This is a genomic window from Natronococcus sp. CG52, from assembly GCF_023913515.1.
GTDB classification, from domain to species: domain Archaea; phylum Halobacteriota; class Halobacteria; order Halobacteriales; family Natrialbaceae; genus Natronococcus; species Natronococcus zhouii.
The window spans coordinates 222,758-280,428 of sequence record NZ_CP099391.1; the positions used below are offsets into that span (position 1 = coordinate 222,758).

The window sequence follows — 57,671 nt, forward strand, 5'->3', positions numbered from 1 at the left end:
CGCTGGACCTCGACTACGCCGGCCTCGAGGGCGAGATGGACGGCCACCCGTGGATCACCTACAACAAGGGCCGGCTCGGGTGGGGGTACGACGACTACAAGCAGTACGCTCCCGAGCGGAAAGAGCCCGTGACGCTCTCGTGGGTCGCCGTGCGCGAGGAGAAGGCGACGTTCGTCGCCACCGAGGACGTCGATCACGACTCGCTCGTTCGAAGCGAACTCGGCGATTCCTACGGAGCGTTTCGGGACCGACTCGCCGATCGGGGCCTCGATCCGGACGCCTACTACCTCCTGCCGGTCCACGACTGGCAGTGGGAGAACAGCATCGTTCCGCTGTTCCCCGACGACATCGCCGCCGACGATATCGTGCCGCTGGGCGACGGCCCGGACGAGTACCTCCCCCAGCAGTCGGTTCGTACCTTCGTCAACGTCGACGACGCCGAGAAACGCCACGTGAAGGTTCCGATGCGCATCCTCAACACGCTCGTCTGGCGCGGGCTCCCCGGCGAACGGACGGAGCTCGCGCCGACGGTCACCGAGTACATCAAGGGGATCTACGAGGACGACGAGTTCCTCCAGGAGCAGGGGCTCGTCCTGCCGGGCGAGATCGCCGGTCTCAACTACGACCACGCGGATTTCGACGCCATCGACGGTTCGCCGTACCAGTACCACGAACTGCTGGGCGCCGTCTGGCGCGAGTCGATTTACACCTTCCTCGAGGACGACGAGCGCGCGATCACGCTCTCCGCGCTGATGCACGTCGACGGCGACGGCGAGCCCTACATCTCGCGTCTCGTCGAGCGGTCGGAGCTCTCCCTCGAGGAGTGGCTCGAGGAGTTCTTCGACACCGTGCTCCCGCCGCTCCTGCACTTCCTCTACCGCTACGGGACGGTGTTCTCTCCGCACGGCCAGAACACCATCCTCGTCGTCGAGGACGGAGTCCCAGCGCGTCTGGCGGTCAAGGACTTCGTGGACGACGTGAACGTGAGCGATCAGCCGCTTCCCGAACTGGAAGCGCTTCCCGAGGAGATGCACGACGTCCTCCGGAAGGAACCGCCGGAGGGACTCTGCCAGTTCGTCTTCTGCGGACTGTTCGTCTGCGTGCTGCGCTACGTCGCGGACGTCCTCGAGGAGCGCGAGAACTATCCCGAAGAGCGGTTCTGGACGCACGCGAGGGAGGCGATCCTCGACTACCAGGCGCAGTTCCCCGAACTCGAGGACCGGTTCGAACTGTTCGACCTGCTTCAGCCGGAGTTCACGAAGCTCAGCCTCAACCGCAACCGGATCTTCGACTACGGCTACGACGACGCGCCCGGCCGTCCGCACGCGTCCGAACACGGGACGGTCTCGAACGCGCTTCACGAGGTCGCGGACGAGCGCCCCGACTACGCGGAACGGCCCGACCCCGCCGACGATTGACGGGCGCTCGGCACCGTCATCGTGCTACTCCGTCGTCCGGGGCCGTTACGGGACCGTCCGCGTCAGAGGAGGCCGACCAGCGGCACGACGCCGAACCAGGCGATGTAGCTCAGCGAGGTCATCATCAGCACGTCGATCCGCTGGGCGCCCGCCTGGAGCTCGAGCCGCCGCTGAAGCAACCAGACGAGCGCGAGCGCGTGGACGACTCCGAGGTAGATCACCGGACTGTAGCCGGGAACGACGTTCAGGAGCTGCCAGATTGTTCCGGTCAGGGCGGCGAGCACGGCCGTCGCCGCGGCCACCGTCGCGGCGCCGCCGATACCGAACCGGACGGCCACCGTCTCCTTGTCCGCGAGGCGGTCGGCTGCGGCGTCCGGGACGCCCGCCAGGGTGATCGACGGGAGCACCGACAGCAAAAACGGCAGGCCGAGCAGCCACGGCAGCGGATCGTGCCACGCGCCGCCGAGGAAGACGAACCCGCACAGCAGGACGCCGACGCTGTGGGTGACGGCGACGTCCAGTTCGCCCAGCGTGCGGTAGACGAGCTTCAGGGGCGGAATCGTGTATCCGAGTGCGAGCACCGCGATCACTCCCATCGTTCCGGCCATCGCTGCCGTCGATCCGCGCCCGACCAGCAGTACGGCTCCGCCGAACGCGGCGGTACCCGCCAGTAACGCGGCGATACCGGCCCGGAGCTCCCCGAACGACAGTTCGCCGTCGACGAGGACTCGGGAGCCGCCGGTGAACGGCCCGGCGAACGTGTTCTCCCGATCCGTCTCGTAGTCGACGTACTCGTTGCTCAGCACCGTCGCGGCCTCGAGGAAGGCTAAAAATCCGAGCCCCAGCCAGTACGCGCCGCTGGCGAAAACCGAACTCGAGCCGACCGTCGCCAGCGCGCCGATCGTGTAGGCGATCCAGGCCATCGGATAGAACTGCGGTCGGAGGGCCTTCATCCAGGTCGTCGCCGTCCGCGTCGTCCGCGACAGTCGCGACTCCGGGCCGGTGGCCAGACTGCAACCCAGTTCCCTCGTCTCCTCGAGCCAGTCCTCGCGCTGCTCGAGGGTCGAATCCTCGATCGAGCCGAGGTTCGTCACGCGCGCGGTCCGAACGCCGGCGAAGCCGAGCGTCGCGCGCTTGACCGCGTTGTTCCCCGGCTGGCGGTAGATCCAGCGGTAGACCCAGGCGGGCATATCCATCGTGACTATCAGTTCGGCCGTTTTGTCGCCCAGCAGTCCCTCGTGGCCCGAACCCTCGTCATCGTCGTAAAAGGAGAACGCGAAGCCGGGGACGAACACCCGGTCGAAAAAGCCCTTGAGGCGGGCGGGCATCGTTCCCCACCAGTTCGGGTAAACGAAGACGAGGTGATCGGCCCACTCGATCTCGCGCTGCGCCTCGCGCAGGTCGTCCTCGAGGGGCTGGTCCTCGGGGGATTCGGTGTGGACGTCCGGATCGAACTCGAGGTCGGCGACGGCGAGCTCGCGGACGTCGACGCCGGCCTCGCGGGCGCCCTCCCGGTACGCCGTCGCCAGCGCGCCGCAGAAGCTATCCGTTCGGGGATGACCCAGGATGACGAGCACGTTCACGGATGATCCGACGATTGGTGGGTCGACGCCATATAGCTGGCCCGTCCTACTCGACGAGTTCGATCTCGTCGTCGCCGTTCGGTACCGCACAGATGAACGCGCCCCGTTCGTCGCCCTCGTTGCGGTACCAGTGGACGGTCTCGGCGGGGATCAGCAGCGAGTCGCCGGCTTCGACTTCGTGCTCCTCTTCGCCGACGCCGACGACGTACTCGCCCTCCAGGACGTACTGTTCGTGCTCGACTTCGTTCGTGTGCTCCGGCACCTCCGCGCCGGCCTCGAGAACGAAGCGTCGGATCGCGAAGTTCGGTGCGCCGTGCTCGTTGCCGATCAGGATGCCCTTCTCGAGACCGTCTGCGGCCCCGACCGACTCGTATTCGATCTCCTCGCGGCGGCGGATGCGTGGCTCCGTCATACCCGTCGGTGGGTCGCGGAGTCACTAAACGTTGTACCAGTCTCGCCGACCGACCCTCGGGTCAGCGCGGTCGCTACGAAATGTGAAAATACTGCAGTCAAGTGCCGATACCGTTACGAATCCGCCTTACAGGCGCTCGACGTTCGTCGCGCGCGGGCCCTTGGGGGCCTGCTCGATGTCGAACTCGAGCTCCTGTCCTTCCTCAAGGTCCGGGCCGCCGATGTCTTCCATGTGGAAGAACACGTCGTCGTCCGCGTCCTCAGTCTCGATGAATCCGTAGCCGCCAGTGTCGTTGAAGAAATCAACGGTTCCTTTCGCCATTGCTTCTAAACGAAGACGGCCGAAACGGATAAACCCTCCGACTCAGGGAAAGTGCGGAATTCTTCGGGTACCGCGGCTCTCGAGACAGTATTCCCGAAATAGAATGATACCCCTTCACACTCCCTCACTCCCCTCCAGCCGGTGGACCGTAATCGAGACGAAGTAGACGAGCATAAACAGGAAAAAGCCGACGACGAGTCCGACCAGTTCACGCGCACCGACGCCGCCCGGATTGATCGCCGCGAGCACGACGAGGGCGACGACGAACACCAGCGTGGTGAACGCGCCGACGGCGTAGTAAAAGCCGGTGTCGGAGTGGAGAAACGCTCGCATGTAGACGCTCTTCCTCCGGGAGCACGAAAAGCGTATCGACGATAAGACGTCGGTTTTCACTACTCGGCAGCGATACCTGTTACCGAACCGGTACGGATACGGTAGTATAACAATGATTTACGTTAGCTAATATCACGGATAGCGCTCTCAACGAAACGACGAAGACGACCCGCGAGCACGAACCCGGCCGATCCGATTTTCGAACGAGTTGCGGTGCGACGTGAGACGTCGCACACGACACCCTCCGCTCGGTCTCGAGTAATCGATCCGAAAGCGACTCCGGTACCAGGCGATGCGGGCGATGTTACAGTGATACGGGCGGCTACTGGGGTCTGCCGCTGCGGTCTCCCGGCTCGCTTCGAACCGATCGCGACGACTCAGTACAGCAGGCTGCGCGTCGTCGTCTCGTACTCGTCGGGGATCCGATCTGCGATTACCGTCGGGTCCGTCTCGCCGTTGTAGTTGACCAGGTACGCCCGGCCGTGCTCGCGGCCGTAGACGCCCTGGAAGTCGTAGACGAATCCGTAGACGTCGGTATCGTCGGGAACGGTGTCGGACTCGCGAAGGAACGCGGCCTGGTGGTCGACGTTGTACTCGACGAGCTGGTTGATCACCGTCTCCTCGTCGGCTGCGGGGTCGACGAGGTCGCTCTCCAGGGCCTCCTCGACGACGGGGACGAGCATCTCGACCCACTTGTCGACGCCCTGCGGCCCGGGGTTCTCTCCCCCGATCGCCACCCGGTAGGCCGCCGTGACGGCGCCGCAGCCGGTGTGGCCTACGACGGCTGCCACGTCGGTTCCCGCGTGGTGGATCGGGTACAGCACGCCGCCGTCGACGATCCGCTCGCCATCGTCGTCGTCCCAGACCTGATTTCCGATGTTACTCGGGGTGAACACCGCCCCCGGGTGATCGACGCCCCACATCCGTTCCTGTGGCACCCGCGAGTCCGAACAGCAGACCGAGACGACGTTCGGTCGCTGCCCCGTCTGTACCTCGGCGAAGTAGTCGGCGGGCAGTTCGTCGACGTGCCTGTCGTTTCCCTCGAGCAACTCGAGCAGAACGTCGTCAGTGCCGCTCATACGTGAGTAGCCACGCACCGCGATCAAAACGGTTGCCTTTCGTTCGGAATTTGCGACGGGTACGCCCGCTCCCCGAAGAGGTTCCGCGAGCCGAATATTGACCCGTCGTCGCCACCTCGTGAACGTATGGCGAAAACGCGACAGTGGCGATTGACGTCCCGCCCGACCGGCGAGCCGAGCCACGAGAACTTCGACCTCGTGACCGTCGACCGTCCCGATCCGGGGCCGGGCGAGGTACTCGTTCGAACGCTCTACCAGTCGGTCGATCCCTACATGCGCGGTCGGATGCGCGACGCCGAGTCCTACGCGGAGCCGTGGGACGTCGGCGAACCGATGCGGGCGGGCGTCGTCGGCGAAGTCGTCGAGTCGAACCACGACGATCTCGAGGACGGCGACGTCGTGACGGGGGACCTCCTGTGGGCGGAGCACGCGGTCGCGGACGGCGACGACCTGCGCCGCGTCGACCCCGATCGCGGTCCGGTCTCGACGGCGCTCGGCGTGCTCGGGATGCCCGGCGTGACGGCCTACTTCGGGATGCTCGACGTCGCCGAGCCCCGGCCCGGCGATACCGTCGTCGTTTCGGCCGCGGCCGGCGCGGTCGGCTCGGTCGCGGGACAGCTCGCCGGACTGAGCGGCGCTCGAGTCGTCGGAACGGCCGGCAGCGACGAGAAGACGGCCTGGCTCACCGACGAGCTCGGCTTCGACGCCGCGATCAACTACCAGACGGCGGACGACCTCTCCGGGGCGATGGCCGAAGCCTGTCCGGACGGCATCGACGTCTACTTCGACAACGTCGGCGGGCCGATTACCGACGCCGTCTGGCCGCTGCTGAACGTCCGCTCGCGCGTCGCCGTCTGCGGACAGATCGCGCTCTACAACGCGACGGAGGTTCCGACGGGGCCGCGAAAGCTCGGGAAACTTATCGAGTCTCGCGCCCGCGTGGAGGGCCTTCTCGTCCGGGACTACGAGGATCGATGGGGCGAGGCGCTCGATCGACTCTCGACGTTCATCGGGCGGGAGGATCTCCGGTACCGCGAACACGTCGTCGAGGGACTCGAGAACGCCCCGGACGCGTTCATGGGGCTGTTCGAGGGCGAGAACGTCGGAAAACAGCTCGTTCGGGTCGCCGAGTACGACGGCTGACGCCGGGGTTCAGTCGGTCAGTCCGTAGCCGATCTTGAACAGGTAGACGTCGATCGCGAGCACGACCGTCGTGAGCGCGGTGAGCACGCCGAGCGAAGCCAGCGGTGCAAACTCGGCGTACGCCGCCGGCGCGATCTCGAGCAGGTCCGAATGGCCGAGCAGCCCGTACCGGACGCTGTCGACCATGTAGACCATCGGGTTCAGCAGGGAGACGGTCTGCCAGGCCGGCGGGAGGATGGTCAGGGAGTAGAAGACCGCCCCGAAGAACACCAGCGGCCGGAGGATGAACTGATTCATGACGGTGAGATCGTCGAAGTCCCTGGCTACGAGTCCGCCGATGATTCCGAAACTCGAGAAGAGCGCGGCGATGACGACCATCGTCGCGACGAGAAAGATCCCGTTCTCGATCGAGATGGGGACGAAGAGGCGGCCCACGGCGGCGATGATGACGCCGACGATCAACCCCCTGACCGAACTGGCGGCCACGTAGGCGACGACCATCTCCGCGTACGACAGCGGCGAGGTGAGCGTCTCGTGGATGTACTCGTTCCACCGCCCGTGGAAGATCGAGAACGAGGCGTTCTCGAAGGCGTTCGAGATCGTCCCCAGCACGACGAGACCGGGCAGGATGAAGAGGATGTAGTCGAAGCCCGCGATCTGGTCGATCCGCCCGCCGAGGACGACTCCGAAGACGGCGAAGTAGAGGACGTTCGTGATCGCCGGCGGCATGAAGGTGTTCTTCGGCCGGCGGACGAACCGCAGGATCTCGCGGCGAAAGAGCGCGCTGAAGCCGACGGACCACATCAGGCGACACCCTCCTGTTCGCGGACGGCTCCACCGTCGGTCTCGTCCTCCGTCGGTTCGTCGGTCTCCGACGCACCGGAGCGCGTCACCGTCCGGTCCTCGCTCCTCGTCAGATCCACGAAGATCTCCTCGAGCGAGGTCCGCGAGATCTCGAGGTCGGCGATCTCGTAGCCGTCGGCCTCGAGGTCGTTGAGCAACTGCGGCGCGGTCGAGCCGCCGTCGTCGACGCGCACCTCGAGGTGGTCGCCCGACAGCGTCGTCTCGTGGGCGTACTCGCCGAGGGTGGGCGCGACGGCCGGCGAGGACTCGAGACGAACCGTAACGGTGTCGGTCCCGCGCGTTTTGAGGTCGTCGGGCGTCGCGACGGTCACTTTCTGGCCCTCGTTCATGATCGCGACGCGGTCACAGAGGCGCTCGGCCTCCTCGATGTAGTGCGTCGTCAGGAGCACGGTCGTCCCCTCCTCGTTGAGTTCGGTGACGAGTTCCCAGAGATCGTGGCGGAGTTGGACGTCGACGCCGGCCGTCGGCTCGTCCAGGATGAGCAGGTCCGGATCGGTGACGAGCGCCCGGGCGAGCAGCAGTCGCCGCTTCATCCCGCCGGAGAGCCAGTCGAAGCGCTCGTCGCGCTTGTCGTAGATTCCGACCCGTTTGAGGACCTCGTCGGCCCGTTCGGCGGCTTCCTCCTCGGGAATCCCGTGGTAGCCGGCCTTGTGCATTAGGACCTCGCGGATGGGGAAGAAACGGTCGACGTTGAACTCCTGGGGGGCGAGGCCGATCGCGTTCCGTGCTTCCTGGTACTCGTCTTCGACGTCGTGGCCGAAGACTCGCGCCTCGCCGCCGGTCTTGCGGGCGAGGCCGACTAACGTGTTGATGAACGTCGTCTTGCCCGCTCCGTTGGGACCGAGCAGGCCGAAGAACTCGCCCTCCTCGACGGTCAGCGAGAGCTCCTGCAGCGCACGCAGGTCACCGTATTCCTTCACGAGGTCCGTCGTCTCGATGGCCGGTGGCATCGACGGTCTCTCGGCTTCGGCCGCGGTTAAGAATGTTGGATCCGGCACTCGAACCGGCCCTCAATCGGCCGCTTGCGGCTTTCTCGAAGCTTCGAGAGAACCGCTCTGCTGGACGATGTCGAACGCGGTCATCACGTCCGAACGGGAGATCAGGCCGACGAGGTCGCCGTCCTCTTCGCGCGCCGTCTCGTTGAGCGCACGGTCGGCGGAACGCTGTGTCGCGCTATCGACGACGAGGAGCCGGCCGATATCGTTCTCTCGCATCTGTTCGATCGCGGTCATCGCATCGGAGTCGGGAGTGATCGTCTTCAGGTCGGTGGTCATCACGTCTTCGACCGTGTAGGCGTCTCGCTCGACGGGTTTGATCCCGCGGGCGTCCGTGAGCGTGACGAGTCCGACGAGTCGCCCGTTGTCGCCATCGACGCCGCCGGTCTCGACGACTGGATACCCCGTGTGGCGCTCGGTGAACATCCGCTGGATCAGGTCGGCGATCGAGGTGTCCGGATCGACCGTGTGGAGGTCGCTCGCAGGCGTCATGATGTCGGCGACGGTGACGTCCTGGAAGGCGGCTTTCATCGTCACCTGCTGGGCCTCGCTCGAGGCGGCGATGTAGACGAAGAAGGCGACGCCGATGAGGATGATGTTGAACGCGAACAGCCCGAACAGTCCCATCGCGATCGCGAACAGCTTTCCGATGCCCGCGGCCTGCTGGGTCGCCTGCGCGTACGGTCTGCCGCGAGCGAGCAGCGCCCGGAGGATGCGCCCGCCGTCCATCGGGAACGCGGGGATCATGTTGAAGACCGCGAGCGCGACGTTGAGCACGGCGAGATAGCCGAGGACGAACCGTGCGCCGCTGAACGTCTCGGGCGTGACGAGAAACAGCAGGTAGGAGGCGACGCCGACCAGCACGGAGACGATCGGCCCCGCGATGGCGATAGTGAGCTCTTGCCTCCAGTCCTCGGGCATCTCCGAGAGGGCGGCGATACCGCCGAACAGCCAGAGCGTGATCGAGTCGATGGGGAAGCCGTACCGCTGGGCCGTCAGCGAGTGGCCGAGTTCGTGGAGGACGACGCCGACGAAGAGCCCGACCGCCGCGACGAATCCGAGTATCCACGGGTTCAACCCGCCGGTCACGTCTCCGACGTCGATCCCTGCGCTGAGGGTAACGTTCAGAATATCTGCAACGTCTCCGATCTGAGCGCCGATGAGATACGCGAACAGTGGAAGCACCAGCAAGAACGTGAGGTCGAGCTTGATCGGAATCCCAAACAGGGAGCCGATCCGGAAACTCTTCATCATGTTAAATGCTATCGGTGGCAGAACCTTAAGTGCGCCCCCAGCGCGCGGAACGGCATCTTTCGACCGCTTCGAACCGATCTGTGGCTCTCGAGCGGACCGCGACGACGCGCCTTCCGTCGACCAGCACGTTCGAATCGGAGGAGGTGAGCGTCGCCGACTCTCGACTCTCTTCCCGAAATTAATACTCCTTATACAATTCTCAAATCCAGATTAAACCCTATTAACCATCAGGAACTCGTGACTGCCTGTCGAGGTGAACGGGTCGAATCAAAGAGTAGTCGGTGGTATTCGGTAGTTGTCTATTCGGTTCTCTCACTGGCCTCGGCTCTCTTCACAGCCAGAAAACGGTCGAAAACGCTAATACTGTGCTCTAATCTGTACACCTCCAGCTCGGCGCGGAATGCATGTTCATATAATCACAATAATATCCATTAGTCAATATTACCCAAATGCACCACAGATTTATATGTGGGTTTGGCGTGGCTCCTACTACGATGATGGAACAGCAACTCACCACCGAACCGCTCGAATCGATCCCCGCCGAACTCGAGTCCCCGCAGGGGAAACTCGTCTACCTCTACCTCGACGCTACCGGAGGTGCGACGGCGACCGACCTGAACGAGGCGCTGGCGATGAAGAAGATCGCGGTCCTCTCGATCCTCAACTCGCTCTCGGGACAGGGTCTCGTCGAGAAGGACGGCGACGTGTACGTTCCGCGCGACTGAATTATTAGTTGTCCTCGACGTGTCCGCCGTCAGTTCACCCTGACCAGCGACCGCCTCGAGTGGCCGTGACGATCGGAGAGGCCGACAGCTGCTGGACGCGGCGCTTCGAAGGCTTTATCCGCACGGTAGGCCTGCGTTTTCGTAAGTAACCACAACCATGTCAGACAAACCTGCCTCAATGTACCGGGAGATCAGTAAGCCGGCCTACACGCGCCGCGAGTACATTACTGGGATCCCCGGTTCGAAGATTGCGCAGCACAAGATGGGCGACGTCAGCGCCGATCCCGAGGATTACCCGGTTCAGATCAGCCTCGTCACCGAAGAGGAGGTCCAGATCCGTCACGGGAGCCTCGAGGCCTCGCGCCTCTCTGCGAACCGCTACATGCTGAAGAACGCCGGCGAGGGCAACTACAAGATGATCCTCCGGAAGTTCCCCCACCACGTCATCCGAGAGAATAAGCAGGCGACGGGTGCGGGTGCAGACCGCGTTTCCGACGGGATGCGACAGTCCTTCGGGAAGATCGTCGGCACCGCCGCGCGAATCGGCGCGGGCGAGCGCATCTTCACGATCTGGTGTGACCTCGACGACGCCGAGTTCGCGAAGGAAGCGTTCCGCCGCGCGTACAACAAGATCTCGCCGCCGTGTCGCATCGTCGTCGAGAAGGGCGAAGAGAAGCTGGTCGCCTAAGACGAACGACCTTTTACTCTGTCGTTCGAAAGACGCGTAGCGTCTTCCGTGATGACGAAACGCCGAAGGCGTTTCGAACCACGTTCGTTTCGCGTCTGGAGCGGCGGTGCCGCTCCACGACGCGTTGTCACTCGGTAAAAGTTCGACCAAAAGCACCGGAAGACGCTACGCGTCTTCCGAGCCCTCGTTCGCTTTCGCTCACGAGGACACTCCTCCTTCCGTTCCGAACGCATAGCGTTCTCCACGTCAGTCGTCGGCCCGCTCGCTCACTGCGTTCGCTCGCGGTCGATAAAAGGGAGACCGCCTGCCCTCCCCCGGGTCGCGGGTTCCTCGCAGCGCTCGGAACCCGCTCCCGGCCGTCGACGTGTAGTCGAGTTTCGCTGTCGAGGCATGCAGGTTTTTGCGTCTCTGTTCCCGATGCTCGAGCATGATCGATCTCGCGGTCGCGAACAAAAAGGAAACGTTCCGGCGGATGCGCGACCCGCTCGGGGAGCGCGGTATTCGGGTACACCACGTGCCCGTGCGCGAGCGAGTAGTCCCGCTGGGCGAGGACGCGCCGTGGTCGGCGGGCGACTACGACGTGGGTTTCGTCTATCCCGGCCGGCTGATGGAGGGCGGGGTCGCCGACGCGCTGCTCGAGATTCCGTGGCTCAACGACCACGAGACGGTGCTCACATCGCGGAACAAAGCGGAAGTGATCGCCCGCCTCGAGCGAGCCGACCTGCCGGTTCCGAAGTCGGTGTACGTCTCTAACGACGTCGGGGAGGGCGAGCTGGTCGACGTCTTCGACCGATTCGAACCGCCGGTCGTCGTGAAACCGAACTCGACGACCCGGGGGGTCGGCGTCGCGAAGGCCCACGACCTGGACTCGTTTCTGGGCATCTGTGACTACCTCTCGCTGGTCCACGACTACCGGGCGACCGGTGACCAGTCGTTTCTCGTCCAGGAGTACCTTCCGGAGGCGACCGATTATCGCGTAATGGTCCTCGAGGGCGAGTACGCGGGCGCGGTCGAGCGCCGGCTCCCGGACGACGCGGTCCGCGAGGGGCAGTGGAAACACAACGTCCACCGGGGGGCCGAGGCGACGGGCGTCGATCTGCCGCCGGAGTGGCGCGAACTGGCCGAATCGGTCGCCGCCGAACTCGAGATCCCGTTTCTCGGCGTCGACCTGCTCGAGGCGAACGATCGGCTGGTGGTCAACGAAACGAACGCCCGGCCCACGATCGACGAGGCGACGAAGTACGAGTTCGGGTTCTACGATCGGCTGGCCGATGCGATCCGCTCGAGAGCGGGCGGTAGCGAGAAAAACCGCTCGTGACCGCGACGGCCGCGTTACTCGAGGCTGATACCCGAGGACTGCTCTGCGGGTTCGAAGACGACCTCGAGGACGCCGTTGTTGTAGGTCGCCGATGCCGTATGTTCGTTCACACGATGTGGGAGCGAGACGCGCTCGTCGTACTGGCGGTGGTCGCTCTGTGCGGAGATCGTGAGCGTCTTGCCGTCACACTCGAGGTCGATGTTGTCCTTCTCGACGCCCGGGAGGTCGGCGACGACGCGAATCTGGTCGTCGGTTTCGTGAATATCAACGTGGGTGTCCATGCCGAAGCCGCTGTCGACGGCGCCCGAGGAGTCGAAATCGACGTCGGCACCGTTCATCATCTCGTTCATCATCCGTTCGATCTCGCGAAAGAGGTCGTCGAAGGGTTCGTCGCGGTCGTCTCGTCGCATAGCTGGTGGTTAGTACGGGACGGCCAAAAACTTTCCCCGACAGTTCAGTCTGCGGTCTGTCGATCCACGGCCCGTTCCTCGGCGGTACCCAGTCGCTGCAGACCGATTCCGAGCGTTTCGTTCGTGAGCGCGCGACTTTCCGGCCCGTCGAGGAGTCCCGTAACCGACCGGAGCGCGTCGACGTTCTCAGGGACGACGTCCGCTTCCTGGTGGATCGCTTGCATACAGTAGAGGTCTCGACCCTCGACGGTGATCGACTCCTCCCAGATGCAGTTCTCCCAGATGTCGCCGCGCGGCCGCCCGGCGTCGAGCGCGAGGTCCTTGAGGGTGCCGGCGCCGTCGATGCCGGCGTACTCGGGGATCAACAGGAGGCGGTCCTCCTCGCGGAGCCGGTTGCGGACCTCCTCGACGCTGCCGGGTCTCTCCTCGAGCGTGATGTTCACCGCGTGAACGTGCATCATCGTCGTCGGTACCTTGAGCCCGATGGTGTCGATGTCGAGTTCGGGGAAGACCGTCTGGACGTCGGGACCGTGGTGAGAGGGAATGGAGACGGGGTCCGGAACCGCGTCGTTGATCGGACCGCGTCCGGTCTGGTTCGGATCGCCGCCGCGGCGGATCAGCGTCGTTCGAACCTTCTCGATCCCGTAGTCCTCGTGGATCGGGGCGACGAACCGGGAGAGCCCCGTCGTGTTACAGGAGACGACGCGGACGTAGTCGGCGTCGGTCGCCTCGTCGTAGTTCGCACGGGCGTTGAAACTGACCTCGGCGATGGTGGCGTCCTCGCCACCCTGGAAGAGTGCGGGGGTGTCGTGGCGTTCGTACAGAGGGCGGTTCTCGGCACCGATACCGGAGGGCGTTGCGTCGACGACGATGTCGCTCTCGGCGACGAGTTCGTCGACGGTGCCGGCGAGTTCGAGGCCGGCCTCGTGGAACCCATCGGCGCGATCCTCGTCGACCGCGTAGAGCGGGTAGCCGGCCTCGGTCGCCCCGACGGCGACGTAGTTGGGGCTGACCTTGGCGACGCCGGCAACCTCCATGTCAGGTTGCGCTCGAATGGCGTCTGCGACGCGTTTTCCGATGGTGCCGTAGCCGTTGATTCCGACCCGGAGCATACGCGTTGACGTCCACCGCCAACCGGCATAACTGTTTTGCAAGAATCTGATAGATGTTAACTCGTAATTGAGTTGTTTGACGAAAATCGGCAGGTGGGGCCGTGCTAGTGCGTACACACGTAGGGATTCAAATACATAAGAAAACGTTCATAGTCGTGCGAACGGGCGTTGCCGTTCCGTCGATCGAGTACGCTGGAATTTCTCCCGATCGTCCATCAACATTTCGCAAGGGGCAAGTGATTTAATCGTGGCTCTCTAGTACTCACATATGAGTGAACATTCGTACACGGACGGAGATTTCGAAGGACCGCTACGTATCGGACTCAACGGGTTCGGGCGAATCGGTCGAAACGTCCTCCGAGCGTCGCTTTCCGACGATAACGTCGAGATCGTCGCGATCAACGACGTCATGGACAACGACGACATGCGGTACCTCCTCCAGTACGACTCGGTGCACGGTCGTCTCGACGACGTTTCGCTCGAGGGCGACACCCTCACCGTCGAGGGCCGGGAGATCCGACTCTGCTCGGAGCGCGACCCGACCGAGCTTCCGTGGGACGAACTGGACGTCGACGTCGCGTTCGAGGCGACCGGCATCTTCCGGACCCACGACGAAGCTGCCCAGCACCTCGAGGCCGGCGCCGACAAGGTGCTGATCTCGGCCCCGCCGAAGGGCGAGAAGGAGGTCCAGACGATCGTCTACGGCGTCAACCACGAGGACTACGACGGCGCGGACGTCGTCTCGAACGCCTCCTGTACGACGAACTCCGTCGCACCGGTCGTAAAGGTGCTCGACGACGAGTTCGGCATCGAGTCCGGCCTGCTCACGACGGTCCACGCCTACACCGGCACGCAGAACCTTGTCGACGGCCCGCTCGACAAGCGCCGCCGCGGACGTGCCGCCGCCGAGAACATCATCCCGACCTCGACCGGCGCCGCGATCGCCACCACCGAAGTGCTTCCCCAGCTCGAGGGGAAACTCGACGGGATGGCGATGCGCGTTCCCGTTCCGAACGGCTCGATCACCGACCTCACGGTCGACCTCGAAGCCGACGTCACCGAGGAGGAGATCGCCGACGCCATCCGGAACGCAGCTGACAACGAACTCGCCGGCGTACTCGGCTACACCGACGAGGAGATCGTCTCCCGGGACATCGTGGGGATGCCGTTCTCCTCGTACGTCGACCTCGAGTCGACGATGGCGCTCGAGGGCGGTCTCGTGAAGGTCCTGACCTGGTACGACAACGAGTACGGCTTCTCGAACCGGATGCTCGACCTCGCGGCGTACGTCGCCGCCGAGTCCGAGGATCTCGAAGCCGACGAGACGGTCGCTCACTGATCACTTTAAAATTTTAAGCGCGTCCGGCGCGCCGTTCCTGTATGTTCAAGACGATCGACGACCTCGAGTCCGGACAGCGACTGCTGGTACGCGTCGACATCAACGCACCCGTCGAAGACGGCGTCGTCCAGGACAATCGACGGTTCGCTCGTCACACGAAGACGCTGCGCGAACTGCTCGCGGACGACCACGCGGTCGCGCTGCTCGCCCACCAGGGCCGGCCCGGCCGGGACACCTTCGTCTCGCTCGAGGGCCACGCCGATATTCTCGCCGACCACCTCGAACAGGACGTCGAGTTCGTCGCGGACACGTACGGCGACGACGCCCTCGCGGCGATCGACGACCTCGAGGAAGGCGAGTTGCTCGTCCTCGAGAACGCCCGGATGTGCGACGACGAACTCCCCGAAGAGGACCCGGAGGTCAAAGCTGACACCGAGTTCGTCCGGACGCTCGCGCCGGCGTTCGACGCCTACGTCAACGACGCCTACTCGGCGGCCCACCGCTCGCACGCCTCGCTGGTCGGCTTCCCGCTCGTGATGGACGCCTACGCCGGCCGCGTGATGGAGACCGAGTACACCGCGAACTCGGCGATCCAGGAACGGGAGTTCGACGGTCCCGTTACGATGGCGCTGGGCGGCACCAAGGCGGAAGATCTGATCCCGGTCATCGAGCAGGTCGACGACACCGTCGACCGATTCTGTCTCGGCGGGATCGTCGGCGAACTCTTCTTGCGGGCCGACGGCCACGACGTCGGCTACGACGTCGACGGAACCGACTTCTTCGACCACCAGTGGGATGACCACCGGGGGACGATCGAGCGCATCCTCGAGGAGTACGGCGACCGACTTCACCTCGCGAGCGACCTCGCCTACGAGGACGACGACGGCGAGCGCGCCGAGGCCGAGGTCGACGGCCTCGAGAAGGACACCTCCTACCTCGACGTCGGCTCCGCCACGGCCGAGGAGTACGCCGACCTCGTCCGCGAGTCGGAGGCCGTCTTCGTGAAGGGTGCCCTCGGCGTCTTCGAGGACGAGCGCTTCGCCGACGGTACCGTCTCCGTGCTCGAGGCGATTTCCGAGACCGACTGCTTCTCGGTCGTCGGCGGCGGCGACACCTCGCGCGCGATCGAGATGTACGGGCTCGACGAGGACAGCTTCGGTCACGTCTCGATCGCCGGCGGCGCCTACGTCCGCGCGTTGACGGGTGAACCGCTGGTCGCGGTCGAGGTGCTCGAGGGCGCGAACTGAGATCGACCTCGCTCGATCGCTCGAGCGGGAGCTGGCGCCGTTTACAACTCGTTCTTCCCCGGTTGGAAATCTGACGCCAACTCTGTGCGATCGAGCCGAACGACCCGTTACCGGTCGCATACCAGGATACGAAGGCGTCCCGATTCTGCCACGAGCGAAGGCAAGACCTTTCGGCTCGCTGGACCCAGAGTCGAGTATGTCCGACCTCCGAACCGCGGCCGAGACCGCCGTTCGACAGTGTCTCGCCCTCGAGTCCGACGAATCCTGTGCCGTCGTCACGGACGATAAACGGGAACCGATCGGCGAAGCTATCTACGACGTTGCGAGCGAAATCACCGACGACGCCGTCGTCGTCCGCTATCCGCCGGGTGAGACCCACGGCGGCGAACCGCCGGCGCCGGTCGCGGCGGCGATGGCCGGCGCCGACGTCGTTCTCGCGCCGACGACGAAGAGCCTGAGTCACACTCGCGCACGCACGGACGCGAACGAGGCGGGCGCCCGCGTTGCCACCCTGCCGGGGATCACCGAGGACGTGTTCACGACGGGACTGGACGCCGACTACGAGTCCATCGCCGACCACTCCGCGACGCTCCGCGAGCAGGTCGACGGCGCCGACGAAGTTCGCGTCACGGCGCCCGCCGGCACCGACATCGCGTTCGGAATCGGCGACCGGGAATTCCTCTCGGACACGGGTATCGTTCACGAGCCAGGGATCATGTCGAACCTCCCCGCGGGCGAGGTGTTCGTCAGCCCGGAGACCGCCGAGGGAACCTTCGTCGTCGACGGGACGATGATGCCCCACGGACTGCTCGAGGAGGGAGAGACGCTGGCCTTCGAGGTCGAAGACGGTCTCGTCACCGAGATTTCGGACGACGAGATCCGCGAAACGGTCGAGAACGCCGCGGACGAGGTCGGCGACGCGGCCTACAACCTCGCGGAACTGGGGATCGGAACCAACGTCGCGGTCACCGAACTCGTCGGCTCGGTGCTGCTCGACGAGAAGGCCGGCGGTACGGTCCACATCGCGATCGGTGACGACGCGGGGATCGGTGGCGACGTCGAGGCGCCGATCCACCTCGATGGGATCATTCGAGAGCCGACCGTGTACGCGGACGGCGAGGCGATCGACCTCCCGGGACAGTAACTCCCTCTTCGCCGCCATCGACTGACCGAAGATGGACGACACGACGGACGACCCCGAGACGGACGAGTTCACTGCGGAGAACTCGAGTGTTCCGAACCCGAACGCGGTCCAATCGCCTTTTACGCCCGTGGCGTTTACGACGCGTTATGAACGACGTTCCAGATCGGATCCCGGCGCCGTGTCCGTCGTGCTCGCCGGACCTCGAGACGGTCCACGAAGTACTGACGGAAGGCGGCGGCGATCTCACCGTTCGCTGTAGCGAGTGTAGCCACGTCCACAAGGTCCAGCCCGAGCGCCAGCGCGAGGTCACCCTCGACGTCGTCGTCTCCCAGGGCGGCGAGTCCTTCACGGCCAACGTCACGGTCCCCGAGGACCAGACGGTCGAGACCGGCGACGAGTTCATCCTCGAGACCGACGAAGTGCTGTCGACGGTTCGCGTGACGAGCGTCGAACTCGACGGACAGAAACGCCCCGAGAAGGGGGTCGCCGACGAGATCGAGACGGTCTGGACCCGCGAGGTCGACAACGTCGCGGTCAACGTCACGATCCACCCGCAGGACGGCTCGAGGGAGGACAGTCGGAGCACGGCCGTCCACGTGCCGGGCGACTACGAGTTCGAGGTCGGCGAGACCGAGACGTTCGGCGACGACGAGTTCGAGATCGACGCCTTCGTCGTCCGAGAGGACGCCTCGGGGTACGACCGAGACCGGTACGAGATGGAGGGCGACAGGGCGGTCGCGAAGGACCTCAAACGGGTCTACGCCTACGACCAGCAGACCAGCGCCTGGTCGGCCTGGTGATCGTCTGTTACGGTACGCGGTCGTTGTGGGTCAGACGGACCCAAACGCGGATTTCGCCGAAAACGGTGCTCTTCTCCGGATCGTAAGTCCTCCGTCGCAACTGGTGACGACGCGGGGAAGTACACCACGAAAGCCCCTGACGCGCTCGACTCGCGCGTCTCGCTGTGCGCCTCGGCTCGCGTCGTCGTGCTTCGCCGAACGCGTCAGCCCCTTTCATTCCCGCCCGGATCGGCTGGCCGGTCGAGCCACCGCGGGTGGGAATGAAAGGGGCTGCCGCCGTCCGGGAAGACGGGCGACGCAAGCACGTGACCGGTAGGGAACGCGCGCAGCGAGCCCATTGACCGGACGACGGCAGGGGCTTTCGTGGTGTTCTCGGCGATTCCGCTTGCCAAACGATTACTCTCTTTCACCGAGTGCCCCACAGCCTATTGTCGGCGAGCGAGTACCCTCGAGCATGTTCGATCGATTCGGCTCCGACGGCTCCGACGACGCTGAGGACTACGAGACCGCACGCGAGCGGATGGTCCGGACCGTCGCCTCGCGGGTCGACGACGACCGCGTCCTCGGGGCGCTCGAGGCGGTCCCGCGCCACGCGTTCGTCCCGCCGGATCGCCGGGACAGCGCCTACGAGGATCGGCCGCTACCGATCGGCGACGGACAGACGATCAGCGCCCCGCACATGGTCGCGATCATGGCCGATCGCCTCGAACTCGAGCCGGGCGAGGACGTCCTCGAGATCGGGACCGGTTGTGGCTACCACGCGGCCGTCACCGCCGAGATCGTCGGCCCGGAGCACGTCTTCAGCGTCGAGTACGGCGAGGATCTCGCCGAAAAGGCGCGCGATCGTCTCGCGGAGACGGGCTACGGCGACGTCTCGGTTCGCGTCGGAGACGGTCGCGATGGGTGGGACGAACACGCGCCGTACGACGCCGCGTACTTCACGTGTGCGACCGCGGAACTCCCCGAAGCCGTCGTCGAGCAGGTCCGTCCAGGGGGCCGACTGCTCGCACCGGTCGGCAGCGGCTTCCAGACGCTCGTGCTGGCCGAGAAACGCCCGGATGGGGGCCTCGAGCGGAGCACGCACGGCGGCGTTCGATTCGTCCAGATGCGCGGCCAGTAAGCGGTGGTCAGGGGCGTTCACGGTGCAGGCGCGAGCGCGCGTTTGATTACGTCTGATGGATTAGTCCGTGTATGGACCCTGCGGTACTGCGAGAGGACATGGTCGACGGGCTCGAGTCCCCGGCCAAGGACGTTCTCGCGGACGAAGCTGTCGCCGTCGCCATGCGAGAGGCTCCTCGCCACGCGTTCCTCGAGGACGAGCGGACCGCCTACGCGGATCGCGAGCACGAGGTCCTCGGAACCCGCGTCCTCTCCCCGAGTACGGTTGCCAGACTCTTCCAGGCGCTCGCCGCCGAAGACGGCGACGACGTGCTGATCGTCGGCGCCGGCATCGGCTACACGGCGGCCGTCGCCGCGGAACTCGTCGGCGAGACGAACGTCCACGCCGTCGATATCTCCCGTCCGCTCGTCGTCGAGGCGCGGCGAAATCTCGCAGCGGCGGGCTATCAGGGCGTGCTCGTCGACCGGCGCGACGGCGCACAGGGATTCCCCGAGTACGCGCCGTTCGATCGAATTCTGCTCGAGGCGGCCGCGGTCGAGCCGCCACGCGCGTTGCTGACCCAGCTCGCCGACGGCGGCCGACTGGTGTTTCCGCGGGGAACGCACCGCCAGCGCCTCGAAGCGCTCGAGGACGGCGAAACCGTCGCCCGGTTCGATGCCGTCTCCTTCGATCCGCTCCTGGTCGAGGGCGAACAGTCCGGTGCCGTCGAACGGAACCGAACCGCTCGCGAGGACCGCGAGTACGCCAGACAGCGCGCGGAATCACGCACCGGCTGGGAACAGGAGTGGATCGAGTGGGAGGACCGAAGCGGTCGGTCGTCAGTACAGGAACAGTAGCATTCCTCTGCGGACGTTTCGCACTACGCTCACCGCGACCTACCTCTTTCTACCCGCCGATCTCGGTAAAAGTGGGGTGGGGGGTTGGGGGTGGCGACGGTCGATTGCAGATCGCCACTTACCGGTAGGCGCTACCGGGAGTTAAATATAATTTCTAACTGTTTGTATACATTGAACGGAGCATACTAATCAGTTAGAGTAGTCGTCGAACGCCAGCGTGACGAGTTTCCGTTCGGCCGCCCGCAGGTGATAGTGGTAGGTCGGCGGTGAGACGCCGAGGGTGTCCGCGAGATCCTCGCCCGTACTCTCGCGGGGCCACTCGAAGAAGCCGCTGTAGTAGGCGGCCTGCAGCGCCTGAAACTGCTTGTCGGTGAGTCGTTCCTCGAGGCGCGCGTCGAATCGCCTCGACGATCGCGCGCTCGTCGTCTCCCGACGGGCTTCGAGCTCCGTCTCGGGAAATCCCTCCCTGAGCGACTTGATCAGCGACCGGGCGTCGACCTGATGAGGCGCCTCGAGCGTAATCGTCGTCGTTCCCGCTCGGGCCGTCGCAGTCTGCACCCGTGCGTCGTACGTCCGCAGTACGTTCAGGAAGGGCGTCGACGTCACGGTCAGTTCGAACAGCGTCTCGTCCTCGCCCGCTGAGAGCACGGAGAGCCGCTCGACCGACGCCCACTCGGACTCGAGTGCGGTCAGTTCCGGTCCCGTCGGAACCGAGACGAACGCGATGGTCTCGTCGGCCGCCCGCTCGACCACGCCCACGACCGAGACCGGTTCGTCGAGTCGGTCCGAGAGTCGGTTGATCAACAGTCGGGAGTCGCGACACGCGAGTTCGAGTTCGAGCGTTCCGTCGGTGTGCATCGTGCGCGTTCGCTCGACCGACCGCATCGCGTGTCCGATGGTCTCACCGAGTTCGGCGAGGACCTCGCGCTCACCGTCGCCGATGGTGTCGACGCCGTCGGCGTGGATCAGTAACACTCCGTACCGCCGCTCGTCGTCGACGAGCGGCACCGAGAGCACCGTCTGGTAGCCGTAGGTGAGCGCTTCCGTTCGCCGGCAGCCCCAGCCGTCGATCTCGAGAACGTTCTCGACCACCCGGACCTGCTCGGAGTCGAGCGTCTCTCGGGCGAGTACGCTCTCCGGCGCGTCGGTACCGTCGTCGCGAATGCGATCGACGTACGCCGCATCGACGCCGGCCCAGTTCGTCGGTTCGGGCGGCTCGGTGTCGTTCGAGGCGATCCAGGCGAAGCGATACCGGTCGGTGTCTGCGAGCCGGTCACACACCGTCGTCTCGATCGCGTCTCGAGTCGTCGTCTGAGCGATGCCGTGGTTGATCTCGCGGACGATCTCGTTGAGGTGGTTGAGTCGCGTCAGCTCCTCGTTCTGTCGGCTGAGCGTCCGGTCGTGCTCGCGCAACAACTGCTCGCGTTCCGCCCGGTCCAGTGCGGCTTCGGTGTTCGCTCCCAGGATGTGCACCAGTTCGGTCATCGTCTCGTCGAAGCCGTCGACGGTCCCGGATCCGACGACCAGAGCGCCGTGGGTTCCGAGCGGAACGATCAGTTCGCTCCGACTCAGCGGCTGAGTTCCCTCGACGCCGTCCTCGCGCATCACGTCCTCGTAGTAGGTACTCTCGCCGGCGGAGAAGGCGTCCCAGACCAGTCCGCCGTTTCGTTCGATCGTTACGTCGGGGTCGCCGAACGCTGGCGACGACCGCGTCGAGGCGGCGTGCTCGAGGACGCCTTCCTCCGGCTCGAACGCGTAAGCTGCGGCGACCTGGACGTCGAGAATTTTGGCAGCGGTGTCGGTCGCGACGCGATAGATCTCGCTCTTCGTCTCCGCACGCATCAGATCCCGGGTCGTCTCGTGCAGCGTCGTCAGCGTCCGCTTGTACCGGCGTTCGCTCCGTCGAAGCTCCGTCTCGGCGCGATACTGGGAGACCGCGTTCGTGATCTGGTTCGCGAGCAGGGTGTACTGCTCCGTTTTGCTGTCCTTCTGCAGATACTGGGTCACGCCGGCGGCGATGGCCTCGCTCGCGAGTTCTTCTGACCCTCTCCCGGTAAAGAGGACGAACGGTAGCTTCGGCTCCTGTTCGCGAACGCGCTCGAGCAACTCGAGTCCGGTCATCTCGGGCATCTCGTAGTCGCTGACGATACAGTCGACGTCACGCGTTGCGCGGATCTCGAGCGCCTCCGTGGCGTCGGTCGCCGCAAATACGACGATCTCCTCTCGCTCGCGTTCGAGCATCGTGCCGGCGAGCTCCGCGTAGTCCGGTTCGTTGTCGACGACGAGGACGGTGATCGGCTCGGACATGGGTAAGCGATCGTCGACGCTCGCTCGAGCAGCGTCCCGCTGCGAGGAGTCGCCGACCTGTCTCACGTAGTGAGGTACCGCGAATGTACTAATATATTAGGATCTGATCTACGCTCGCACTAACTGGTTTGACCGATTGCGTTCGTACTGGGAGTCGATCCGGGACGGGTGGTTCGAGTAGACGGAATTAGCCTATTCCGGAATATGACCGTCGAACTCGTAGTCAGTTGCCCAATTAATCGAGGGATGGTCAACACTCGATTCAAACCGGAGTTCCATCTTCTGTTTCGTTGCCTCGTCGATGAGAATCCAGTACAGCCGGTCTGTCTCCGGGTACCGGACACAGAACGCATCAACAGCATCGTCGTACGTCTGTTCGTAGTATGATCCATTCTTCGTCGTCTGTGAGTGAGTATTGAATCGAATCGTCTGTGGTTTGTTCTGCCACGCCGTTTTGCACTGGACACGGTAGAGCCGAGTTCCGTCGTCCACTAGTAGATCGCACTTATCGTTATCTCCGAAGGGGATGGAGACGCTGTAGCCGTTTGCGATAAATCGTGAAATTATTCTGGCTTCTGTCTCGTCCCCCTGGGCTTTCGAATTGCTCGTCAGTCATTCATAACTGACAACGGTATATGATTTCTCCCCGAACACACTGAATGAGTCCCTGGAGCGCCTCCTCAGATTATTCGGCAGTACCAAGAGTTGAGAACGCGCTCGAGGTGGAATTTGAACCCGGCAGAGACGTTCCGGGCTGCGGTCTCACTTGCTCACGGCTTCGCCGTTCGCTTTTCGCGGTTCTCGCTTCGCTTCGAACCGCGCACCGTTCGACCGGTCCGGACATGCGACTCTTTATTTTCAAATCCCTCATTTCGTCTTTCCGTTCACGGATGACGAGTACACGCTACGCGGTGCTCGTCGAAATTGTTCGCCGAAGAAGACACCCGAGGCGGGATTTGAACTACGGTCGCAGCAGAGCTGCTCCCTGATTCAAATCCCTTGTTTGCGTTTTTCGAAATTCGGATGCTCGCAACACAGCAAGCTGGTTGCTCGCGACGTTGAATTTCGAGAAAGCGCCCGAGGCGGGATTTGAACCCGCGTCACAACCGTGACAGGGTTGTATGATGGGCCACTACACCACCCGGGCCGAAGGTCGAAAGTACGAGAAAGCGCCCGAGGCGGGATTTGAACCCGCGTCACAACCGTGACAGGGTTGTATGATGGGCCACTACACCACCCGGGCATGCTTGCACCGTCTTTCGACGCAATATATCGTTTCCCGGTGATAGTATTAAGGCTTTCCAATCGGACGACGTGTGGTAGGTCGACCCGATACTCGAGCGACTCGAGTACCCGTGAGGACCGATTACTCGTGTCACCAACTCACACGACCCACAAGGAATATAACCCAGAACGGGCTACGCGTAGTTGTGACAGACAGTCCCGGTCAGGTTCGCCAGGCCGGTTAGCCACGCTTCTGAGTCGAGTTAGTAACGGTTAAATGCGTCCCGCCGCTACATGCCTGTAGTATCTCGTGACAGCCGCTTCTCTCCCGATAGCCCACACCAACACATGGTAGACGTAAGCCAACACGAACTCGTTCCGGAGCACACCGTTCTCGAGGATGACGTCCTCGAGGAGGTCCTCTCCGAGTACGATATTGACCGTACAGACCTGCCCAAAATCAAGCGTAACGACTCCGCGCTGCCGGACGATGCGGAGGTCGGCGACGTCATCAAGATCGTCCGCAACTCACGAACGACCGACCAGGCCGTGGTATACCGACTCGTGGTGGAATAAATGGCAATGGAACTTAATCGAGACAAACGACGAGACATTTCGCGCGAATACTTCTCGAGGGAACGGCTCGCCGAACACCACTACCGCTCGTTCAACGCCTTCCTCAACCGGGGGATGCAGGAGGTCGTCTACGAGAAGGAGACGATCGACACCGACATCGGCGACAAGGAGGGCGAAGAACCGGTCTACGTCGAACTGGGCGACGTGCGCGTCGTCACGCCCCGCGTTCGGGAGGCCGACGGCTCCGAAGAGCTCCTCTACCCGCAGGAGGCGCGCCTCCGGAACATCACTTACTCCGCGCCGGTCTTCATGGAGATGTCCATCGTCAAGGGCGAGGAGGGCGACGAGCGTGTCGTCGACTCCACGGAGACGAAGATCGGCCGGATGCCGATCATGGTCGGCTCCGACAAGTGTAATATCGCCGGCTTCTCCGACGAGGAACTGATCGAGATCGGCGAGGACCCCGCCGACCCCGGCGGCTACTTCATCGTCAACGGCTCCGAGCGCGTGCTGATGACCAGCGAGGACCTCGCACCCAACAAGATCCTCGCGGAGTACGACACGAAGTACGGCGACGAGATTCAGGTCGCCAAGACGTTCAGCCAACGCCGCGGCTACCGCGCGCTCGTGCTCTGTGAACGGACCCGGGACGGGCTGCTCGAGGTTTCGTTCCCCTCGGTTTCGGGCTCGATCAACTTCGTCACGCTCGTCCGTGCGCTCGGACTCGAGAGCGACGAGGAGATCGTCCACAAGGTCTCGAACGATCCCGAGGTCGTCAAGTACATGCTCGAGAACCTCGAGGAAGCCGAGGTTCAGACCGAGGAGGAGGCCATCGAGGAGCTCGGGAAGCGCGTCGCCTCCGGGCAGGGCAAGAACTACCAGCTCAAGCGGGCCAACTACGTTATCGACCGCTATCTCCTGCCGCACCTCCACGAGGAGGGCGTCGAGGAGGAGGACGTCCGGATCAACAAGGCTCACTACCTTTGCCGGATGGCCGAGGCCTGTTTCGAACTCGCGCTGGGACGTCGCGAGGCCGACGACAAGGACCACTACGCCAACAAGCGGCTGAAGGTCTCGGGTGACCTGATGAAGGACCTGTTCCGGACCGCGCTGAACAAGCTGGCCCGGGACGTGAAGTACCAGCTCGAGCGTGCGAACATGCGCAACCGCAACCTGTCGGTGAACACCGTCGTCCGCTCCGACGTCCTCACCGAACGCCTCGAGCACCCGATCGCAACGGGGAACTGGGTCGGCGGCCGCTCCGGCGTCTCCCAGCTCGTCGACCGGACGGACTTCATGGGTGTGCTCTCACACCTGCGCCGGCTTCGCAGCCCGCTCTCGCGCTCGCAGCCGCACTTCGAGGCGCGAGACCTGCACGCGACCCAGTGGGGTCGCATCTGTCCCTCCGAAACGCCGGAGGGTCCGAACTGTGGGCTGGTGAAGAACTTCGCGCAGGCGATGGAGCTCTCCCAGAACGTCGAGGACGAACAGGGACTCAAACGGGAGCTGGCATCGATGGGGGTCGAGGGCATTCCCGGCCTCGAGGGTATCGAGCGATCGACTGCAGATGACTAATCAACCATGAGCAGCCAACAACGAGAAGCCAAGGTGTACGTCAACGGGTCGCTGGTGGGGACCCATCCCGATCCGCACGAACTGGCCGAACAGATACGCGAAGCGCGACGCATCGGCGACGTCAGCGAGATGGTCAACGTCTCGGTCAAGGACCGGACCCGCGAAGTGATCGTCAACGCCGACGCGGGCCGCGCTCGCCGTCCGCTCCTCGTCGTCGAGGACGGCGAACCGCGCATTTCAGAGCAGGAGATCGAAGCGCTCCAGGACGACGACCTCGAGTTCGAGGACCTCGTCGATCACGGCTACATCGAGTTCATCGACGCCGAAGAGGAAGAGGACATCTACGTCGCCGTCGACGAGGACGACTTAGACGAGGACCACACCCACCTCGAGATCGACCCGTCGCTGATCTTCGGGATCGGTGCGGGGATGATTCCGTACCCCGAACACAACGCCTCGCCGCGTATTACGATGGGAGCAGGGATGATCAAGCAGTCGCTCGGACTGCCGAGCGCGAACTACCGGATCCGACCGGACACGCGCCAGCACCTGCTGCACTACCCGCAGCTCTCGATGGTGAAGACCCAGACGACCGAGCAGATCGGCTTCGACGACCGGCCCGCCGCCCAGAACTTCGTCGTCGCCGTGATGAGCTACGAGGGGTTCAACATCGAGGACGCGCTGGTCATGAACAAGGCCAGCGTCGAACGCGCGCTCGCCCGCTCGCACTTCTTCCGAACCTACGAGGGCGAGGAGCGTCGGTATCCGGGCGGCCAGGAGGACCGCTTCGAGATTCCGAGCCAGGACGTTCGCGGGGCCCGCGGAGAAGAAGCCTACACGCACCTGGACGAGGACGGTCTCGTCAACCCCGAGACGACGGTCGACGAGAACTCCGTTCTGCTCGGGAAGACGAGTCCGCCGCGATTCCTCGAAGAGCCCGACGACATGGGCGGTCTCTCGCCGCAGAAGCGCCGCGAGACCTCCGTCACCATGCGCTCGGGCGAGTCGGGCGTCGTCGACACCGTCACCCTGATGGAGGGCGAGGACGGCTCGAAGCTCTCGAAGGTCTCCGTGCGCGACGAACGGATCCCCGAACTCGGGGACAAGTTCGCGTCCCGACACGGACAGAAGGGTGTCGTCGGCCACCTCGCACCACAGGAGGACATGCCCTTCACCGAGGAGGGGGTCGTTCCCGACCTCGTCCTCAACCCGCACGCGCTGCCGTCGCGGATGACCGTCGGACACATTCTCGAGATGATCGGCGGCAAACTCGGTGCGATGGAGGGTCGCCGCGTCGACGGAACGCCGTTCCTCGGCGAGGACGAGTCCGAACTTCGCGGGGGACTCGAGGAGTCCGGCTTCAACTCGGCCGGCAAGGAGACCATGTACTCCGGCATCACCGGCGAGAAGATCGAGGCGGAGATTTTCGTCGGGATCATCTTCTACCAGAAGCTCTACCACATGGTCTCGAACAAGCTGCACGCCCGCTCGCGCGGACCGGTGCAGGTGCTGACCCGCCAGCCCACCGAAGGTCGGGCCCGCGAGGGTGGGCTCCGTATCGGTGAGATGGAACGCGACGTCTTCATCGGTCACGGCGCCGCGATGACGCTGAAGGAACGGCTCCTCGACGAGTCCGACCGCGAGTACATCCACATCTGTGGACAGTGTGGAATGAGCGCGGTCGAGAACGTCGAACAGCGGCGTGTCTACTGTCCGAACTGCGACGAGGAGACGGACATCCACGAGATCGAGATGAGCTACGCGTTCAAGCTCCTGCTCGACGAGATGAAGGCTCTGGGTATCGCGCCGCGACTGGAACTGGAGGACGCCGTCTAACCCACCACCATGCAAAACAGCACACCAAAAGATATCGGATCAATCAACTTCGGGCTCATGGAGCCCGAGGAGTACCGGGAGATGAGCGCGACGAAGATCATCACGGCCGACACCTACGACGACGACGGCTTCCCCATCGACATGGGACTGATGGACCCGCGTCTCGGTGTCATCGACCCCGGCCTCGAGTGTAAGACCTGCGGAAAGCACTCGGGTTCGTGTAACGGCCACTTCGGCCACATCGAACTGGCCGCACCCGTCATCCACGTCGGCTTCACGAAGCTCATTCGTCGACTCCTGCGTGGGACCTGTCGCGAGTGCTCGCGGCTCCTGCTGACGGAGGACGAGCGCGGGGAGTTCCACGACCAGATCACGGAATCGCGCAAGCTGGGTCGCGACCTGAACGACGTCACGAAAGCCGCCATTCGACAGGCCCGGAAGAAGGACCGGTGTCCGTTCTGCGGCGAGGTTCAGTACGACATCGACCACGAGAAGCCGACGACCTACTACGAGGTCCAGCAGGTCCTCACGAGCGAGTACTCCCAGCGGATCGCCGGCGCGATGCAGGGCGACGAGGAGGCCGGCGTCGAGCGAACGACGCCGGACGAACTCGCCGAGAAGACCGAGATCGAACTCTCGCGGGTCAACGAGATCCTCTCGGGCTCGTTCCGACCGCGCGAGAACCAGCGCAAGGCCATCGAGAAGGCACTCGACATCGACCTCACCGAGGAGGACACGAACAAGCTGATGCCGAGCGACATCCGGGACTGGTTCGAGAACATCCCGGACGAGGACATCGAAGTGCTCGGGATCGATCCCGAGCGCTCCCGGCCGGAGTGGATGATTCTGACGGTCCTCCCCGTCCCGCCGGTCACCGCGCGACCGTCGATCACGCTCGACAACGGTCAGCGGAGTGAGGACGACCTCACCCACAAGCTGGTCGACATCATCCGGATCAACCAGCGGTTCATGGAGAACCGCGAGGCCGGTGCGCCACAGCTGATCATCGAGGACCTCTGGGAACTGCTGCAGTACCACGTCACGACGTTCATGGACAACGAGATATCGGGAACGCCGCCGGCCCGTCACCGCTCGGGTCGACCGCTCAAGACCCTCTCCCAGCGCCTGAAGGGCAAGGAGGGGAGGTTCCGAGGTTCGCTGTCCGGGAAGCGCGTGAACTTCTCTGCGCGTACCGTCATCTCGCCGGACCCGACGCTCTCGCTGAACGAGGTCGGCGTTCCGGACCGCGTCGCGACGGAGATGACCCAGACGATGAACGTCACCGAACGCAACGTCGAGGAGGCTCGCCGCTACGTCTCGAACGGACCCGAGGGCCACCCCGGCGCGAACTACGTCCGGCGTCCGGACGGCCGCCGGCTGAAGGTGACCGAGAAGAACTGCGAACAGCTCGCAGAGAAGGTCAAGGCCGGCTGGGAGGTTAACCGACACCTCGTCGACGGCGACATCGTCATCTTCAACCGCCAGCCGTCGCTGCACCGGATGTCGATCATGGCCCACGAGGTCGTGGTCATGCCGTACAAGACGTTCCGTCTCAACACCGTCGTCTGTCCGCCGTACAACGCCGACTTCGACGGCGACGAGATGAACATGCACGCCCTTCAGAACGAGGAGGCCCGTGCGGAAGCGCGCGTGCTCATGCGGGTACAGGAACAGATCCTGAGTCCGCGCTTCGGTGAGAACATCATCGGCGCGATCCAGGACCACATCTCGGGGATGTACCTCCTGACCCACGACAACCCGCGGTTCAACGAGACGCAGGCACTCGACCTGCTCCGAGCGACCCGGATCGACGAACTGCCCGAGCCGAGCGGCGTCGACGACGAGGGCAAGCCGTTCTGGACCGGCTACGACGTCTTCTCGGAACTGCTGCCCGACGACCTGGATCTCGAGTTCATCGGCACCGTCGGCGAGGACGTCGTCGTCGAGGACGGCCAACTCCTCGAAGGGACGATCGCCGAGGACGAGGTCGGCGAGTTCGGCGGCGAGATCGTCGACACGATTACGAAGGCCTACGGCAACACGCGTGCCCGGATCTTCATCAACGAGGTTTCGACGCTCGCGATGCGGGCGATCATGCACTTCGGGTTCTCGATCGGTATCGACGACGAGACTATCCCGGAGGAAGCACAGGCTCGCATCGACGAGACCATTACGGACGCCAACGACCGCGTCGAGGAACTCATCGAGGCCTACGAGCGGGGCGAACTCGAATCGCTGCCGGGCCGAACGATCGACGAGACCCTCGAGATGAAGATCATGCAGACGCTCTCGCGGGCTCGTGACAACGCCGGGAACATCGCCGAAGAGCACTTCTCGGGAGATAACCCGGCGGTCGTCATGGCCGAGTCGGGTGCCCGTGGTTCGATGCTGAACCTGACCCAGATGGCCGGCTGTGTCGGCCAGCAGGCAGTTCGCGGAGAGCGGATCAACCGCGGCTACGAGGATCGGACGCTCAGTCACTACAAGCCGAACGACCTCTCTGCGGAAGCACACGGCTTCGTCGAGAACTCGTACACCAGCGGCCTCACCCCGCGGGAGTTCTTCTTCCACGCGATGGGTGGCCGCGAGGGGCTGGTCGACACCGCAGTCCGAACGTCGAAGTCCGGCTATCTCCAGCGCCGCCTGATCAACGCGCTCTCCGAACTGGAAACCCAGTACGACGGGACCGTCCGGGACACCTCGGACACTATCGTCCAGTTCGAGTTCGGCGAGGACGGTACCTCGCCGGTCAAAGTCTCTTCCAGCGATGACAACGATATCGACGTCGAGCATATCGCGGATCGTGTCCTCGACTCCGAGTTCGCCTCCGAAGCGGAGCGAGAGGAGTTCTTCGGAACGAAGGCGGAGCCGACGAACCTCTCCGAATACGCCGATACTCGACTCACCGAGGGTACGGAGGTGACCTCCGATGACTGAGGTCGCCTACGCCGTCGACGACGACACGATTGCTGTCGTCGAGGACACCGCCCTCCCTCGGCGGCTCAAAGACGAAGTCTACGAGACACTCGAGGGCCGTGGCGATGCCACCGCCGACGACGCCGACGAACTGGCCAAGGCCGTCGAGGCTCGGTACCTCGATACGCGGGTCGATCCGCTCGACCCCGTCGGCACCGTCTCGGCGCAGTCGATCGGCGAACCCGGAACGCAGCTGACGATGAACACGTTCCACTACGCGGGAGTCGCCGAGATCGACGTGACCCAGGGGCTGCCGCGGCTGATCGAACTGGTCGACGCCCGGAAGACTCCGGACACGCCGATGATGACGGTCTACCTCGAGGACGAGTACGCCACCGAGCGCGAGAAAGCCCACGAGGTCGTCTGGAAGATCGAGGCGACCAAGATCCTCGCGCTGGGTGACGTCTCCACGAACGTCGCGGACATGCGGGTCCAGATCTCGCTCAACCAGGACACGCTCGAGGAGCGGATGATCACGCCCGAGGAGGTCGCAGAGATCATCGAGGACAACCTCGGTGTGAAGGCCAACCAGCAGGGCGCCCAGATCGAGTTCGGTCCGGAGGAGCCGTCCTACCGGGACCTGCTGCAGCTGGTCGAGGAACTGCGCGACATCACGTTCAAGGGTATCGAAGACATCTCCCGCGTCGTCATCCGTCGCGAGGAGATGGACGACGGCAACGAGGAGTTCGTCCTCTACACCGAGGGTTCGTCCTTCGGTGACGCTCTCGAGATCGAGGGCGTCGACGCCTCCCGATCGACGTGTAACAACATCCACGAGATCCATCGTAACCTCGGGATCGAGGCCGCTCGCGAAGCGATCATCGAGGAGACGAACAACACGCTGGCCGAGCAGGGTCTCGACGACGTCAACGTCCGCCACCTCATGCTGGTCGCGGACATGATGACGAATCGTGGCGAGATCGAGTCGATCGGTCGCCACGGTATCTCGGGCTCGAAGCAGTCCGTCCTCGCCCGCGCAGCGTTCGAGGTGACGGTTAACCACCTGCTCAACGCGGCTATCCACGGCGAAGTCGACGATCTCGACGGCGTCACGGAGAACGTGATCGTCGGCAAACCGATCAAGCTCGGTACCGGTGACGTCGATCTGCGGATGGGATCGACGAGTCCGGGCTCCGGCGGCGGTCAGGCCGACTGATCGATGGCGGTTACCCTCGATGACGACGCCCGTCAGTACCTCGCGCTGTTCGAGGAGGTAACGGGTGTGGCCGGCCAGGACTGTATCGTCGACGAAGCGGACGGCGATAGCGACGGCCGCCTGATTCTCGTCGTCGCGAGCGATCAGATGGGGGATGCGATCGGTCCTGGCGGACAGACCGTCCAGCGGTTCGAGGATCAAGTCGAGGCGCCGGTCCGACTCGTCGAAGACGCCGACGACGCCGAGACGTTCGTCGCGAATGCGCTCGCTCCGGCGGCGGTGTACAACGTCACGATCAGCGAGAACGACGACACCGTCGCTTACGTCGAAGTCGCCGACGAGGACCGCGGCGTCGCGATCGGGACGAACGGCCGGACGGTCGACGCCGCACGAACGCTCGCCGATCGGCACTTCGACGTCGACGACATCCAGTTAACCTGATTTTCGCTGCTCCCTTCCGTTGCTGAACCGATCGGTACGGGTTCACCGATCTCTCCGGCGTATTCGTCCCTTATCGTCCCAGTAATCGGCACACTCGCCGAGAGGATTCCTCGAGCGACGAAACGGCCTGAGAATTCTTCATTGTACCTCCTCGAGCGCTCTCGTGGCGTAACGCCCGCTCCAAACAGGGACGCTTAAGTGGCTCCGACGGATAGCGAGGCACATGGCAAACGGCAAGTACGCCGCGCGCAAGCTCAAGAAGGACCGCCAGAACCAGCGGTGGTCCGACTCGGACTACGCGCGCCGCGCCCGTGGACTTCGGGAGAAGTCCGACCCCCTCGAGGGGGCCCCACAGGCTCGAGGTATCGTACTCGAAAAGGTCGGCATCGAAGCGAAGCAGCCCAACTCGGCAATTCGAAAGTGCGTCCGAGTGCAGCTGATCAAGAACGGGAAGCAGGTCACCGCGTTCTGTCCCGGTGACGGTGCGATCTCGTTCATCGACGAGCACGACGAAGTTACCATCGCCGGTATCGGTGGGGCGAAGGGTCGTGCGATGGGTGACCTCTCGGGTGTCAACTACAAGGTCGAGAAGGTCAACGGTGTCTCGCTGATCGAACTCGTTCGCGGAAACGCAGAGAAACCGGTGCGATAACGATGGCTGCTGAAGACCAACCAGACCCTGACGCTCCTGCTGGCGGCGCAGACGTCTCCGCGAAGCTGTTCGGAACGTGGGAGATCGGCGAAATCGAGTACAACGACCCGTCCACCGAACGATACATCACGGTGACTCCGGTCGCACACACCGCTGGCCGTCACGCCAGCAAGCAGTTCAAGAAGTCCCAGATCTCGATCGTCGAGCGCTTCATCAACCGCCTCATGCAGACCGAGGAGAACACGGGCAAGAAACAGCAGTCGCTCAATCACGTCCGTGAAGCGTTCGAACTCATCCACGAACGTACCGAGGAGAACCCGGTGCAGGTGCTCGTAACGGCTGTCGAGAACTCCGCACCTCGAGAGGAGACCGTCCGCCTGAAGTACGGTGGGATTTCGGTCCCGAAGGCCGTCGACGTCGCCCCACAGCGACGAGTCGACCAGGCCCTGAAGTTCCTCGCGGATGGCGTCCAGAGCGCCTCGTTCAAGACGCCGACGCCCACCGCAGAGGCTATCGCGAACCAGCTCGTCGGCGCGGCAAACTACGACGTTCAGACGTACGCGGTCAGCCAGAAGGAAGAGAAAGAGCGCGTCGCGGCTGCTGCACGCTAACGCGGTTTCGTCTTTTTTCTCTGAGTGTAGTAATAGCTCTCTTCGGCATCCACACGATCTGCTATTCTATGACCTTACAGTTCGCGAAGACTAATGTCATTACTCATTTTAACTGTTCCGTTTAAGAGTACAGGTACTGCACCCATTTCGAGAAATTCTACGATTTCAGGTTTTGACGCTGTAACTGGACCGATCTCTTTTGGAACCAGACGATGGGAACTGACCGATTCCATATACGGCCGATATATACTTCCTAATTCCATTCCAAATTCGCTATATATGTTGAATTTAACATGATTTAGATTTCCTTCCCGTTCGATAATACAGTATACTGGGCATCCAGATTTGTATTGCGCTACTGTTGTTTTCCCGTTTCCGACGATCTGATACTGCTCTCCAGCGTTACTTTTTTCTCGCGCAACATCGATTGCACCGTAGAGCGGAAATCCTTGGTTCAGCAACCGAGCAATCATACTCCCAACGGAAATCGCGTCTCTATTGTCGATATCTTCAAGTGTTACGATCCCACCAGTACTACCGGCCTCCACGAGAGCAAGTCCTTGGTTATATGATTGACACGCATTAAGTAGAAACGCCTTCGTTCCTACCGTTTCAAGAGTCCATGCGTTTAGTTCTCCGTTTTCGCATTGGAAGCCACCGTCTTCTATATGGCCAATGTAGTGTACGAAGTCGCTTGGGCGACTGAAGACTTCCTTGAGTTCGTTTTTCGTAAGTTCGTGGTAGACTGTGACCTCAAATGGAAGTTCTTCTCGGTCTCCATAGGTCCCGTATATCGCTACAAGCTCTCCGAACATGTCCCTATCATTACAAATTACCTTTATTTCTATTGGTCCCTTTCGTGGCGTTCGAGAGATGCTGTTGTAAAACGCTGATAAGGGGGTTTTAGTTGTGGTCTCTGTCGAGTCTTTGTCTTTCCACAGTTGCTCAATTATCGGCGGGTTGGCTGTATTCATATTACTTGTTTCGCGACTACTCTCGCTTCGTGTATATTGTTGAGTTACAGGATTTTCACTATCGTCTGCCAGGTTCACTTCTGTTTTATCAGTTTTGACGGTCGTCAGATGACCGGAAATAAATGGCAGGAACGGAATCATCTCTTCACTTGACGTTAGCCGTGATTCACGCCAGTCAGGTAGATATGGTTCCACAACTGCGAACGGAACGTCAAGATAGGCCTGAAGTTGTTTGGCCAACGGTTGTTCGTATACTGTCTTAATGTCGAATTCAAGCGCTGACTCAACCGAATCCCGTTCTTGAATTGAACTTGGCAACGTTCCTTCGCTTCGAACGACACAATCGAGAAAGAATATTTTCTTGAGTACTCGTTCAACTGTACTCTCAAGTCCTTCTTTACCATCTAATTCGAAAGAATCGTCCGACTCGAGGAGTAGTTGTGGACTCGAACTCGGCACAATCTTTGCCCCAAGATAGTACGCCAGTGGCGTAATGGTGAATATTTGACTCAGTGATGGCGGAATCTCGATATGGATGCCGGTCTCGGATCGTTCGAATTTTGAAGGTATATCTAGTTCGTTGCCAATTTCAAGAGCAGGTGGATGGCCACGAAGTGTTGGATAGGACCGCTCAGGTTTCATCGTCTTCAACGCTGATCCAAATGTCGAGACGGCTCTCATTACATCAGTTGGTTCTGACGTCGTTGTGATTGTTCCTGCTGGCCGTGTATGGTGTGAGCGCGCACCGAGAATCGCACTTGTGGGATTGGATAGATCGATATATGTTTGTCTGGTGTCTGAATACACGTCTATCGAACTCTTAACATATGCATACACTTTCATCGGACCAGACAAATCAAGAACATACTCATTCTCTGGCAAGGACATCCGCTCGTTCGGTTCTATTTTTGCTACTAATGATCCGTCGCTATCATAAATGTAGATTGTATTCTTCGTAAAGAACGAAAGTTTATTGACCTCTATTTCGACTGCTTCATCAACTGGATATGGAATTTGATCGTCTGCTGTAGCTTCCGGTATCACTTTTTTCTGTGCAGTGAGCGAATATCGGTGCCGTTCGACTGGATCAATAATCTCTAAGCCGTGCTGTGTTGGCTCGAATATCAACTTCATTTTAGCGATAGTGTCCTTTCCTCTTTAATGTGATTATGACTGTTTTTGTGTATCAAACTGGTACAAGTCTGTCTAGTTTAGTGCCTCCGCTGGTGCTTGTCCGTTAAGTGATTGATGTATACTCTGTAGATTTCTCAAATTAAATTTACTGTACGCTGCCGTCCATGGTTAATTGTTAGTCGTACTCTCCTCTGATCGACAATCACCGATAGAAATAATGCCCTCCGCTTTATTTCTCAGTACAACATCTGCCATAAGAAATATCAGTAAATTATATCTGGATGATTTTTCCACTTGGGATATAGTATAGATCTATCTATCCACTCTAAATTATATTAAAATAAGTTTATTACAAACCGGAACCATAGTCTGCATGTACCATGACCGACCTAACGCAGTACCTGAAGAAGCACCCACGAATGATCGGCGTTCTGTTCACAATTCTTCTGGCCATTTCACAGGCCGGAACTGTCGCAGCAAATGGTGGTGCCCACGCAGGGCCCTGAATTATATCAGATCATCATTCTCTAAGTTATTGCTCCAACGCACAGAACCATCAATCACTACAGGGAATCTGCCTTTATCAAAAAACTCCTCGAGATGAGATCTTTGTACAGGTATCTGTTCGGTTTTTCCAGGTACTATATAATAGGAATCGATCGGATCTAAATATGGTGTGAATAACGTGCCTCTTTCTGCTCGTATGGAATCGTAGGTTTTAATTTCGGCTAACATCTCCCCCATTCCCTTTTTTATCAGACAAGCATTTGGTACAGCTGTCTCCGATTGTGCAATAGTTGTTCGTCCATCGCCAACCATTAGATATTGCTGACTTACGATGCTTTCATTTTGAGCGATGTCCAATGCACCGTAGAGTGGAAAACCTTGATTCAGTAATTGGGCAATTGTACTCCCAATTCTGACTGCGCCGCTATTAATGACATTACCGAGTGTTACGATACCGCCAATACTTCCTGCCTCAATCAGATGTAATCCTTGGTCATGTGACTGGCAAGCATTAAGCAAAAACGCTTTTATATTTGACTTTTCCACCGTTGATGCATCTAATCTCCCATCTGAACACTGAAACCCACTTTTGTCAATATGGCCAATATAATGTAAAAAGTCACTCTCATTCGATAATATGTCTTTGAATTCACTAGTTGTTATATTGTGGTGGAGTACGACGTCAAATGGAAGTTCCTCACGATTTCCATAGGCATCGTCCACCGATTCAAGTTCCTCACGCATTTCCAAATCATTACAAATTACCTTGATCTCGATTGGATCTTCTCGCGGATTTCTACCGATACTATTCTGAAAGGCGGAGAGAGGAGTTGTGCTGATGATTTCTGGTGTATTCTCACCAGTCCATAGTTGTTTGACTGATAGCGATATTGGCTCATCAGTCTGCTCAGGGATTGAATCGTTACTTCGAACAGAAGTCATTTCTCTAGTGAAGTCATTCCGCATAAATTCTGAGATTGCTTGTACTTGATCTTCATATTCTGGAAAATTTTTCTTATTATCCTCTTGAATATTAATAACTGGGAGATAGTTAGCAAGAAATGGGAGAAATTCAACGTAATCTGATTTTGGTTCGAGTTGTATTTCAAGCCGCCAGTCTGGAAGGTGTGGTTCTATAGTGGAGAATGGAACTCCAAGATAGATCTCAAGTTGTTCACTAATTGATTTCTCATATGCGGATTCTATATCAAATTCGAGAATTGATTTGATTGTACTTCGTTTATGGAGTGGCAGCGGCGAAATCCCTTCTGTACGAACAACACAATCAAGGAAGAATGTGTGTTTAAGGATACGGTTGACGGTGGATTCGAATCCATCCTCTCCATCAAGCGCGTAACTATATCCTGTATCGGTTGTAAGTTGGGGTTCGGAACCGGATACAACTTCCGCTCCGAAATAGTATGCAAGTGGCATAATGACGAATATGTGCTGAAGAGTGGGTGGAACTTCGAACTGAATACCTGTTTTCGGTTTCTTTAGTCCTTCAGGAATGACGAGTTCATCCCCTTTTTCGATGGCTGGCGGATGCCCACGGAGAGTAGGAAAGGATCGATCAGGTGTCGTCGTTTTGAGTGCTGATCCAAACATTGAAACCACCTGCATAATGTCCTCAGGATTGGATGTTGTCGTAATTGTTCGCGCAGGTCGCGTGTGGTAGGACCGGGCACCGATAATCACTGGAGAAGATTTTCCAAATATTATATGAGTTCGTTGAGGGTCCGAGTATATTTGAACAGAACCATGAACCTGAGCGTATAATTTTAATGGGCCGGAAAGATCAAGAATGTATTCTCCTTTCGGCAAAGACGTTTGTTGGTCAGGTCTGACCTCCACGATCATCGAACCATCCCTATTACGAACATAAATATAATGGTTTGTCGGAAGTGTGATCCTATTAGTCGTTATCTTGACTGCCGCGTCGACAGGATACTGAATCTGATCACAGCCGACGGGCTCCGGTGAAACTGGCTCGTGCGTCGTGAGCTGATAGCGATGCCGCTCGATTCGATCGATAATCTCCAGACCGTTCTCCGTCGGCTCGAATGTCGGTTTCATCTGCTGAGATAGCTCGTCAGTATTCCGCCTCTAGGGGTGTTTGACACCCGTCGCGGATCATCATCGGACATACGAACGTAGTCGCTTCACACCCGCGTCGTCGAAATCCATCCCGAACACAGCGTGCCGTTCTTGAGTGACCACCGCTCCTGACAGACGCCATTTCGCTCCCGTAACTCGACGATGACGTCGAACAGCGGCGAGAGAATCGGAACGATATCCGCGTCTCGCTCGACCGGCAAGTGGTAGTGAATCATTCCATCTGCATCCCTCGTTCGGCCGTTGGTCAGGTGGATAAAGCGAAAGACTTGCTCCCGGCCGTACTCCTCGAGCAGCGGGACCAGCGAGTCGACACCGATTCGAAGCTCCGAGGGCTCGAATCCGTCGGCGACGGTCTCGAGGCTCTCGATCGCGCTCGAAATCGCGACTCCGAGGTCGACGAGTGAGTCGGTGCTGGTCGGTGTCTCGGGGATCGACGAGATCGAGGACGAATCGGCTGCGGCGGCACTACGGGTCTGTACGTCGTGGGTGATGACGCTGAGTCTGTCCGGTGTGTGTTCGCTTACGACGTCAAAGACGTCACGCGTTTTTCCGGTCGTCGACACCAGAACCCGCCGCCGCGGGCGTTCGATAGCGTGTCCGAGAAGACGCCGGCAGGTTTCCGTCTGCTGGCTGGCTCGAGTGGACCCGACGACGAGGACGCTTGCTCCCTGGCGTTTCAGCCGCGACAGTTCTTCGATGAATGCGTCGTCTGGTCCGCCTCGACGGCCGGTCTCCGAGAACATCTCTACTATGTTCCAGAGCTATGTAGTGTAAAACATTAAACGTTCGGGTGGGGACCCGCAGGAGGGACACGGGACGGAGGATATTCTCTTCGTCGATCAATCCGCTGCGGGGCCGCTTCCGCCGACGTAGGAGCGCGTCGCCTCCACGAGCACCTGTCGGTAACTGCTCGAGTCGGGGTCGCGAGCGAGTTCCCGAAAGCGGCGTTTGAACCCTTCGAACTCGATATGCGGGGCGTCCATCGCGGCCGCGTGTGCGAGGTCGTACAGTCGGTGATCGTCGTCGACGAGTTCGTGTCGCTCCGCAAGCGCCAGCGCGAAGGCTGCGTTGACGGCCGTAATCTCGGGATCAGCGCTCGCGGAGAGCCGTTCGAACCCCGGTCGGAGTGGACTCTCGGGTCGGTCCGCGACTGCCGCTGCGAGGCTCGACTCGAAAAACGAGAGGAGTTTCTCACCGGGACCGACCGCGAGCGTGATGTCGTCGGCGTAGATGTCCTTCATGTGGTTCGCGATCTGGTAGCAGTGCGAGAGCTGTCGCCGCTCGACGCTCTTTCCGGCCAGCGCGAGGTAGAGCACCTCCTCGGTGGACTGCGTGTGTGAGGGGTGTTCCTGCTCGTAGCGAGCCATGTGGGCGAGTTCGTGGAGGGCGAGTTCGCGGGCCATCGCGCTCGAGGCGGCCTGTCGTGAGATGTTCAGGACGTGTCGGTCGTCGTAGTGACCGGCCCAGGTCCGGACGTCAGGGTCGTCGCGCAACTGGACGTAAACCGGCAACGAGAGGTCGTACTCGGTCTCGAACAGACCACGTGCGCTGAGAAAGGGTGCGGTGGGACCCGATCCGTTCACGCGGAGATCCATGCGTACCAGTCTCACGACTTGTGACTGTATGGCTCTTACGCTCGGTTTCGCAGGCAGTGATTTTCCCGCCGAACCCTGTGCTCTCACCGCGAATCAGTGTGTGCCATTCACTTACGCAAATTGGATATTCACGGCCCAAACCGGGATATACGTCGAATTCTGCCGACGACGAAACACTACCCTTTTGACCCCGCTACCGGTATTGGGGGATATATGGGCCGACGCAAGAAGATCGTTCAAGAGTGTGAACGGCTGATGGACAAACCGGAGAACATCCGGAACATCGCCATCGCCGCTCACGTCGACCACGGTAAAACGACCCTTTCTGACAACCTCCTCGCTGGTGCCGGCATGATCTCCGACGAGACTGCCGGCGAGCAGCTCGCGATGGACACGGAGGAGGACGAACAGGAACGTGGGATCACCATCGACGCGGCAAACGTTTCGATGACCCACGAGTACGAGGGAACGAACCACCTCATTAACCTCATCGACACGCCGGGCCACGTCGACTTCGGTGGCGACGTGACCCGCGCGATGCGTGCCGTCGACGGTGCGCTGGTCGTCGTCGACGCCGTCGAGGGAGCGATGCCCCAGACCGAGACCGTCCTGCGTCAGGCGCTCCGCGAGGGCGTCAAGCCGACCCTGTTCATCAACAAGGTCGACCGCCTGATCTCCGAACTGCAGGAGGGTCCCGAGGAGATGCAGGAACGCCTGCTCTCGGTAATCCACGACGTCAACGAACTGATCCGCGGTATGACCGAGGAGATGGACGACATCGAGGACTGGACGGTCTCCGTCGAGGACGGAACCGTCGGTTTCGGATCCGCACTCTACAAGTGGGGCGTCTCGATGCCGTCGATGCAGCGGACCGGCATGGACTTCGGCGAGATCATGGACCTCGAGCGCAACGACGAGCGTCAGGAACTCCACGAGCGCACGCCCCTGTCGGACGTCGTCCTCGACATGGTCTGTGAGCACTTCCCGAACCCCGTCGACGCACAGCCTCGTCGTATCCCGCGCATCTGGCGCGGTGACGACGAGTCCGAACTCGCGGAGTCGATGCGTCTGGTCGACGAGGACGGCGAGGTCGTCCTGATGGTCACCGACATCGGGATGGACCCCCACGCGGGCGAAATCGCCAGCGGTCGTGTCTTCTCGGGTACGCTCGAGAAGGGCCAGGAGCTGTACGTCTCCGGCACCGCGGGTAAAAACCGCGTTCAGTCCGTCGGGATCTACATGGGTGGCGAGCGCGAGGAAGTCGAAAACGTCCCGGCAGGCAACATCGCTGCCGTCACCGGCCTTCGCGACGCCATCGCCGGCTCGACCGTCTCGAGTACGGAGATGACGCCGTTCGAGTCGATCGAGCACATCTCCGAGCCGGTCATCACCAAGTCCGTCGAGGCCAAGAGCATGGACGACCTGCCGAAGCTCATCGAGGCGCTCCGGCAGTTCTCCAAGGAGGACCCGACGATCCAGATCGAGATCAACGAGGACACCGGCGAGCACCTCATCTCCGGGCAGGGTGAGCTTCACCTCGAGGTCATCACCCAGCGGATGGAGAAGAACCAGGGGATTCCGGTCAACACCGGCGAACCGATCGTCGTCTACCGCGAGCAGCCCCAGCAAGCGAGCGACGAGATCGAAGGCATCTCACCGAACCGTCACAACCGCTTCTACGTCTCCATCGAGCCGATGTCGAACGAACTCGTCGAGACGATCCAGCTCGGCGAGGCCTCGATGGATATGCCCGAACAGGAGCGCCGTGAAGCCCTGCAGAACGCCGGCATGGAGAAAGACGACTCCCAGGAAGTCGAGCACATCCACGGGACGAACATCCTCATCGACGACACGAAGGGTATCCAGCACCTGAACGAGACGATGGAACTCGTGATCGAGGGATTCGAGGACGCCCTCAACAACGGTCCGCTCGCAAACGAGCCGGTTCAGGGGACGCTCATCCGGCTGCACGACGCCAGGCTCCACGAGGACACCATCCACCGCGGTCCGGCACAGGTCATCCCGGCAACTCGAAACGCGCTCCACAAGGCGCTGATCGACGGCCAGATCAAGATGCTCGAGCCGATGCAGGACGTCCGTATCGACGTTCCCAACGACCACATGGGCGCCGCCTCCGGCGAGATCCAGGGTCGTCGTGGCCGCGTCGACGACATGTACCAGGAAGGCGACCTCATGGTCGTCGAGGGTATCGCACCCGTCGGCGAGATGATCGGCTTCGCGAGCGACATCCGCTCCGCGACCGAGGGTCGTGCCTCCTGGAACACGGAGAACGCCGGCTTCGAGGTCATGTCCGATTCGCTCCAGCGCGAGAAGATCATGGAGATCCGCGAGCGCAAGGGCATGAAGCTCGAGCTGCCGCCGAGCATCGACTACATATAACCCGGTCGTTTTCTCCCGTTTCTACCCTCTGTTTGCCGTTCTCCGCTTTCGAGTATCGTAGCGACACCCCCGTCGCGTCGGTCCGGGTCGGTTCGAAGACCGTCCGTCCCGCCGTTCGGATCACGAGTCGTACGGATAGCTCTCTACGGATGTGGAGTTCCTACTCACGCCGCGAGTACCGTGAGGAAGAACGGACCATCACGAAGAGCGCGAGTACGCCGAGCCACCACGGGAAGAGCGACGGGATACGACACCGAATAGCAGTCCCACGATCGATGCGAGCGCTTTTTGTCGAAGTGACGTACGCACAACTGAAACGAACGTATAGAGTGGATAACCACTTTGGCGGAGATTTACTCGACCGTGTTCGGACTGCTGAAGTGATAGGCCGAATCCGCTACTCGCGCTCGCCGGCGCCGAGGGCGCTCTCGCCGACCTTCTCGTGACCTTCGACGAGCTCCTGACCGCCCATGTACGGCTGGAGAGCCTCGGGAATCGTCACCGTCCCGTCGTCGTTCTGGTAGTACTCGAGGATCGCCACCATCACCCGCGGAATCGCGAGCCCGGAGGCGTTCAGCGTGTGGAGGTACTCGGCGGATTCGTGGCGTTCGGGCCGGTAGCGCAGGCCGGCCCGACGGGCCTGATAGTCCTCGAAGTTCGAGGCCGACGAGACCTCGAGCCATCGGCCGCCCTCGTCGGGTCCACCCTCCATGTCGTCACCGGGGGCCCAGACCTCGATGTCGTAGGTCTTCGCCGCGGTGAAGCCGAGGTCGCCGGTACAGAGCTCGAGAATGCGGTAGGGGAGATCGAGTCGCCGAAGTACTTCCTCTGCCTCGTCGAGCAGTCCCTCGAGACGGTCGTAGCTCTCCTCCGGTTCGACGAAGTTGACGAGTTCGACCTTGTTGAACTGGTGGACGCGGACGATCCCCCGCGTTTCGGTACCGTGTTCGCCGGCCTCGCGGCGGAAGTTCGGCGTGTAGGCCTGGTGTTTGAGCGGCAGGTCGTCCTTGAGGAGGATGTCGCCGGCGTACATGTTGGTGACGGGCACCTCGGCGGTGGGACAGAGCCAGAGGTCCTCGTCGTCGTACTCCTCGTCGTTGCTCCCGCCCAGACGGAAGGCGTCGTCGGTGAACTTGGGGAACTGCCCGGTGCCGCGCATTGCCTCGCTCTTGACGGGCACCGGCGGGAAGAGGTCGACGTACTCCTGTTCGCGGTGGATATCCATCATGAACTGGATCAGCGCGTGCTCGAGACGGGCGCCGTCGCCCTTCAGGAAGTAAAAGCCCGACCCGGTCGTCTTCGCACCGCGGGCCTCGTCGATGATGTCCATCTCCTCGCCGAGATCGTAGTGGGGGACGACGTCGGCGGGTATCTCGCGCAGGTCGTCGAATCCCCAGCGACGATCCTCGACGTTGTGGCGTTCGTCGACCCCTAGCGGGACGCTCTCGTGGGGAATCTGTGGGATCTCGAGCATCCGCTCTCGAAGCTCGTCGCCGAGTTCGGCGGCTTCGGCTTCGACCTCCTCGATCTCGCTTTTGAGCTCCTTCGAGCGGTCGATCGCCTCGTCCTTCTCCTCCTGTTTTCCCTCGGCGACCAGCTTTCCGATCTGCTCGGTGATCTGGTTGCGCTCGTGGCGCAGTTCGTCGCCGCGAGCCTTCAGCTCCCGCCACCGTTCGTCGATATCGATCACGTCGTCGAGATCCACGTCGGCACCCCGGTTCTCGAGGCCGTCGCGCACCTCCTCGGGGTTCTCGCGCAGATACGTCCGGTCGATCATTGCTCGTGGGTTCATTGCGGCCGTCCAAAACCGTATCGGAAGGCGCTGTCTCCCGGATCGGGACGAACAGTGCGGGAAACGTTTTTTTAACGTGGGTGGCTGGGTTACGACATGGACCCGCTCGAGGACGAGCCGTCACCGGTGTCGATCGAGTACGAGCCGGTCAGCGTCAAGGACGTGCTCGTCGAGATGAAAGACACCGCCGAGCTGTTGATCGATCTCTCCTACTCTGCAGTGTTGCACCGTAACGAGGATCTCGCGAAGGAGGTTCTTCGACTCGAACAGCAGATGGACATCCTCGAGATGCGCGCCCGGATGGGGCTGCTGATGGCAGCCCGGAATCCATCGGACACGGAACAGCTCGCACCGGTCCTCGGAATCGTCGCTGCGACGGGGACGATCAGCGACGCCGCCGGCGACATCGCGAAGATCGTCCTCGAGGAGATGGGGCTCCCGGAGGCGATGCGTGCGGCACTACCCGAGGCCGCCGAAGTGCTCGTCCGCGGCGTCGTCGATACGAACTCACCCTACGCCGATCGCACGCTCCAGGATATCGACCTCGAATCCGAGACGGGTGTCCGCGTGATCGCGCTCCGGCGCGGCGACGACTGGCTGCTCAACCCCGGTCCGACGACGACCGTCGCCTCCGACGACGTCGCGCTCCTCCGCGGCCCCGACTCTTCGATCGGTGAGGTTTGCGAAACGTTGACCGGATCGACGTACGAGACGCCTGCGGTCGATACGCCGGACATCGACGATTTAGAGCGAGCCGTGGACACGATCGTCCACATGAAGAACCTCTCGGAGCTGGCAATCGATCTGGCCTACAGTAGCGTCCTGTTCGACAGCAAGGGGCTCGCCGAGGAGGTCCGGAACCTGGAGGTCGAGGTCGACGCGATGCAGTCTCGCTTCGAGGCCTGGACGCTCCGGGCGGCCGCCGACGCGTCCGATCCCGTGGTGCTGCGCGGGCTCATCCGGCTGGGGACCAGCACGGAGGTCATCAGCGATGCCGCCGTCGACTTGAGCGAGGGCGTGCTCCGGCGCCTCGACGTTCACCCGGTCGTCCAGATGGCCGTCGAGGAGAGCGACGAGATCATCACCCGCGTCGAAGTCGAACCGGGAAGCGCCCTCGACGGCACCGAGATCACCACCGGCGTTCCCGACACCGAGTCGACGATGTCGGTGATCGCCATCCGTCGACCCGAGGAAGGATGGCTGCTGGTCGGCGACGCCGACGCCCGGATCCACGGTGGCGACGTACTCATATCGAAGGGGACCCGGACGGCCGCCGAAGCGTTCGAAGAGCTATCGCAGGCCTGATTTCGAGTCGGTCGTCTCGCCTCGGCTGCAGTCATCGCCCACTCGTTCTGACGCGTCTTTCGAGCGATCGTACCGGTGCGCGATCGCTCCTATTCGGGCGAATTTGCACCCCATCGAGAGCACGTGCGCGACCCCGGCACGTCCGGGGGTTCGCCCGTACGCGGCGTACATCGCGTAGCCGTACAGCGGCGCGCTCACCGTGTTGAGGAGGTTCGGCCAGCCGAGAGCGAAGCGATGCCTCTTTCCGAACGTCCGTGCCGTTTCGACGACTCCCGTTCGAAAAGGCGTTCGGCTGGGTGATCGAGCGCGAACCGCCGCGGGATTAGAAGCCGAGCACCAGCGCCGAGACGCCGATGAAGATGACCATCCCGAAGACGTCGACGACGTTCGTGACGATCGGGATCGTCGTGTCGTCGGGGTCGATACCCAGCCGGTAGGAGGCGTACGTCGCCGCGAAGCTGGAGACGACCGCGATGACGGCCACGGACAGACCGCTGATCAGCGAGATCGTCAGCAGCGTCGTCAACGGCAGCGTCGACCCGACGAAACCGCCGAGCAGGTAGGCGCCGACCGCGAGCGCCGTGAAGATCGTTACCGCGAGCGCGAAGATCGCACCGACGTTGGCCCACAGGTCTTGATCGCGTGGGTCGAACTCCGTCGTCCCGAGGTGGAGTCTGGTCGAGAGTCGCGAACTCAGGATCGCGCCGAGGTTCCCGCCTATGCCGACCATCGTCGGCACCATCACTGCGAGGATCCTGTACTGATCGAGTAGCTCCTCCGCCTCCTCGAGGGTGATGCCGGCCCAGAGGACGATGATCGAGAGGACCACTAGCAGCGGGAACATGTTTCCGACGATGCTCCGGACCTCCCACGTGCCGAGCGAACCCTGCGGGGCGACCATCAGGTGAACCCCTCCACGATCCCGATCGCGAACAGCATGAACAGCATCCCGAAGATGTCACCGAGGGTGGTGACGATCGGACCGACAAGGTTGTCGGGGTCGTAACCGGACGTGAAGCCGGCGAAGACCAGCGCCAGTAGCCCGGAGATGAGGACGACCGACGTCAGGACGCCCGCGATGAGCATGATGCCGACCAGTTCGTAGAGTGCGGCGACCTCCCAGCCCAGTATCAGGAGCGCCAGCCACGTGATGACGCCGATCACGATCGAGATGCCGATCCCGTTGATAAACGAGGCTACGACCGCGTTGACGAGTCGCTCGTCCCGCTCGAATCGCGGCTCGATCAACCCCTGGTGGAGCCCGCTCGAGATGCGCCCGCCGAGCGCACCGTAGACGTTGCCTCGAGTGGCCAGAAAGACGGGGATCATCACGAGCAGGCCGGGAAACCGCTCGACGCTCTCGACCATCTCCTCGAGTACCAGCCCGGCAAAGAGTCCGCCACCGAGCGCAATGAGGAGAACGGGGAGCGCCTCGCGGTAGATCGACCAGAACTCGTCCCGTACGCTCATACCAATATCTTCCTCAGTTCACTGTTAAACCTACCGGGAACTAATCGAAAGTCATGAAAACGGAGGATTCGACGGCTAATCGTGATCGATCGACTCGCACCCTCCTGGAACAGAACCCGGTCGTCCCTCGCGATTGCGCGAGCTCCTCTCGTGTGAGTGCTTGTCGTTTTGGCGTCATCTGTGGCTCGTGTACGAGCTCGGCTTCGATCCGGCTGCCGCCTCGGACCCGCTGATCACGACGGCCGAGGGCGTCACCGGCCTCCCGATCTACTTCGTGTCGGCAGCGATCCTGCTGGTCGAACTGCTCCGAGCGCGGTCGCTCTTTTCGTTGCGATTCACGGTCGCTACGATAGATTCACGGTCGCGATTCCCCACGCGAGTCCGATCGCCGCGAGCGAGAGCGCGAGGTTTCCGAGCGCGTTCGCGACCGCCAGTCCCCGATCGCCGCGCTCGTAGAGCTGAACCGTCTCGACGGAGAACGACGAGAACGTCGTGAACGCACCGCAGATGCCGACTCCGAGCAGCTGAACCGTCGACTCGCTCGCCCCCGCGAAGATCGCCGCTCCGAAGACGAAACTGCCGACGACGTTCACGACCAGCGTCGGCCACGGGTACCGGTCGCTCGAGAGCCGCTGGTAGACCCCGTGTCGAAGCACGGCTCCGATCGCACCGCCGGTACCGACGGTGTGGGCCGGCTCCGGATCGAACGTCACGTTCTCGGCGATCGGCTCGAGCGCGAGGAGGAATCCGACGAGAAGCGGCTCCGGCGCCTGCCAGAGGGCGCTCATGCCGTCTCACCACCGGTCGCCGCCGGTCCCCAGTCGCTGACCTTGCGGGCGAGTTCTCGGCTCGCGAGCACGCCGACGAAGCCGAGTCCGTAGTTGGCGGCGACGATGGCGACGAGCAACAGCGGTTCGGCCGCGAGCGCGGTCTGGATCGCGAACGCGCTGTAGGTCGTCAGCGAGGAGAGAAAGCCGGTCGTAAAGACGAGTCTGGACTTTCGCTCGACGAAACCGGCGTACTCGGCCTCGTAGACGATGAAGCCGAGCACGAAGCTCCCGACGACGTTCACGAGCAACACCGCCGCGATATCCGGGAGTAGCCCGACGGCGAAAAACCGGAGATTCGAACCGGCGAATCCGCCGATACCGATCAGTGCGAGCGTCTCGAGTCGGACGAGCAGGTGGTCGTCGGTCATGGCTGACTGGTCGGTGCAGGGACCGTCAGCCGGCCGTTTCGGCCGTCCGCACGCGGGCAGCGATGTCGATCGCGGAACCGGAAACGGGTCGCCGGCGGTTGCGTCAGGCGGGCCCCATCGCCTGGATACGCGGCCCTTCTCGAAGGCTCCCAATGAGGGTTGCGAAAAGAGATTGCTCCGCTACCCGGAAGGAAAAGACCCAAGTTTAGACTGTCTCTAAATCAGGACATGGCCGACGAGGCGGGACGCGACGGGTTCACGCGAGCGTCGTGGGCGAACGTCCTCGGTAACGCCGTGAAGATCGTCGTCGAGGGAGCCGCCGGGCTGGCGTTCGGCAGCGTCGCGCTACTGGCGGACGCGGCTCACTCGATCGCGGACCTCGTCGCGAGTATCGTCGTGCTCGTCTGGGGACGCAGTTCGTTCGACGAACCCGATGACACCCATCCGCACGGTCACGACCGCATCGAACCCCTGACGGCGCTGTTCGTCGGGAGCGTCATCGCCTTGCTCGGGCTGAACCTGCTGTACGAGTCGGCCCAGGGGATCGTTTTCGGCGTCGACGTCGATTTCAGTCCGCTCCTGCTCGGCGCGCTCGCCTTTGCGATCGTCGACATGTACCTCGTCTATCGCTACACCGAACTGATCAACGCAGACCTCGGCTCGACCGCGCTCGAGGCGCTCGCGACGGACTGTCTGAACGACATCTACACCTCCTTCGCGGCGGTCGTCGGGATTATCGGCGTCCTGCTCGGACAGCCGCTGCTCGATCCCATCGCCGGCGGGCTCGTCAGCCTGCTGGTCATCTACCAGGGCGTCGAGATCGGTCGCGAGAACGTCGACTACCTCATCGGCGCCTCGCCGGGACCGGCAAAGCGAGCGCGGATCAATGAAATCCTTCGAAATCATCCCGACGTCGAAGGGGTCCACGATCTGACGGTCTTCTACGACGGCCCCGTCCTCGAGGTCGAGGTTCACGTCGAGGTCGACGGCGACATGCCGTTCCGGCAGGCCCACGACATCGAGTCGGAGCTCGTCGGCAGCCTTCGCGGGCTCGAGGACGTCGGCGACGCGCACGTCCACCTCGATCCGTCGGGGATCGGCGAGTGGAAGGACCGACACGAACGGTAGCAGCTGATCCTGACACGAGAGGAACGGAACGCCGAGCAGGCCGATCGAACCCGGATCTACGCGCCGGCGCCGTTCGCTGCGAGCGGATAGCGCGGACGACAGTACCCTCGTCGCGCGGCTTCGGCGTCCGGACTCGCCGTAACCGATTCGGTCACACCCGTTGCACTCGAGAGTCTCGTCCGCCGGACGTATCCGAGATTCGACGTCGTTCCTGATAACAATCGGTTCTCAGTCGGGAGACGATCGTTCTCGGGTATCGTTTCGAGCTTCGAAGCTGGCCGCGACGCCAGCTTTTATCCCGCCTGACGACAGGCTACCGGTATGGAAATCGGTGACATTCGTGAGGTGACGGTCGGCGACTGTACGGACCTCTACTACCTCGACACCGGAATGTACGGAACGAGCGGGTACGGCGCCGTCTACATTCTCGACGACGATCAGCCCGCCGTCGTCGACACCGGGATCGGGACGAACCACGAGCGGATCCTCGAGGCCCTCGACGAGATCGGGATCGACCGCGACGAACTCGCGGCGATCGCGGTCACGCACATCCACCTCGATCACGCCGGCGGCGCGGGCTTTCTCGCCGATGCGTGCCCGAACGCCGACGTCTACGTTCCCGCGGTCGGCGCGCGCCACCTGGCCGACCCCTCACAACTCGTCGCGGGGACCAAGGCCGCCGTCGCCGACCAGTGGGAGTACTACGTCGAACCGGAACCGGTCCCCGAAGACCGAATCGTCGAGATCGAGGACGGCGACGTCATCGACCTCGGGGATCACGAACTGCGCGTCCACGAGGCACCCGGCCACGCGCCCCACCAGGTCGTCTTCGAGGATCCCGAAAACGACGCGGTCTTTACCGCCGACGCTGCCGGGATCTGGGTCCCCGGAAGCGAGGAGACCGTGGAGACCTCCCCGCCGTCGAACTTCCACCTCGAGCGGTGTCTCGAGGACGTCGAGACGCTCAAAGCGATCGATCCGGACGTGCTCCTGTACACGCACTTCGGACCGCGGTACGTCGGTGACGACGCCGCGGCGGCGCTCGAGGAGTATGCAACGGTCCTCTCGGAGTGGGTCGAACGGGTCGAGGAGAAACGGGGGGAACTCGAGGACGACGACGCCGTCGTCGACCACTTCGCCGCGTCGTCCGAACGGGCCGACGCCTGGGGCGAACACAAGGCGAGTGCCGAAGCGGCGATGAACGCCCGGGGCGCCATCGGCTACCTGGATCACCGCGACTGAGCCCTGTACCGATCTCAAACTCGTTCTCAGTTCGATCGTTACTGCGACTCGGCGGTCGTCGATCACCGGAATAAACCGGATAATAGATGTGACTAGTTTCATCACGTTTTATCGCTCGGGAGGTACTGTCACGCGTATATGAACTGGCGGGACGCCGAACGCGAGTACGAGGACGCGGTCATCGGGGAAACGACGCTCGGTCGGATGTTCGACGACGCCGTCGAGCGACATCCGAACCGGCCGGCACAGCGGTACAAGGGCGGTATCTACAACCGTTCGCTAACCGATTCGATCCTCGAACCCGCCTCAGCGGGCGAGTTCCGGGCGATATCCTACACCGAGATGCGAAACGTCGTCCGAAATCTCGCAGCGGGCTTTCGCGACCTCGGCGTCGAACGAGGCGACCGCGTCGGCGTCTTCGCCGACACGCGAATGGAGTGGGCCCAGACGGACTTCGCGTTGCTCTCCGCCGGCGCGGTCATCACGACCGTCTACACCAGTTCCTCGCCCGATCAGGCGCAGTACCTGCTCGACGACCCCGACGCGGAGGCCGTCGTCGTCGAGAACGAGGACGTTCTCGAGCGCGTCCTCGCGGTCGAGGACGAACTGGATCTCGACTTCATCGTCTCGATGGATCGACTCGAGGGCTACGAGGGCCGCAACGATATCCTGACGCTCGCGGACGTTCACGACCGCGGCGAGGACGTCTTCGATCTCGAGCGCTACGAGGAGTGGCTCGACGCGCCGGCGATGGACGACCTGGCGAGTCTGATCTACACGAGCGGAACGACGGGGCAGCCGAAGGGCGTCCAGCTCACGCACTGGAACTTCCGGTCGAACGTCAACCAGATCCGGAAGCGGTACGGCCCGCGTCCGGACAAGGACGACGACCTCCCGTCCATCGACGAGACCGTCCAGTCCGTCTCGTACCTGCCGCTGGCACACGTCTTCGAACGAACCTCCGGTCACTTCCTGTTGTTCGCGAGCGGCGCCTGCGTCGCCTACGCGGAGGATACGGAGACGCTCAAGGAGGACTTCGGGACGGTACGGCCGAACACGGCGACGAGCGTCCCTCGCGTCTACGAGAAGATCTACGACACCATCCGCGAGCAGGCCAGCGAGTCGTCGGTCAAAAGACGGATTTTCGAGTGGGCGACCGACGTCGGCGTCGAGTACCAGCAGGCCGACGACCCCGGGGCGCTCCTCGAGGCGAAGCAGTCGCTCGCCGATAAGCTGGTCTTCTCGACGGTTCGCGAGGCCCTCGGCGGCGAGATCGAGCTGCTGATAAGCGGCGGCGGCAGCCTTTCGGAGGAACTCTGCACGCTGTACCACGCGATGGGGCTGCCGATCTACGAGGGGTACGGGCTCACCGAGACTGCGCCAGTCGTCACGGTCAACCCACCCGAGGAGCCCAAGATCGGTACTATCGGTCCGACCCTGCCGGGCGTCGAGGTCGACGTCGACGAGTCGGTCGCCGACCAGGACGCCTTCGAGGACCCCGGCGAGGTCGGTGAACTGCTCGTGAACGGGCCAAACGTCACCCAGGGCTACTGGAACAAGCCTGGTGCGACCTCGCGCGCGTTCACCGAAGACGACGACGGCACTCGATGGTTCCGCACCGGCGACATCGTCCACCTGCGTCCCGACGACTACATCGAGTTCCGGGACCGCGTGAAACAGATCATCGTTCTCTCGACGGGGAAGAACGTCGCTCCCGGTCCCATCGAGGACGCCTTCGCGGCCAGCGAGCTCGTCGAACAGTGCATGGTCGTCGGCGACGGCGAGAAGTTCATCGGTGCCCTGCTCGTCCCCAACACGGATCACGTCCGCGAGTGGGCCGCCGACGAGGGTATCGACCTTCCGGACGATCCCGAGGCTGCGTGTGACGACGAGCGCGTCCGGGAGTACGTCCAGCAGGAGGTCGACGGGGTTAACGAGAACTTCGAGAAGCACGAAACGATCAAGCGCTTCGAACTCGTTCCCCGGGAGTTCACCGAGGAGAACGATATGCTGACACCGACGATGAAGAAGAAACGCCGCGTCATCCTCGACCGGTTCGAAGATCGAGTCGACCGAATTTACGAGGAAGCGTAGTCGGCCGGACCGGCTCGAGTCGCCCGCCGAACCAGTCCGATTTTCTACCTATCAAAACTAGTGAAAATTGGGGATGACACCGTCCTGAGACCTTCTACGACGATCCGATGCGCTAAACACGATGGAGTCTAGAACGGTGTATTTAGATTCGATGTACCGGCACGAAATCGGCGGAGAGCGGCCACGAGGAATACACACATGGATCTAAATCGCCGCGAATTCAGCACAGCTGCGGGGGTATCACTTTCAGCGATCCTTGCAGGGTGTGGCGTACTCGAGGACGACGAAGACGAAGACGAGGACGAGGAGGATTCCGACCTGGACCTCGACGGTCTCGAGGAGCTGGACGACAACGAGACGGACGACGAGACGGACGCCGAAGACGGAAGCGACGAGTCGGGACTGCAGGAAGACGAGTCGGTACCGGGAACGATCCTGCTGTCGGACGAGGCCGAAGCTCACCTCGCGGTCGTGCAACACACCTTCACCTGGATGGGCGAGCCGCCGAGCGAGCAGTGTTACGTTCACGTGATGCTCGAGAACGCGGGCGATGCGGAACTGACGGTCGACATGGAGGCCCGGATCTACGACGAGAGCGGATCCGAACTCTCCTCGAGCATCCGGATCTACGACGAAGACGGGAGCGAACTCGCCTCGGACGGGGACACCACCGTCGAGGGACCCGAACCGGGCGAGGACGACGCGGTCTACTCGCTCGAACTCGACAACTGCGAGGAAACTGCCGAGTACGAATTCGAGATCAGCAACCTCGAGGTCGTCGGCGGCGAAGACGAGGACGAGCAGGACGGTGAGGATTCCGAGGGCGAAGACGAGCCCTACGAGCCCGACGAGAAAGACGACTCCGACGAAGGCGGGGACCACGAGGGCACCGACGGCGACGGGAACGAGCAGGGCACCGAGTCCAGCGATGAGGACGAAGATGAGGAGGAGCAGGACGATGATCGAGTCGGTGACGAGGACGATAGCGGCGAGGACGAACAGGACGGCGAGGACGAAGATAGCGATGGAGACGACGGCCAGGACGAGGATGGCGACGATGACGACGAGGCACAGAACGATGAGGAGGGTAGCGACGAGGACGGCGAGCAGGGCGACGACGATGAAGACGGAGACGAGCAGGATGACGGGAATGATGATGAACAGGACGGCGAGGACAACGACGAACAGGACGGCGATGACGAAGATGGCGATGGAGACGACGGCCAGAACGGCCAGGACGGGGATGACGAAGAGGAACAGAACGATGAGGAGGGCGGCGACGAAGACGAACAGGACGGCGAGGATGAACAGGACGGTGATGACGAAAGTAGCGACGGAGACGACGACGGTGAGGACGAGGGCGAAGAGGAAGACGAGAACGACGAGCAGGACGGAGATAGCGACGACTCCAGTGACGAGGGGGAACTTAGTACCGGAAACGAAAGCGACGAGGACGCGAACGAGTCCGATGATACCGACGAGGATGACGATCTGCTCTCGTTCAACGTGTCCGACGGGTCCGGAAACGAAAGCGACGAAGGCAACGAGACCGACTGACCGATCTCGAGTTCCGCGCCGATCGGACTCCGTCTAGAGGACGACCCAGACCACGCCGAAGAGGATGAGCACGCCCGTGATATCACAGACGTTCGTGACGACGGGAATCGTCGTGTCGTCGGGGTCGTAACCGAGTCGGTAGGAGGCGTAGACCGAGGCCGTGCTGACGACGACGACCCAGATCGCGAGCAGCATGCCGCTGAGGATCGTGATGAGCAACAGCGTGCCGAGCCCGAGCGTACCGCCGAGCGCGCGACCGATCCCCCACGATGCGATCCCGAGCAGGACGAACACCGTCGCCGCGAGCCCCATGACGGCGCCGACGTTCGCTCGAATATTCGGATTGTCCGGAGAGAACTCGAGCGTACCGAGATGCAACTGGGTCGAGAACCGCGCGCACATAATCGATCCCAGATTGCCGGCGGTACCGATCATCACCGGGACGAGGATCAACAGCGAGGGGTTCTCGAGCAACTGCTCCTCGAAGCTCTCGAGGACGGTTCCCGATACCATCTGAAGGATCGAGAGCGCGGCGAGCAGCGGCACGAGCGTCGTCACGATGTTTCGGACCGTCCAGTCGCCGACGAGATCGGGATCAAGGTCCTCGCCGGCCAGGAGATCACCGCCGCTCACAGCACCACCCCGGTGACGGCGATACCGGTCAGCAGGAAGGCGATACCGAAGACGTCACCCACCGTCGTGACGACCGGGCCGATGACGTTGTCGGGGTCGAGTCCGCGGCGATACCCCTTGAAGATCACGGTGAGCAGGACGCCGAGCATCGCGAACGCGCTCAACAGGGCGGCGACGAGCAGGATGATCACGAGTTCGAGCAGGCTCCCGCCGCGACCCAGCACGAGCAGGATGGCCCAGGCGAGCACCGCGATGAACACCGAGACGGCGATGCCGTTCAGAAACGAGGCGACGATCGCGTTCCGGAGGCGGTCGCTCCACTCGAAGTGTGGGTCGATCAGTCCCTGATGGAGGCCGCTCGAGAGCCGCGCCCCGAGCGAGCCGTAGACACCGCCGCGCGTGGCGAGAAAGGCGGGCAACAGGAGAAGAATTCCGGGGACGCTCTCGATTCCCTCGCGCATTGTCTCGGTGCCGAGCAGCGTGCCGGCGAACAGTCCCGCGGCGAGACTGACGAGGATGACTGGCAGCGCCTGCCGATAGACGTCGACGGCTGAATCGTGGCCGACCATTCGTTTCGCAGTTGGCCACCGTCACACTAAGACTTCCGCATGGCAGCTTCCGTACTCCGTCGTCAGGCTCCGTTCCTCGCTGCCGACGCGGCTCCCACAAGAGCTATACCGCAACTCCACCGTTGCCGTGGTACGATGCCGCACGGAACACTCCCGCTACGCGTTACCGGCGACGCCCTTCACCCCGGAACGACGGTCCGATACCACTACCGAACCGGCAGCGCACTCGCAACCGTTATCGAGCGGACGGACCAGCACGTAACGTTCGTCGGCGACGACTGCGACGGACGGTTCACGCACGACCAAATCGAGCAACTGCTCGCGACTGACCGCCTTCAGGTCGTCCTCGACGACGAACTCCACGCGCCCGAGCGCGGGCTCTCGAAGCGGTGACCGGTGACGGCGCTCGGTCTTCGACGCTGGTAGCGACCGCTCGTTGATCGTCCCCCGCGCTCTGCGCCGTCGAACCAAACGGCTTTTGCGTGAGTGCGTCGCACATCATCGAATATGAAACACGTTCGTGGTCCGCTCTGTTCGATCGACCTCGGCGAGCGATCGGCGACGACGGAATCGATCGACGACGAACTCGAGTCGTTCATCGGCGGTCGTGCGCTCGGAACGAAACTGGCCCACGACCGCGTTCCGTTCGACGCGGAACCGCTCGAGGCCGACAACCGGCTCTACTTCGCGACGGGGCCGCTCCAGCACTCGCAGATGAGCTTCACCGGACGGATGTCGGCGACGGGGCTGTCGCCGCTGACCGACGGGTTGCTCTCCTCGAACGCCGGCGGATTCCTCTCGCGGAACTTCACCGCGACGGGCTACAGCGCCCTCGAAGTCACCGGCGCGAGCGACGAACTCGTCGTCGTCCACGTTACGGACGAGGGAGTCGAGTTCGAAGCCGTTCCGAACCTCGAGGAGGCGACGGTCTCGGAGACCTGCGAGTACATCGAGGACGAACACGGTCTCGAGTCGGAGCACACGGTAGTCGTCGGTCCCGCGGGCGAGAACGAGGTCCGGTTCGCCTCGATCATGACCTCGAAGGAGCGCGCGTTCGGTCGGGGCGGACTGGGTGCCGTTCTGGGGGCGAAGAACGTCAAGGCGATCACCTTCGACGGCGACTCGACCCGAGACGTCGAGATTCCGCCGCTGCAGACGGACGTTCACGGCGAGGCTGCCAAGTCCGACCACATCATGAAACGCCAGGGCACCTCCTCGATGACCGAATTCGCGAACGAGGTCGAGGCGCTGCCGACGCGGTACTTCTCCGAGACCGCGTTCGAAGGCGCCGAGGGCGTCAGCGGCGATCGCGTCGAGGAGAAGAAGTACAAGAAGGGCACCTGCTCGGCCTGCGCGTTCGCCTGCAAGCTCCCGACCAGAGACGAGGAGTCGGGCCTCGAGACCGAGGGGCCGGAGTACGAGACGGTCATGGCGTTCGGCCCGAACTCCGGCGTCGACGACATCGTCGACGTCATGCAGTCGAACAAGCTCTGCGACGAATTCGGGATGGACACCATCTCCTGTGGCGACACGGTCGCGGCCTACCTGGCGAGCGAGGACGAGTTCGGCAACGTCGAGTTGATCCACGACCTCGTCGAGAAGATCGCCTACCGCGACGGAATCGGGGACGACCTGGCGGAGGGGGTCGACCGCGTCCACGACGACCTCGGCGTCGAGAACTGGTCGGTAAAGGGACTCGAGTTCCCCGCTCACGACGGCCGTACCTTGAACGGACAGGGACTGGCCTTCGCCACCTCGAACCGCGGCGCCGACCACATGTACGCCGAGTTCTATCCCTACGAGTACCCGCTGGTCGACTCCGAGAAGGCCTTCGAGAAGTCGGGGCTCGAAGAGAAACCGACGAAGGTCGTCGAACTCGAGAACGCGAACGCGATCAAGGACAGCGCCGTCCTCTGTAAGTTCTCGCGGGATTTCGTCGACGAGGACCGGCTGTCGACCCTGCTCGACGCCGACTACGAGGACCTCCTCGAGATCGGCGGCCGGGTCGTCGCGCTCGAGCGCCACTTCAACAACCGGCGCGGCTTCGACCGAGACGACGACGCGCTGCCGTACGAACTGCCGGACTTCGAGGCCGCGCTCGAGGAGTACTACGCGGAACGCGACTGGAACGACGACGGAACCGTTCCCGAGGGCCACGTCGACGACGCCGCGCCGGCGGACGACTAGTTCCGGGTTCGACTCCTTCCTCAGTCCGCCGTCGTCCCGACCGTCGGTGCGTTCGCCGTCCCGGTCCACAGCCACGTCGCCGCGATAGTGGCCGAGAGTGCGACGCCGATCACGACCGTGAGCCACAGCGCCCGACCGAGTCCGTACGGTTCCGCGAGGACGCCCACGAGCGCGGGCGCGGTTGCGATGCCGGCGTAGGTCGCGCCGGTCGTCACGGCGTTGATCGGGCCGCTGTACTCGGGGGCCGCCTCGACGGCGTACGCCGACAGGGCC

At 62.4% G+C, this 57,671-nt stretch carries 52 protein-coding genes and 2 tRNA genes (2 of these 54 running past the window's edge); 28 read left to right on the top strand and 26 right to left on the bottom strand.

The annotated features are described in order from the left end of the window. Positions 1-1,418, top strand: partial view of an IucA/IucC family protein gene (locus NED97_RS01135; protein ID WP_252488909.1) — the 3' portion only. The gene continues 421 nt to the left of window position 1, outside the view; only the last 1,418 of its 1,839 coding nucleotides appear in the window; its start codon lies off the left edge, out of view; it ends in the stop codon at positions 1,416-1,418. Positions 1,419-1,480: 62 nt separating this feature from the next. Here the strand turns inward: NED97_RS01135 and NED97_RS01140 are convergent, their stop codons facing one another. The 5 genes from NED97_RS01140 to NED97_RS01160 form a co-directional block, all read right to left on the bottom strand. Beyond that, entirely contained in the window at positions 1,481-3,001 is a 1,521-nt protein-coding gene (locus NED97_RS01140) for an NAD(P)H-dependent oxidoreductase (RefSeq protein WP_252488910.1), read from the bottom strand. Positions 3,002-3,047: 46 nt separating this feature from the next. After that, positions 3,048-3,413, bottom strand: coding sequence for a cupin domain-containing protein (locus tag NED97_RS01145; RefSeq protein WP_252488911.1), 366 nt, complete (start codon positions 3,411-3,413; stop codon positions 3,048-3,050). 126 nt (positions 3,414-3,539) lie between these two features. Then, entirely contained in the window at positions 3,540-3,734 is a 195-nt protein-coding gene (locus NED97_RS01150) for a cold-shock protein (protein WP_005554588.1), read from the bottom strand. Between the two features lie 114 nt (positions 3,735-3,848). Next, the gene (locus NED97_RS01155; protein WP_252488912.1) at positions 3,849-4,067 is read right to left on the bottom strand and encodes a hypothetical protein; all 219 of its coding nucleotides are present in this window, start codon (positions 4,065-4,067) and stop codon (positions 3,849-3,851) included. A gap of 377 nt (positions 4,068-4,444) precedes the next feature. Continuing rightward, on the bottom strand, positions 4,445-5,146 hold the full coding sequence (locus NED97_RS01160) for a carbonic anhydrase (protein ID WP_252488913.1): 702 nt from the start codon (positions 5,144-5,146) through the stop codon (positions 4,445-4,447). A gap of 126 nt (positions 5,147-5,272) precedes the next feature. Between NED97_RS01160 and NED97_RS01165 the strand changes: the two genes are divergently transcribed. Then, a complete protein-coding gene (locus tag NED97_RS01165) occupies positions 5,273-6,289 on the top strand; it encodes an NADP-dependent oxidoreductase (RefSeq protein ID WP_252488914.1) in 1,017 nt (338 codons plus the stop codon). A gap of 9 nt (positions 6,290-6,298) precedes the next feature. On the opposite strand, the gene NED97_RS01170 is transcribed toward NED97_RS01165, so the two are convergent. Genes NED97_RS01170 through NED97_RS01180 form a run of 3 tightly spaced genes read right to left on the bottom strand, consistent with a single transcriptional unit; the run spans position 6,299 to position 9,402 of the window. Further along, entirely contained in the window at positions 6,299-7,093 is a 795-nt protein-coding gene (locus NED97_RS01170; protein ID WP_252488915.1) for an ABC transporter permease, read from the bottom strand. Continuing rightward, entirely contained in the window at positions 7,093-8,103 is a 1,011-nt protein-coding gene (locus NED97_RS01175) for an ABC transporter ATP-binding protein (protein WP_252488916.1), read from the bottom strand. Before NED97_RS01175 ends, NED97_RS01170 begins: the two co-directional genes overlap by 1 nt. A gap of 60 nt (positions 8,104-8,163) precedes the next feature. After that, entirely contained in the window at positions 8,164-9,402 is a 1,239-nt protein-coding gene (locus tag NED97_RS01180; RefSeq protein WP_252488917.1) for a CBS domain-containing protein, read from the bottom strand. A gap of 494 nt (positions 9,403-9,896) precedes the next feature. Here NED97_RS01180 and NED97_RS01185 point away from each other — a divergent pair, with 494 nt between their 5' ends. From NED97_RS01185 to NED97_RS01195, 3 genes are all read left to right on the top strand, one after another. Further along, positions 9,897-10,127 carry a helix-turn-helix domain-containing protein gene (locus NED97_RS01185; RefSeq protein ID WP_252488918.1) on the top strand — a complete coding sequence of 77 codons (231 nt, stop codon included), beginning with the start codon at positions 9,897-9,899 and terminating at the stop codon, positions 10,125-10,127. A 157-nt stretch (positions 10,128-10,284) separates the two neighbouring features. Next, a complete protein-coding gene (locus tag NED97_RS01190; protein WP_252488919.1) occupies positions 10,285-10,815 on the top strand; it encodes a 50S ribosomal protein L16 in 531 nt (176 codons plus the stop codon). A 427-nt stretch (positions 10,816-11,242) separates the two neighbouring features. Then, a complete protein-coding gene (locus NED97_RS01195) occupies positions 11,243-12,133 on the top strand; it encodes an ATP-grasp domain-containing protein (RefSeq protein ID WP_252488920.1) in 891 nt (296 codons plus the stop codon). Between the two features lie 14 nt (positions 12,134-12,147). Here NED97_RS01195 and NED97_RS01200 read toward each other — a convergent pair whose 3' ends face one another. Together NED97_RS01200 and NED97_RS01205 are read right to left on the bottom strand one after the other, a co-directional pair. Continuing rightward, a complete protein-coding gene (locus NED97_RS01200; RefSeq protein ID WP_252488921.1) occupies positions 12,148-12,543 on the bottom strand; it encodes an Hsp20/alpha crystallin family protein in 396 nt (131 codons plus the stop codon). A 44-nt stretch (positions 12,544-12,587) separates the two neighbouring features. Beyond that, positions 12,588-13,655: a type II glyceraldehyde-3-phosphate dehydrogenase gene (locus tag NED97_RS01205; RefSeq protein ID WP_252488922.1), complete on the bottom strand. Its 1,068-nt coding sequence runs from the start codon at positions 13,653-13,655 to the stop codon at positions 12,588-12,590. A 268-nt stretch (positions 13,656-13,923) separates the two neighbouring features. Between NED97_RS01205 and gap the strand changes: the two genes are divergently transcribed. From gap to NED97_RS01235, 6 genes are all read left to right on the top strand, one after another. After that, positions 13,924-14,994 (top strand): type I glyceraldehyde-3-phosphate dehydrogenase, encoded by a 1,071-nt coding sequence (gene gap / locus NED97_RS01210; RefSeq protein WP_252488923.1) that lies wholly within the window; start codon positions 13,924-13,926, stop codon positions 14,992-14,994. Between the two features lie 41 nt (positions 14,995-15,035). Then, positions 15,036-16,241 carry a phosphoglycerate kinase gene (locus NED97_RS01215; protein ID WP_252488924.1) on the top strand — a complete coding sequence of 402 codons (1,206 nt, stop codon included), beginning with the start codon at positions 15,036-15,038 and terminating at the stop codon, positions 16,239-16,241. Positions 16,242-16,437: 196 nt separating this feature from the next. Continuing rightward, positions 16,438-17,385, top strand: a complete 948-nt coding sequence (locus NED97_RS01220) for an aminopeptidase (protein WP_252488925.1) — start codon at positions 16,438-16,440, stop codon at positions 17,383-17,385. A 146-nt stretch (positions 17,386-17,531) separates the two neighbouring features. Then, positions 17,532-18,185 (top strand): HVO_0476 family zinc finger protein, encoded by a 654-nt coding sequence (locus NED97_RS01225; RefSeq protein WP_252488926.1) that lies wholly within the window; start codon positions 17,532-17,534, stop codon positions 18,183-18,185. Between the two features lie 454 nt (positions 18,186-18,639). Continuing rightward, positions 18,640-19,305 (top strand): protein-L-isoaspartate(D-aspartate) O-methyltransferase, encoded by a 666-nt coding sequence (locus NED97_RS01230; RefSeq protein WP_252488927.1) that lies wholly within the window; start codon positions 18,640-18,642, stop codon positions 19,303-19,305. 71 nt (positions 19,306-19,376) lie between these two features. Further along, complete coding sequence (locus NED97_RS01235; RefSeq protein WP_252488928.1) at positions 19,377-20,141, top strand: protein-L-isoaspartate O-methyltransferase family protein; 765 nt, start codon at positions 19,377-19,379, stop codon at positions 20,139-20,141. 189 nt (positions 20,142-20,330) lie between these two features. Here the strand turns inward: NED97_RS01235 and NED97_RS01240 are convergent, their stop codons facing one another. The 4 genes from NED97_RS01240 to NED97_RS01255 form a co-directional block, all read right to left on the bottom strand. Continuing rightward, a complete protein-coding gene (locus NED97_RS01240) occupies positions 20,331-22,448 on the bottom strand; it encodes a bacterio-opsin activator domain-containing protein (RefSeq protein WP_252488929.1) in 2,118 nt (705 codons plus the stop codon). A gap of 192 nt (positions 22,449-22,640) precedes the next feature. Further along, entirely contained in the window at positions 22,641-23,060 is a 420-nt protein-coding gene (locus NED97_RS01245; protein ID WP_252490667.1) for a group I intron-associated PD-(D/E)XK endonuclease, read from the bottom strand. A gap of 462 nt (positions 23,061-23,522) precedes the next feature. Next, positions 23,523-23,595: transfer RNA gene (locus NED97_RS01250), tRNA-Asp, on the bottom strand. A gap of 23 nt (positions 23,596-23,618) precedes the next feature. Then, positions 23,619-23,691 (bottom strand) — tRNA-Asp (locus NED97_RS01255). Between the two features lie 329 nt (positions 23,692-24,020). Here NED97_RS01255 and NED97_RS01260 point away from each other — a divergent pair. The 8 genes from NED97_RS01260 (at position 24,021) to NED97_RS01295 (ending at position 33,495) form a co-directional block, all read left to right on the top strand. Then, entirely contained in the window at positions 24,021-24,248 is a 228-nt protein-coding gene (locus NED97_RS01260; protein WP_252488930.1) for a DNA-directed RNA polymerase subunit H, read from the top strand. Further along, a complete protein-coding gene (locus NED97_RS01265) occupies positions 24,249-25,823 on the top strand; it encodes a DNA-directed RNA polymerase subunit B'' (protein ID WP_252488931.1) in 1,575 nt (524 codons plus the stop codon). A 6-nt stretch (positions 25,824-25,829) separates the two neighbouring features. Then, positions 25,830-27,659, top strand: a complete 1,830-nt coding sequence (gene rpoB / locus NED97_RS01270) for a DNA-directed RNA polymerase subunit B (protein ID WP_252488932.1) — start codon at positions 25,830-25,832, stop codon at positions 27,657-27,659. Positions 27,660-27,668: 9 nt separating this feature from the next. Then, entirely contained in the window at positions 27,669-30,596 is a 2,928-nt protein-coding gene (locus tag NED97_RS01275; protein WP_252488933.1) for a DNA-directed RNA polymerase subunit A', read from the top strand. Next, complete coding sequence (gene rpoA2 / locus NED97_RS01280) at positions 30,589-31,791, top strand: DNA-directed RNA polymerase subunit A'' (protein ID WP_252488934.1); 1,203 nt, start codon at positions 30,589-30,591, stop codon at positions 31,789-31,791. The genes NED97_RS01275 and rpoA2 overlap by 8 nt, the downstream gene beginning before the upstream one ends. A gap of 3 nt (positions 31,792-31,794) precedes the next feature. Continuing rightward, positions 31,795-32,232 carry a NusA-like transcription termination signal-binding factor gene (locus NED97_RS01285; RefSeq protein WP_252488935.1) on the top strand — a complete coding sequence of 146 codons (438 nt, stop codon included), beginning with the start codon at positions 31,795-31,797 and terminating at the stop codon, positions 32,230-32,232. A 223-nt stretch (positions 32,233-32,455) separates the two neighbouring features. After that, on the top strand, positions 32,456-32,884 hold the full coding sequence (locus tag NED97_RS01290; RefSeq protein ID WP_005554545.1) for a 30S ribosomal protein S12: 429 nt from the start codon (positions 32,456-32,458) through the stop codon (positions 32,882-32,884). A gap of 2 nt (positions 32,885-32,886) precedes the next feature. Further along, positions 32,887-33,495, top strand: coding sequence for a 30S ribosomal protein S7 (locus NED97_RS01295; protein WP_252488936.1), 609 nt, complete (start codon positions 32,887-32,889; stop codon positions 33,493-33,495). Positions 33,496-33,569: 74 nt separating this feature from the next. On the opposite strand, the gene NED97_RS01300 is transcribed toward NED97_RS01295, so the two are convergent. Continuing rightward, positions 33,570-35,603 (bottom strand): hypothetical protein, encoded by a 2,034-nt coding sequence (locus tag NED97_RS01300; protein ID WP_252488937.1) that lies wholly within the window; start codon positions 35,601-35,603, stop codon positions 33,570-33,572. A 419-nt stretch (positions 35,604-36,022) separates the two neighbouring features. Between NED97_RS01300 and NED97_RS23425 the strand changes: the two genes are divergently transcribed. Continuing rightward, positions 36,023-36,109, top strand: a complete 87-nt coding sequence (locus tag NED97_RS23425) for a DUF7503 family protein (protein WP_455429878.1) — start codon at positions 36,023-36,025, stop codon at positions 36,107-36,109. 1 nt (position 36,110) lies between these two features. Here NED97_RS23425 and NED97_RS01305 read toward each other — a convergent pair whose 3' ends face one another. From NED97_RS01305 to NED97_RS01315, 3 genes are all read right to left on the bottom strand, one after another. Continuing rightward, positions 36,111-37,970: a CHAT domain-containing protein gene (locus NED97_RS01305; protein WP_345781216.1), complete on the bottom strand. Its 1,860-nt coding sequence runs from the start codon at positions 37,968-37,970 to the stop codon at positions 36,111-36,113. Positions 37,971-38,272: 302 nt separating this feature from the next. Continuing rightward, positions 38,273-38,971, bottom strand: coding sequence for a DUF7504 family protein (locus tag NED97_RS01310; protein WP_252488939.1), 699 nt, complete (start codon positions 38,969-38,971; stop codon positions 38,273-38,275). Positions 38,972-39,067: 96 nt separating this feature from the next. Beyond that, entirely contained in the window at positions 39,068-39,823 is a 756-nt protein-coding gene (locus NED97_RS01315) for a DUF5781 family protein (RefSeq protein WP_252488940.1), read from the bottom strand. 213 nt (positions 39,824-40,036) lie between these two features. Between NED97_RS01315 and NED97_RS01320 the strand changes: the two genes are divergently transcribed. Beyond that, on the top strand, positions 40,037-42,223 hold the full coding sequence (locus NED97_RS01320) for an elongation factor EF-2 (protein WP_252488941.1): 2,187 nt from the start codon (positions 40,037-40,039) through the stop codon (positions 42,221-42,223). Positions 42,224-42,620: 397 nt separating this feature from the next. Here the strand turns inward: NED97_RS01320 and serS are convergent, their stop codons facing one another. Next, positions 42,621-44,000 (bottom strand): serine--tRNA ligase, encoded by a 1,380-nt coding sequence (serS, locus tag NED97_RS01325; protein WP_252488942.1) that lies wholly within the window; start codon positions 43,998-44,000, stop codon positions 42,621-42,623. A 111-nt stretch (positions 44,001-44,111) separates the two neighbouring features. On the opposite strand from serS, the gene NED97_RS01330 reads away from it, so the two are divergent. Then, positions 44,112-45,320, top strand: a complete 1,209-nt coding sequence (locus NED97_RS01330) for a potassium channel family protein (RefSeq protein ID WP_252488943.1) — start codon at positions 44,112-44,114, stop codon at positions 45,318-45,320. Between the two features lie 322 nt (positions 45,321-45,642). Here NED97_RS01330 and NED97_RS01335 read toward each other — a convergent pair whose 3' ends face one another. The 4 genes from NED97_RS01335 to NED97_RS01350 all read right to left on the bottom strand — a co-directional run bounded on the left by NED97_RS01335 (position 45,643) and on the right by NED97_RS01350 (position 47,988). After that, a complete protein-coding gene (locus NED97_RS01335) occupies positions 45,643-46,221 on the bottom strand; it encodes a magnesium transporter (RefSeq protein WP_252488944.1) in 579 nt (192 codons plus the stop codon). After that, positions 46,221-46,790, bottom strand: coding sequence for a magnesium transporter (locus NED97_RS01340; RefSeq protein WP_252488945.1), 570 nt, complete (start codon positions 46,788-46,790; stop codon positions 46,221-46,223). Before NED97_RS01340 ends, NED97_RS01335 begins: the two co-directional genes overlap by 1 nt. Positions 46,791-47,134: 344 nt before the next feature. Further along, positions 47,135-47,578 (bottom strand): fluoride efflux transporter FluC, encoded by a 444-nt coding sequence (locus tag NED97_RS01345; RefSeq protein WP_252488946.1) that lies wholly within the window; start codon positions 47,576-47,578, stop codon positions 47,135-47,137. Further along, a complete protein-coding gene (locus tag NED97_RS01350; RefSeq protein ID WP_252488947.1) occupies positions 47,575-47,988 on the bottom strand; it encodes a CrcB family protein in 414 nt (137 codons plus the stop codon). Before NED97_RS01350 ends, NED97_RS01345 begins: the two co-directional genes overlap by 4 nt. A 228-nt stretch (positions 47,989-48,216) precedes the next feature. Between NED97_RS01350 and NED97_RS01355 the strand changes: the two genes are divergently transcribed. From NED97_RS01355 to NED97_RS01370, 4 genes are all read left to right on the top strand, one after another. Continuing rightward, positions 48,217-49,116, top strand: a complete 900-nt coding sequence (locus NED97_RS01355; protein WP_252488948.1) for a cation diffusion facilitator family transporter — start codon at positions 48,217-48,219, stop codon at positions 49,114-49,116. 321 nt (positions 49,117-49,437) lie between these two features. Then, positions 49,438-50,358, top strand: coding sequence for an MBL fold metallo-hydrolase (locus NED97_RS01360; protein WP_252488949.1), 921 nt, complete (start codon positions 49,438-49,440; stop codon positions 50,356-50,358). A gap of 138 nt (positions 50,359-50,496) precedes the next feature. Further along, the gene (locus tag NED97_RS01365; RefSeq protein WP_252488950.1) at positions 50,497-52,452 is read left to right on the top strand and encodes an AMP-dependent synthetase/ligase; all 1,956 of its coding nucleotides are present in this window, start codon (positions 50,497-50,499) and stop codon (positions 52,450-52,452) included. Between the two features lie 198 nt (positions 52,453-52,650). Continuing rightward, the gene (locus tag NED97_RS01370; protein WP_252488951.1) at positions 52,651-54,009 is read left to right on the top strand and encodes a hypothetical protein; all 1,359 of its coding nucleotides are present in this window, start codon (positions 52,651-52,653) and stop codon (positions 54,007-54,009) included. 33 nt (positions 54,010-54,042) lie between these two features. Here the strand turns inward: NED97_RS01370 and NED97_RS01375 are convergent, their stop codons facing one another. Then, positions 54,043-54,642 (bottom strand): magnesium transporter, encoded by a 600-nt coding sequence (locus NED97_RS01375; protein WP_252488952.1) that lies wholly within the window; start codon positions 54,640-54,642, stop codon positions 54,043-54,045. After that, the gene (locus tag NED97_RS01380; protein WP_252488953.1) at positions 54,639-55,211 is read right to left on the bottom strand and encodes a magnesium transporter; all 573 of its coding nucleotides are present in this window, start codon (positions 55,209-55,211) and stop codon (positions 54,639-54,641) included. The genes NED97_RS01375 and NED97_RS01380 overlap by 4 nt, the downstream gene beginning before the upstream one ends. Positions 55,212-55,346: 135 nt before the next feature. Here NED97_RS01380 and NED97_RS01385 point away from each other — a divergent pair, with 135 nt between their 5' ends. Both NED97_RS01385 and NED97_RS01390 read left to right on the top strand, forming a co-directional pair. Then, on the top strand, positions 55,347-55,604 hold the full coding sequence (locus NED97_RS01385; protein WP_252488954.1) for a hypothetical protein: 258 nt from the start codon (positions 55,347-55,349) through the stop codon (positions 55,602-55,604). A 114-nt stretch (positions 55,605-55,718) separates the two neighbouring features. After that, positions 55,719-57,398, top strand: coding sequence for an aldehyde ferredoxin oxidoreductase family protein (locus NED97_RS01390; RefSeq protein ID WP_252488955.1), 1,680 nt, complete (start codon positions 55,719-55,721; stop codon positions 57,396-57,398). A 20-nt stretch (positions 57,399-57,418) separates the two neighbouring features. Here the strand turns inward: NED97_RS01390 and NED97_RS01395 are convergent, their stop codons facing one another. After that, positions 57,419-57,671, bottom strand: partial view of an MFS transporter gene (locus tag NED97_RS01395; protein ID WP_252488956.1) — the 3' end only. The gene runs 923 nt beyond the window's last position; only the last 253 of its 1,176 coding nucleotides appear in the window; its start codon lies off the right edge, out of view; it ends in the stop codon at positions 57,419-57,421.

Excerpts from the sequence above, each read along its gene's own strand:
- NED97_RS01145 (WP_252488911.1), bottom strand. The coding sequence starts at position 3,413 with ATGACGGAGCCACGCATCCGCCGCCGCGAGGAGATCGAATACGAGTCG.
- NED97_RS01150 (WP_005554588.1), bottom strand. The coding sequence starts at position 3,734 with ATGGCGAAAGGAACCGTTGATTTCTTCAACGACACTGGCGGCTACGGA.
- NED97_RS01155 (WP_252488912.1), bottom strand. The coding sequence starts at position 4,067 with ATGCGAGCGTTTCTCCACTCCGACACCGGCTTTTACTACGCCGTCGGC.
- NED97_RS01160 (WP_252488913.1), bottom strand. The coding sequence starts at position 5,146 with ATGAGCGGCACTGACGACGTTCTGCTCGAGTTGCTCGAGGGAAACGAC.
- NED97_RS01165 (WP_252488914.1), top strand. The coding sequence starts at position 5,273 with ATGGCGAAAACGCGACAGTGGCGATTGACGTCCCGCCCGACCGGCGAG.
- NED97_RS01170 (WP_252488915.1), bottom strand. The coding sequence starts at position 7,093 with ATGTGGTCCGTCGGCTTCAGCGCGCTCTTTCGCCGCGAGATCCTGCGG.
- NED97_RS01175 (WP_252488916.1), bottom strand. The coding sequence starts at position 8,103 with ATGCCACCGGCCATCGAGACGACGGACCTCGTGAAGGAATACGGTGAC.
- NED97_RS01180 (WP_252488917.1), bottom strand. The coding sequence starts at position 9,402 with ATGATGAAGAGTTTCCGGATCGGCTCCCTGTTTGGGATTCCGATCAAG.
- NED97_RS01185 (WP_252488918.1), top strand. The coding sequence starts at position 9,897 with ATGATGGAACAGCAACTCACCACCGAACCGCTCGAATCGATCCCCGCC.
- NED97_RS01190 (WP_252488919.1), top strand. The coding sequence starts at position 10,285 with ATGTCAGACAAACCTGCCTCAATGTACCGGGAGATCAGTAAGCCGGCC.
- NED97_RS01195 (WP_252488920.1), top strand. The coding sequence starts at position 11,243 with ATGATCGATCTCGCGGTCGCGAACAAAAAGGAAACGTTCCGGCGGATG.
- NED97_RS01200 (WP_252488921.1), bottom strand. The coding sequence starts at position 12,543 with ATGCGACGAGACGACCGCGACGAACCCTTCGACGACCTCTTTCGCGAG.
- NED97_RS01205 (WP_252488922.1), bottom strand. The coding sequence starts at position 13,655 with ATGCTCCGGGTCGGAATCAACGGCTACGGCACCATCGGAAAACGCGTC.
- gap (WP_252488923.1), top strand. The coding sequence starts at position 13,924 with ATGAGTGAACATTCGTACACGGACGGAGATTTCGAAGGACCGCTACGT.
- NED97_RS01215 (WP_252488924.1), top strand. The coding sequence starts at position 15,036 with ATGTTCAAGACGATCGACGACCTCGAGTCCGGACAGCGACTGCTGGTA.
- NED97_RS01220 (WP_252488925.1), top strand. The coding sequence starts at position 16,438 with ATGTCCGACCTCCGAACCGCGGCCGAGACCGCCGTTCGACAGTGTCTC.
- NED97_RS01225 (WP_252488926.1), top strand. The coding sequence starts at position 17,532 with ATGAACGACGTTCCAGATCGGATCCCGGCGCCGTGTCCGTCGTGCTCG.
- NED97_RS01230 (WP_252488927.1), top strand. The coding sequence starts at position 18,640 with ATGTTCGATCGATTCGGCTCCGACGGCTCCGACGACGCTGAGGACTAC.
- NED97_RS01235 (WP_252488928.1), top strand. The coding sequence starts at position 19,377 with ATGGACCCTGCGGTACTGCGAGAGGACATGGTCGACGGGCTCGAGTCC.
- NED97_RS01240 (WP_252488929.1), bottom strand. The coding sequence starts at position 22,448 with ATGTCCGAGCCGATCACCGTCCTCGTCGTCGACAACGAACCGGACTAC.
- NED97_RS01260 (WP_252488930.1), top strand. The coding sequence starts at position 24,021 with ATGGTAGACGTAAGCCAACACGAACTCGTTCCGGAGCACACCGTTCTC.
- NED97_RS01265 (WP_252488931.1), top strand. The coding sequence starts at position 24,249 with ATGGCAATGGAACTTAATCGAGACAAACGACGAGACATTTCGCGCGAA.
- rpoB (WP_252488932.1), top strand. The coding sequence starts at position 25,830 with ATGAGCAGCCAACAACGAGAAGCCAAGGTGTACGTCAACGGGTCGCTG.
- NED97_RS01275 (WP_252488933.1), top strand. The coding sequence starts at position 27,669 with ATGCAAAACAGCACACCAAAAGATATCGGATCAATCAACTTCGGGCTC.
- rpoA2 (WP_252488934.1), top strand. The coding sequence starts at position 30,589 with ATGACTGAGGTCGCCTACGCCGTCGACGACGACACGATTGCTGTCGTC.
- NED97_RS01285 (WP_252488935.1), top strand. The coding sequence starts at position 31,795 with ATGGCGGTTACCCTCGATGACGACGCCCGTCAGTACCTCGCGCTGTTC.
- NED97_RS01290 (WP_005554545.1), top strand. The coding sequence starts at position 32,456 with ATGGCAAACGGCAAGTACGCCGCGCGCAAGCTCAAGAAGGACCGCCAG.
- NED97_RS01295 (WP_252488936.1), top strand. The coding sequence starts at position 32,887 with ATGGCTGCTGAAGACCAACCAGACCCTGACGCTCCTGCTGGCGGCGCA.
- NED97_RS01300 (WP_252488937.1), bottom strand. The coding sequence starts at position 35,603 with ATGAAGTTGATATTCGAGCCAACACAGCACGGCTTAGAGATTATTGAT.
- NED97_RS23425 (WP_455429878.1), top strand. The coding sequence starts at position 36,023 with ATGATCGGCGTTCTGTTCACAATTCTTCTGGCCATTTCACAGGCCGGA.
- NED97_RS01305 (WP_345781216.1), bottom strand. The coding sequence starts at position 37,970 with ATGATCGTGGAGGTCAGACCTGACCAACAAACGTCTTTGCCGAAAGGA.
- NED97_RS01310 (WP_252488939.1), bottom strand. The coding sequence starts at position 38,971 with ATGTTCTCGGAGACCGGCCGTCGAGGCGGACCAGACGACGCATTCATC.
- NED97_RS01315 (WP_252488940.1), bottom strand. The coding sequence starts at position 39,823 with ATGGATCTCCGCGTGAACGGATCGGGTCCCACCGCACCCTTTCTCAGC.
- NED97_RS01320 (WP_252488941.1), top strand. The coding sequence starts at position 40,037 with ATGGGCCGACGCAAGAAGATCGTTCAAGAGTGTGAACGGCTGATGGAC.
- serS (WP_252488942.1), bottom strand. The coding sequence starts at position 44,000 with ATGATCGACCGGACGTATCTGCGCGAGAACCCCGAGGAGGTGCGCGAC.
- NED97_RS01330 (WP_252488943.1), top strand. The coding sequence starts at position 44,112 with ATGGACCCGCTCGAGGACGAGCCGTCACCGGTGTCGATCGAGTACGAG.
- NED97_RS01335 (WP_252488944.1), bottom strand. The coding sequence starts at position 46,221 with ATGGTCGCCCCGCAGGGTTCGCTCGGCACGTGGGAGGTCCGGAGCATC.
- NED97_RS01340 (WP_252488945.1), bottom strand. The coding sequence starts at position 46,790 with ATGAGCGTACGGGACGAGTTCTGGTCGATCTACCGCGAGGCGCTCCCC.
- NED97_RS01345 (WP_252488946.1), bottom strand. The coding sequence starts at position 47,578 with ATGAGCGCCCTCTGGCAGGCGCCGGAGCCGCTTCTCGTCGGATTCCTC.
- NED97_RS01350 (WP_252488947.1), bottom strand. The coding sequence starts at position 47,988 with ATGACCGACGACCACCTGCTCGTCCGACTCGAGACGCTCGCACTGATC.
- NED97_RS01355 (WP_252488948.1), top strand. The coding sequence starts at position 48,217 with ATGGCCGACGAGGCGGGACGCGACGGGTTCACGCGAGCGTCGTGGGCG.
- NED97_RS01360 (WP_252488949.1), top strand. The coding sequence starts at position 49,438 with ATGGAAATCGGTGACATTCGTGAGGTGACGGTCGGCGACTGTACGGAC.
- NED97_RS01365 (WP_252488950.1), top strand. The coding sequence starts at position 50,497 with ATGAACTGGCGGGACGCCGAACGCGAGTACGAGGACGCGGTCATCGGG.
- NED97_RS01370 (WP_252488951.1), top strand. The coding sequence starts at position 52,651 with ATGGATCTAAATCGCCGCGAATTCAGCACAGCTGCGGGGGTATCACTT.
- NED97_RS01380 (WP_252488953.1), bottom strand. The coding sequence starts at position 55,211 with ATGGTCGGCCACGATTCAGCCGTCGACGTCTATCGGCAGGCGCTGCCA.
- NED97_RS01385 (WP_252488954.1), top strand. The coding sequence starts at position 55,347 with ATGCCGCACGGAACACTCCCGCTACGCGTTACCGGCGACGCCCTTCAC.
- NED97_RS01390 (WP_252488955.1), top strand. The coding sequence starts at position 55,719 with ATGAAACACGTTCGTGGTCCGCTCTGTTCGATCGACCTCGGCGAGCGA.